Below are 57,671 nucleotides of genomic sequence, written 5' to 3' on the forward strand. Positions count from 1 at the left end.
CAATATTGCCCAGTCCATCATCCACGGTCGCTGTTACGGTGTATGCGCCTTCGGCTAGTACACTGGGTGCATCGACGCTCCATACGCCAGCCGTTACCGTGGTCGTTACAGTGGTCGTGTTATCAGTACTGTCAGTAAAGCTTAAACTGATAATTGTGCCATCGGCTGCATCACTCGTCCCGCTAATTGCTGGCGTGGTGTCGTTAGTGTCCAATAGCGTGTTGATACTAATACTCGGTGCATTTGTATCAAGTGTCGCGCCTTCACTTAATGTGGTGGTGTTACCTGCGCTGTCACTTACGCTTGCTTCAATCGTAAGCGGACCATCAATAAGCCCATTTGGCACATCTGCTGACCAACTGCCATCGGCTTGCACTGTTGCAGTAAAGGTTTCTGTATTATTTGCATCCGTGACGTTAATCGTTATAACAGTGCCTGCTGGCGCGTTACTACTACCACTTATGGTTGGCGTGCTGTCGTTAGTGGCGCCTACAGTGTCTAACGTCAATGTTGGCGCTAAGGTATCTAAGTTGCCAGTTTGCGTTGCACCGCCGGTGTTGCCCGCATCATCGGTGATACTGGCTTGTACGGTGTAGCTGCCATCTGGTAATTCAGGGCTGGTTGCTTGCCATTCACCGTTTGCATCGACCGTGGCTGTAATGGGGTGCTCATCACCATTACCGTCGATGATAACAATATTTACAACCGTGCCCTCTGGCTCTGTTGATGTACCACTAATAACTGGGGTGCTGTCGTTACCTAAGCCCAGTACATCAACGGTGACAATCGGTGTAATGGTATCAACATTACCACTACTGCTCACAGTGGTGTCGTTGCCTGCCGCATCGGTAATGCTGGCAACAACGCTAACGTCACCTTGTGCAAGGGCTGTTGACACTTCGATTGCCCAGTGCCCATCACTTTGTACAACGGTGGTAATCGTTTGCTCAGCGCCTTCGCTATCGGTGATAGTGAGCGTAACGATGCCGCCAATTTCATTACTGGTGCCTTGCAGCTCTGGGGTTAAGTCGCTTACATCGCCCACTGCTTGAATGGTGAGTATTGGCGCTTGTGTGTCGATGGTAATAGTATCTGTGACTGTCGTGGTGTTTTCTGCAGCATCAGAGACGCTCACTGTTACTGTATTATCACCCTCATTTAGTTCAACTAGAGGGGTTACTTCCCAATTACCATTTACATCAACAGTAGTAGTTAATGTTTGTTCAACTCCATTTTCATCAGTAATAACAACAATGATACTCGTGCCTATCTCTGCATCGCTAGTACCTGATATTGTTGGTGTTGCATTGTTTGTTACTGCATCGAAGTCGACTGTTAAGCTTGGATCCGTAGTATCAATATTGCCTATTTCTGTGTCTGAAGCGCTATTTCCTGCTACATCTGATACTTCAGCCTCTACAGAAAAGTCACCAGAAGCCAATGCTTGAGGTAACTCTAAGCTCCAATTACCGTCAATATCAGCTGCAGTATTAAATAAGCGAATAACGCCTTGCGAATCTGTCACTGTTAAGCTTATAACAGTGCCTGACACGACACCTGTAGCATTACCAGAAATAACTGGTGTTGTATCATTACTCGTTTCTAATTCATTAATTTGTATTGTTGGTGGTGTAATATCAATAACACCATTAAGCTCAGCTGTAGCAGTACCACCACCTAAATCGGTCACTGTTGCATTGATTAAAACGGTACCTTCACCAAGATCAGAAGGTGGTGTAACACTCCACAGCCCGTTAGCATCAACAAAAGTAGTTAGAGTAATTGTTGCACCGGTAAAGTCAGTGATCTGGACATCAACTTGCGAACCCACTTGAATATTAAAAGTATCACCTTTTATTTCAGGGGTTTGATCGTTAGTTTCACCAATAATATCTATGGTAATGGTAAGTGCGTTTGTATCAATTGTACCTGAAGTGTTTGCAGTACCTTCATTACCTGCGTTATCACTTATACTTGCATCAACAGAATAGTTACCTTCGGCAAGTGCAGCTGGTACTTCAGCTGTCCAGCTTCCATCAGCAATTACTTGTGCTTTGATTGTTTGAACAATACCGTTAGCGTCGGTCACTATTAAAGTAACTGTTGATCCTGCAGGCTCACCGCTAACCGTACCTGAAATAGTTGGCGTCGTATCGCTAGTATCACCCAGCGAATTAATGGTTATTACTGGCGCTGATGTATCAACTAATCCAACTGCCGACGCAACCCCGTTGTTATCTGCAGTGTCAGTTACTAGCACATCCACAGTATAATTACCTTCCCCAAGCTCATTTAATACATTAGCAATCCAGCTACCATCCGCTAAAGTTTGAGCCGTAATTGTTTGTGAAATACCATTTACATCGGTTACCGTTAGCGTCACGGTGGTACCTGTAGCCACCCCCTGTACAGAGCCCGAAATAGCAGGTGTGGTGTCGTTGGTATCTAAAAGCAGATCAATTGTGACTATCGGCGCGGAGGTATCTATTTCTCCTGTTGCAGTTGCTGTACTTTCATTCCCCTCAGTATCTGTTACTGATACGTCTACACTGTATTCGCCTTCGCTTAATTCATCTGGTACATCTGCAGTAAAGGTGCCATCAGCGAGTACTTCTGTAATAATTATTTGTTCGTTACCCGCGTCATCAGTTACGGTAATGGTAACAACCGTGCCTGCTGGCTCGCCAGTTGCGGTACCTGAAATAGTCGGTGTGGTGTCGTTGCTATCTGTCAGTGCATCTATCGTAACAGTTGGTGCAGATGTATCAATTTCTCCAACCACAGTGTCATTTGCTTCATTGCCTGCTGCATCAGTGACTGTTGCAGTAACTGTAAATTCACCTTCACTGAGACCTGTAGTAATATCTGCGGCATAAGTGCCATTGGTATTTGTAGTTGTTGTGAGCGCTTGTTGATTACCCTCGCTATCGGTAATTACTAATATAACTTCTGTTCCTGCTGGCACACCACTTACATTGCCGCTCAAAGTAGGTGTAATGTCATTTGTATCTTCAATTGGGTCAATCATTATCACTGGAGCTGTTAAATCAATTTCTCCAGTTTCACTTGCAGACGCAGTATTACCCGCAGCATCAGTTACTGTTGCAACTATACTAAACTGGCCTTCAGCTAATTCGTTACTTGCCTCGACTGACCAGCTTCCATCAGCACTAGTAATTACTTGTATGGTTTCTTCTGCACCATCGCTTCCTGTAAATATAACTGTAACTAATGCGCCAGGCTCTACGTCTTGGGTAGAACCGCTAACCGTTGGCGTTGTATCGTTAGTATCAATAATAAAATTAATACTTATAGTTAAATCGACATTACCTACTGCAGTGGCTTGCGCTTCGTTACCCGAGTCATCTATAACAGCAGCAACTACGCTAAAGTCCCCCTCAGGTAGAGGGGTTGTTACTTGTGCGCTCCACGAACCATCTTCTTGCGTCACTGCAAGTAATGTAAATGTACTGCCACCGCTTACTGTAATAGTTAAGGTAATTGTTGTACCTGCAGGCACATTGCTAGTATTACCACTTAAAAATGGAGTGGTATCATTTGTATCCGCTATTGAATTTATTTGAATAGAAATAGGCGCAAAAGTAACTTCGCCATTCGTTTGTGCCGATGCCTCATTACCTGCTGCATCGGTTACAGATGCTACAACTGTAAATTCACCGCTCGGTAGCAATTCAGTGGCATCAACACTCCATGTGCCATTTTCATTTAATAAGGTCGTTAATGTTTGCACATTACCGTTGATATCAGTTACTACAACAGTAATAACTGAACCAACAGAAGCACCTTCCACCTGACCTAAGAATGTTGGCGTAGTATCGTTTGTATCAGCAATTGCAGTAACTGTAATTTCAGGTGCGGTTAAATCAACATTCGCAACCGCTTGATCTACAGCCTGATTACCCGCTGTATCTATTGCCACTGCGCTTACATTAAACTCTCCTTCAGATAAAGGTGAGGTAGTAGTAATAACCCAATTTCCTAGCGCATCAACCTGAGTAACAATTGTTTGTACCGTACCTGCACTATCCGTTAACGTGACTGACACATTATCACCAGTGTTCAACCCAGATACAGTCCCTGTAATTGTCACTGTTTGCGAAGCAGAATCGATAACAGGATCAATAGCAATAAGCGGAGGTGTTGTATCAATTTCTATAGAAATAGTATCGTTTATAGGGTTGCCAACAGGATCTGTCGCTTCAACAACAACGGTCACAGGGCCATCCGCAACTGGAGTCGGTAAGGTTATTTCAAAGGTACCATCAGGGCCAATCACAACACTCACTACTTGAGAATTTCCATCAACATCAGTTACCGTTACATTAACCGTTTCGCCAATTAAGTTTTCACTCGTACCGGTAATTGTTGGTTGTGATGAATTAGTAACGCCCTGCTCATTAAGTGAAATAGAAGCTGTAGTTGCGTCAGGCACAATACCATCAGAGGTGTCTCTTAAATTAAAAGCTTCAGTAACGCTTTGATCAAAAGACGAGTCAAAAGTAACACTATTAGGATCAACACTTTCAGAAATTCGAGTTAATTGTACAAACGAGCTACCTCCACCTGCACCCGCAGCGTTACCACCACCAGCAGCTGTTGCTTCTAAATTATCTAAAATGTCCCCATCACCCTCTAATGCATCTAAAAAATCAGTTACATCTGAATTAGCTGCTGTTGATGAGTTTTGTTCTGTACCTAAGCTTGCGATTGCTTCATCTAAACTTTCGTCAAAAACGGTTGTTTCGCTAGAGTCTCTTGCTTCTTTAGCTAGTAGATCTGGGGTTATTTTTACTTTTTGGTTTGCGGGTATAGATAAGGTTTCACCTTGTACATCTAGTTGTAAAGATGACTTTATCGCTGTCACAACTAAATCACCTACGGTAATAATGTCACCAATGTTTAATGCCCGTATTGAACCATCATCCAACACAACACCAGCAGAACCCTGAATATCAATAACTAACAGTTGATTTGCTTCCATTTAGGTACCCTCAAACTTTTTAAAATAACAATCTTATAAATTAAAGGTAGAACAAAAAAAACATACAGATACTGTACCCAAGTACAGGTTTAGGAGAAAAAATAAAAATCGACGAGAAAGTGGTAGAAATTTTTTATGCTAATCAAAATGATTAGTTGCAAAAATAGTATTCCTTTACTAGATATTAATTAAGTATTTGCAGTCTGAACTAAGTATAAGAGGCCGAAATGATTACAAAAAATACTTTTAAAAAGCACCAAGGAACTATGGTAATCGGATTAATGATTACAGCCGTAACTTTATCAAACTACGTGCATGCAAACGAACAATCAGCAATGCCACTTACATACGTCTCAAGTAAAGCGATTGAAAACAATCCTGAAGTACAAGAAGCATGGCATGCTTTTAAATCTTCTATTTATGGAGTGGATGCTGCCCGTTCAGGTTATTTACCAAGTGTTGATGTATCAGCAAGTGCAGGATATGAAAGAAGAAATTACGGTATTGAAGAAGAATATAACCGTAATACAGCCGAATTAAGCGTTACTCAAATGCTTTATGACGGTTTTAGAACATCTAATACAGTTGACCGTTTTAAACGTATTCAACTTATTAGGTACTTTGAGCTTATTTCTCAAACAGAACAAACAGCACTTGAAGCCTCGATTGCACTACTTGACGTACAAAAATTCAAAGAGTTAGTACAACTTGCAGAAGCTAATTTACAAGAGCACGAGTCTGTATACCAACAAATAGAGCAAAGCGTAAGCGCCGGTGTAGCGCGCGCAGCAGACCTAGAACAAATTAGTGGCCGTTTATCTCTAGCGCAATCTAATGTATTAACGGAGTACTCAAATTTACATGATGTAAGCGCTCGCTACCTAAGAGTTGTAGGTGAGCTACCTATGAACGATATAAAGCAAGCTGACCTTGATGAAAACAATATACCAATTTCGGTTAACCAAGCGCTAGACGTCGCCTACAAAAACAGCCCTTCATTTTATGCCTCTTTGTATAATATTGAAGCGCAAAAGGCGAACGCCAAAGCACAAAAAGCGGCCTTTCATCCTAACGTAGATTTATCTGCCCGCTACGGTAGCCAAGATAGAGATGAGCTTGGTCAAAATGAAACCAGAACAGAAGCGCGAGTCGGCATAGATATTAGTTATAACTTGTATAACGGTGGTCTTGATAGCGCTAATTTAGAACAAGCTTATCAAGATATAAACATTGCAAAATATCAACGAGATCAAGCCTGTATTGATATTCGTCAAAGTCTGCAAATTGCCTACTACAACGTCACTATACTAGAGCAAAAGTTGCCAGCGCTTAATCAACACCGCGAATCATCAACTAAAGTTAAAATTGCATATAAAGATCAATTTGATATAGGCCAACGAACTCTACTAGACGTACTTGATGCCGAAAACGAATCGTTCCAATCAACACGTTCATACATAGTTGCGCTATACGACCGCCAATCAGCAATTTTAACTATGCTAAAAGAAATGGGGAAATTATTGCCAGCACTTGACGTAATGTCAGGTAAATACCCTACATTAAAAGAGCTAACTGACGATCCTATTGTGCATAACGCACAAAATATTTGTCCGAGTTACGATGTAGCAACCACCTTTAGCCGCAAGGCATTTCTACAAAAAAAAGCGAAGCAAGATAATGCCTACATGAGTGTAACCGCTATGCCAAGGTACTTAGATATACCGTTGGAAACCGACACTACACAAAGTAGCTTTTTAGATGATGATGGTGACGGCGTACCAAACGAGCAAGACACTTGTCCGAGTACGCCGCTGTCAACTAATGTTGATTTATCTGGCTGTACAATTTATAGCGCATCAACCTCGAATATAGAGATTGGTATCCCTTTTTCTGCTGACTCAAGCGATGTAAGGTCTCAATATATTCAAGAAATTAGTCGGCTTGCAGATTTTTTAAAAGAAAACCCAAATAAGCAGGTTGAAATACAAGGTCATGCTTCTCTAGATGGAGATCGAACATATAACCGCAAACTATCTGAAAAACGTGCGTTTGCCGTTGCTGAAATTCTAATTAAACAATTCGATATAAAACCAAAACGTGTTAAATCGTTCGGGTACGGTATTGATCAACCTCGAGTAAACGAAATATCAGTAAGAGCAAATGCTGCGAATCGACGTATCGAAGCTGTAATTACTGATAGCTAAGTCAATTAACGTTATGTAAATAACTAGGGTCTGTTGATCTTTGCGGATTAAAATTTGTTCAAACTAGGGGCTGTTTAATCGCGGCGCGAGATTTGTAACCTAGTGGGCTAAGTAAAAACCGAGCAACAAAGAGTAAATAGCCCCTAGGAAGAACCCTTTGGGCAGCGCCTGTTTGGCATTAATGCTACGTTATCACCCATTTATGGGGAATAACCACACTGCATAGGCTCTGCCTTGCCTAAATACCAAACAGACTGCTGCAAATTTAACCTGAAAGATCAACAGACCCTAAACTCGGCTTGAAATATTTAAGCTAAATTTATTTCTCGAGTTTAGGTTTAGTAGTAACAACCGCATGCAGTTCTACATAACATTGGATGGTTTATGGAATTAAACGATGTACTTGATCACGGTGGCATACTCGTTGACTGCCTAGCAGTTTTATGTCGCCATCATGATAAAGAGTTTTCAAGAGAAGCACTATTAAATGGACTTCCTCTAACTGATGGAAATCTTACTCCATCAGGTTTTTCGCGCGCAGCTAAGCGCATTGGCTTTAAATCGAAAGTAGTTAATAAGCCACTACAAAAAATTAATACAGCACTGCTACCTGCCATCTTAATTTTAAAAGACAATCAAGCCTGTGTTATTAATTCTATTGATTACGATAAGCAGTTGGTGAGTGTAATTTATCCAGAGCTTACCGAATCAGTTATCGAACAAAGCATTGATGAATTAGCAGGCAACAGTGTTGGTTTAATTATTTATGCACAACCAGAATTTGCATTTGATGAGCGAACACCTGTACTTGAAAAACTATCAAAAGACGGATGGTTTTGGGGAGTAATTAAAGAGTGCCGCTCACTTTATAAAGACGTAATCATTTCAGCTATTGCGTTGGGCTTTTTGTCGGTTGCCATGCCTTTATTTGTAATGAATGTATATGACCGCGTAGTGCCCAACCATGCAACAGAAACCCTTTGGGTACTTGCCATTGGTATTTTGATAGCACTCACTGCTGACTTTGTTTTACGCTTAGTAAGAGGCTATTTTGTAGAGCTTGCTGCAAGCAGAATAGATGTAAAAGTATCGGCTGTAATTATGGAGCGGGTATTAGGTATGAAACTAAAAAACCGTCCATCATCAGCTGGCTCCTTTGCTAGCAATATTCAATCATTTGAAGCTGTACGTAACTTTTTTAGCTCCATAACGCTTGTCGCATTAGTCGACTTACCATTCGTAGTTTTATATTTAATTGTTATCGCCATTATTGGCGTACCTCTAAGTTTACCCATTATAGCGGGCGCACTTATATTATTAGCTTACGCTATAGCCGCACACCGCAAACTTGAAGCCCTTTCAGAGCAAACAATGAAAGCAAGCTCAATGCGAAATGCAGTATTAGTAGAAAGTTTAACCAGCATTGAAGATGTAAAAAGCTTTCACTCAGAGTGTAAAACACAATCTGTATGGGAAAAGTCGACCATTTACATTGCGCAAGTAAACGCACAAAGTCGACTCGTTTCTAGCTCTATATCAAATACAGCATCGTGGATACAGCAATGTGTAGGCGTGATAATAATGATAATAGGCGTACACCTCGTTATTGAAGGTGAGCTAACTCAAGGCGGATTAATTGCAGCCTACTTATTATCATCTCGTGCTATGGGCCCTATTGGGCAGTCAGCCGCTGTTTTAGCGCAATATCATCATGCCGCAATAGCAATGCAGTCACTAAATGAGATTATGGAAAAAGAGGTCGAGCGCCCACCTGGTAAGCATTGGTTAAGCCACCCTATTTTAAAGGGCGATATAGAATTTAAAGATGTATGTTTTAAATACTCTGACGAATCTCATAATGCACTCAACGGCGTTAGCTTTAAAATTAAAGCTGGTGAAAAAGTCGCAATTTTAGGACGTAATGGCTCAGGTAAAAGTACATTAGAAAAGCTTATCTTAGGGCTATATGAACCCTGTTCAGGAGCAATTTTGATGGACAATAACGATATACATCAAATTGACCCTGCAGAGCTTCGCCATAATATTGGTTATGTACCGCAAACCGTTGCCCTGTTTTATGGGACCTTAAAAGACAACCTTACGATAAGCGCTTGGCATGCCAAAGACGAGCAAATTATTGAAGCCTGTGAGCGAAGCCAATTATTTGATTTAATTAATTCGCACCCAGACGGATTTGATCTACAAGTAGGCGAGCAAGGCCGCCAATTATCAGGAGGGCAACGCCAAGCTGTAGGTATGGCAAGAGCCATAATTAACGACCCACCAATACTATTACTAGATGAGCCAACTTCATCGCTAGATCACAATAGTGAAAGTAAAATTATTAACAATTTAAAAAATTATTCTAAAGATAAAACCCTAATTGTAGTGACTCATCGCTCATCATTACTCGAGCTTGTTGACCGTATTATAGTTTTAGATAACGGAAAAGTAGTTGCTGATGGACCAAAACAAAAAGTAATTGCGGCGTTAAATAATAAAACCGTGGAGCAAGCCTCATGAGTGATAACAAAAAACCACTTGAACAACGCTCTTTTGAATCTGTTAGCAAAGCAATAGAAGCAAGAAAACAAGGTAAGCCATCCGTATTTAATAAACTATTTAAAGGATGGATTTCACCGCCAAATACTCAAGACTGGGTAGTAGATGCACAGTGGGAAAAAATGCAGCAGGAACCAGCAAGCGCTAGGTTACTACTTTATCTAATTTGTTTAACGTTTATATGCCTTATTGTGTGGTCTGGCTTTGCTAATTTGGATGAAGTTGCTCGTGGCGAGGGCCGTGTTATTCCCTCTAATAAATTACAGCTTATTCAATCTTATGACGGCGGTATGGTCGAAAAAATAAATGTCCGAGAAGGCCAAATAGTAAACGAGGGGGATGTACTCATTAAAATAGACCCTACCCGCTTTATTTCTAGCTTTAGAGAAAATCAATCCAAGGTTGAATCGTTAAGTGCAAAAGTTGCGAGGCTCAGAGCGCTCACTCAAAAAAAGGAGCTCGTATTTAACGAAGATGTTATAAAAAATGCACCTCAGGTGGTTCAACACGAACGCTCTCTTTATTTGAGTAACAGCCAAGAGTTGGAGCAACAGGTAAGTATACACAAACGCCAACTAGAGCAGCGACACCAAGATTATATTGAAGCAAAAGCGGCACTTCAGCAGCATACCAGCGCGCTACGCTTAACAAACAGGGAGCTTAAAGTGACCCGCCCATTGTTACGCACCGGTGCTATTTCGGATATAGATATTATTCGTTTAGAGCGTCAAATAGTTGATTTAAACGGCGAGATAAACAGAACCAAAGCAGTTATAAATAGGAGTCTTTCGGCCATTAACGAAGCTAAAAATAAGGTAACCGAAGTTGAGCTCGTTATGATTAACCGCTGGAACAATGAACTCTCCGAAGCGCTACTGCGACTAGATTCAATTAAAGAAACTGAATCTGGCTTAGCCGATAAAGTAACTCAAACTGAAATACGCTCTCCTGTTAAAGGCACTGTACAACGATTATTAGTTAATACTGTTGGCGGTATTTTACAGCCAGGTAGTGATGTTATGGAAATTGTCCCGCTTGACGATCAACTTGTAGTAGAGGCAAAAATCCCGCCTAAAGACATTGCATTTTTACGCCCTGGGCAATCTGCAATGATAAAATTTAGTGCCTACGACTTTGCCGTATATGGTGGCCTTGAAGCCGAAGTATTACATATAAGTGCCGATACAATTACAGATGACCGCGAGAATACCTTTTATTTGGTGCAGCTAAAAACCACCAAAAATAATTTTTCAAAAGAGCTGACTATTATTCCAGGAATGACCACTCAAGTGGATATTATTACCGGTAAAAAAACCGTACTTGAGTATATTTTAAAACCGGTTCTTAGAGCTACATCGCAAGCAATGACAGAGCGTTAAAACATTTTATAAATGGAGAAGTAATGCGCCAAAGTATTTTTATTACACAGCCTGAATTTGAATCGAAACACTGGCATACAGCGTTTCCTGGTTGTTTGATATTCACAAAAGAACCACACAGAGTCACGGCATCAAGTATTATTTGGGTTTTAGCCGGCACACCTAATTGGCTTGAGCTTGTTAAAAAGTATTCTCAGCAACGTTTACTGGTTATAGTTATGACTAACGAACTAGAAATAAATCAACTAAGAAGTGCGCTTGAAGCAGGAGCTAGGGGGTACGTAGAAGCACTCGCTACTAAAGTAATTATTGAACAAGTACTTGAGACAATTTGTACCGGCGGAATATGGTTACCAGGGCAATTACTATCTAACTTAGTAGGAGCTTTATCAAATACACCGTTTAAATATGCGAGCACATGCGAGCTTGATGTACTCACAAAGCGAGAACGTCAAGTAGTTGATATTGTTGTAACAGGTGCAACTAATAAGCAAGCTGCAGAATCTTTAAATATTACAGAACGCACAATTAAAGAGCATATGAGCTCTATATTTAATAAGCTAAAAGTTCGCGACCGAATTCAATTAATGTTAGTTGTAAAAGGGCATTAACCGCACAGTTAATGCCTATTACTTACTCTTTAATAACCCCATCAAAACCTAAGTTAATAAGCGTATCTATATCATCTTGGCTTGTTACACCTTGAGCCACCACTTTAATGCCAATAGAATGCGCTAACGTGCACACTCCTCGCAGAAATGTTTGGTTATCTAGGCTGTAACTAATATTGTGTCCGTAAACGCTATCAACCTTAATCATTTCAAGACCAAATTCCTGAATTTTATTAATTTTAGTAAATTCAGGGCCCACACGTTTTAATGCTACCTTAGCGCCCATACATCGAGCCTGCTCACAAAAATCTTTAAATATCTCAATTTCGCTAACGGCAATACTTTCACGAATATCAAAACAAATTTTAGAGGCTAAATCAGGAAACGCCGAAAGGTACGTAAGAATCGAAGCAAGTGCAGCATCATCAAGTAGCGTCTGAGCAGATAATTCAACCGAAATCAGTTCACTTGGTGGCTCAATACTATAATGAGCCACCAACGCCTTAATTAAACCCCAATCTAAACGCGCTAATAACTTTAATCGGTTAGCCCACTGGTAGTAGTAACTAGCACGGTATACTTGCCCACCAAGCTTTAGGCTCAACCCTAATTGATTTTGCATTACCTGCCCTGTAAAGCTCGTTACTGGGTAAGTATTTATTTCTAAATTATTATTGTTGAGTGCCTCTTCTATGGCATTTTTCCAGCTAGTTGCATTATCAAACAGCTCACTTTCTTGCTTGATTTGAGCTACTTTTGCTTGTACATCAGATTGTTTACCCGATGATTTTAAAAGTTCATCCGCGCGCTTTAATACATCAAATCGCGTGTCGTCTTTTTGAATATAAGTACAGCTGTGAGGTATCGCTAGCTTAACGTTTTTATACTCTTCAACAAACGATTGATGCATCAATAAAATACGTTCACTGATTGCTTGAATATCATCAATATCACTAAATAAAACGGTAAAATCGCTGTGAGAAATACGTGCAATGTAATTTTCAGAAAAGTGTTCTTGATTGCTCTCTAAGAAGCTAACCAACATCTGTGAAAATCGACGTAGAAAGTTAACCATTTCTACTCGTCCCACTTCCTCACTTACGCGATCGAGGTTAACAACCCTAAATAAAAACAAGGCACCATGGGCATGATCTTTCGATTTTTGTAAGTGAGCCTCAAGCGTTGCACCAAAGTATTCTCTATTTGCTAAACCAGTTAGCTCATCGTGTTGCGATTTAAATCTAAGCTCTTCTAAACGTTTATTATCTTCTTTAATAATACGGCTAAAACGGGTAGATAATTGGTTCATTGATTGCACTAAACGTGCAAACTCAAATGTGCGCGGAACGCTCGATTTAATAAAACGTTTTTCACCAAATGCATTAGCCTGATACACAACATCATCTAGTGGTTTTAATATCCTACTTAAAAAGTAAGCACTAACTATACAAGCAAAAAAAGCGACAATTAAAAAACTAAAAAATAGTTTAAGCGCACTTTCCCATAAGGCTTGCTCAGCATATTGACTATGACTTTCTATAAACAAAGTACCAAACTGCTGCCAACCATCATTTACTTGCCCAACCCCTGGCTGTACATTTAATCCATACATTGCTCTAAACCACTGCGGAGCCGTCGCTTCGAGTTCATCGGTAAACGTGCGTTTAACAATCACCTCACCATTAGGGTTTTGTAGTTCTATTCGCTTATAGTGACCGGTATCAAATGTGGCCGATACTAATAACTCAAGCTCAACGGGGTCCTTGTCTAATTGGCTGATCATTAACGCGAGTGAACTGGCGTTATCTACATTTTTTAAGTACAGCTGGGTCGAAAAATAACTTTTAGCCGAATTAGTGCTAATTAAAACACTACTTATAAAGCCTACAAAAATAACAATTAATAATGCAATCCACAGCTCTTGCCTGAGTGTTATTTTTCGTTTTTTAAGATACTTAGATAAGGAAAATGATGCCATTACCACATAACTCCTTCTTTGGTTGTCTGCTCCAAAATTTTACGCCAGCGTGAAAGTCTTGCTGTTGGGCTGGCTACACTTTTGGTTGAATTATTAGCCCATAAACCTTGGCTGTTAAAGCTAAAAACAGGGCTTAAATCTACACGTTTTGCAGCAGGTAAAACCTTTGTTATTAAACTGTCTAAAATAAGTGGCTGATCGTTTGGTGTAGCAAAATAACCTAACACCATATGTGCTTGCGTTTTGTTAGTGCCCGCAATTTTTGCTTTTACATAAATAAGGCGTAACTTGTCGTCACTCACCCCTAGGGCTCTCAAGCTTATATACTTTGCTATTGCGTAATCTTCACAATCACCTAAGCCTCTGCCTAACGTTTCTAAAGGGGTTGCCCAATAATCGTTTTGTTTCCATAGCAAAATATCAGTTTGGTAGCGTAAATTACGCGCAAAAAAATCATTAACAATAAGAATTTGTTGTTGCTCTGGTTTGTTTTGAGTTTGTACCAACATACTTTGCCAGTTACGTGCAACAGCCGCTCGCGCAGGTCCATATTTTTGACCCATCAGCTCAATAAAGGTATTAAATTGAATAGTTAGTCGGCTTGCAAGCACACCACTAGAGAGTACAAAAAACAGTAATAGGTAGCGCAAATTGGCTTTGCACCATATAAATAATTTAGGATTTAAATGAGTTGGCTTAAACGCCATTTACAGAGCCACTGTTAATATAAGTGGCAATAAAATACATCTGTTGAGCACTACGCAATCTGCTTAAAAATTAATCCTAACAACAGCATAGCACTCAATATAAGAGGATGAGATATTTTGAATAACTTTTTTAATCATTAGGGCGTGTTGACCTTTGTGGATTGAGATTTGTTCAATCTAGGGGCGATTAAATCGCGGCGCGAGGTTTGTAACCTAGTGGGCTAAGTAAAAACCGAGCAACAAAGAGTTGATCGTCCTTAGAAAGAACCCAAAGGGCAGCGCATGTTTGGTATTTATACTACGTTATCGCCTATTCATCGGGAATAACCACACTAAATAGGCTCCGCCTTGCCTAAAAACCAAATATACTGCTGTAAATTCACCCACCAAAGATCAACACGCCCTAGTAATAAGTTACTTTTTTAACTTCGCGTGGTTTTACTTCACCTATGTATAAATCGTGCACACGCTTCATATTAAGCTCAAGCTCGGTCACGTAAGTGTCATCTACCGCGTAAGTTTTAATTATTTGTGCACCTTTAATAAGCCCCTGCACTTTACTTTCTAAGTAATCGTCTTGAGCAATTGAACCTTCCACCGTTGTTCCTGCGGTAATTTTTTGCCCATATACTTGCTCAGTAAGCTCGCGGTAAGCCTCAAGCTTAGAAGCCTTAATTGCCATAAGTTGCTTTTGTGACAGGTTAGCGCCTTTTTGCAGGCTAATAGGTGCATACCCTATCGCTTTTAAAACGGGGTAATTATTTGGCTCTACATATTTATATTCAACATGCTTATCAAAAACGCTGCTACAACCGCCTAAGGTTAAACACCCAAGTGTAATAAGTAATGAAATTGCTCGCATAGCATCTAGCCCTTGTATAGTAATTAGCAGTACATATGCACGTTTAATGCCATTTATAGCATTACTAATAATTACCAAATAACATTGGTACAGTCCTTGCTGTACCTAGTTAATAGCTAACGTTTAATTGGAGTAAAAGTATGAAGTCGTTTTTATCATTGGCATTTGCAGGATTAAGTGTAACGGCATTATTAACCTTCTCCCCTTTTACTAAAGCACAGTGGTATGAATCAACGGGTCATGCGAACGTTCAAAATGGTGATACGAGCGCAGCTAAATCTGCCGCTATAAAAGATGCGATTACACAAGCGTTAGTGTTCTCTGGCGCACGGGTTAGCTCTGTACAAACCCTGGTAGATGGCGTGTTAATGCAAGATCAGCTAAAAATTAGCAGCCACGGCGAAATTCAAAAAATTGAACTAGTCAGCGAAAATAAATACGACAATAAATTTGCCGTTACATTACGACTCGATATTTTTTCTCAAACAGAGCAATGCCCACAAAATAGTTTTAATAAGTTTGTGGCCGTTACACAAAGCCAACTTGTTCATCGTGAACACGCCAAAATGGGTCAAATATTTGACGTAAGCAAAGCGATTAGCAAAAATATTTTTACCTCTCTACAAAAATCAAAAATGAGCGCAGTGCCTATTGCTTACTATAATAATGCAATAAGCGTTGATAAATACTTTTCGCAGCAGCACGACTATTCAAACGCTCAATTAGAAGAAATATCTTCGCGCAGTAACGCTCAATATGTTCTGCTTAGCCAAATAACCAGCCTTTCAACTAGCGACAAACTCAATAACGATTATGCATTTTGGCAAGACGAGGCGTATGAGCGCAGTTACAACATTGAGTTTGCACTGTTTGATGGCACTACCTATGAGCAACTTTGGCAAAATAGTTACCATACTCAAGCAATTTGGCCATTTGAAAAAACAACCATAGTTGATGTTAATAGTGATAGGTTTTGGCAATCACCTTATGGGCAAAGCATAACCGATATCAACCAAGCAGTAAGTTATGACATTCAAGCAGCCATGGCGTGTTTACCTACTCAAGGTAAAATAATGCATATGGAAAATAGCAAAATCGTTATTAACTTGGGTAAAGCTCATGGGTTAAAAAAAGGCCAAATGCTAAGCATTGCGCACCATAACTATTTAACCGACGCGGCAGGTAATATTATGCCGCACACCATCACCACGCTTAATAAAATTCGCGTAGAGCAGCTTTATCAGCAAACCGCAGTAGCAGTCAGTATTGATGACAAACCGCTACCTGGCGTGCAAATTAACGATGTAGTAGAAATAATCAGCCAAGATCTTTAGAGTTTTTTACTCAATTTAGCTTTTAAATTAGGGTGAGCCGATAACCACTCGCCCAATTGTTCTACACCAGATAAATGCGGATAATGCTTTCTGCATGCAAACACCACATTACGCTGCTGATTAGGGAATATAGGCAAGTAATCAATCCCTACACGGTCGGTACATGCCAACTTTGGTACAAATGTAATACCGTCATCCATAGCCACTAACGCTAATAATGTTTCTAAACTATTACCTTTATACTGGTTAGATACATCGACTCCTGCAGAAAAACAAAACTTTTGGGCTTGATCTTTAAAGCAATGGCCATCACTTAACATTAATAGGCTGCATCCTTGAAGATCGCTCAGCGCTACTTTTTTATGCTTAGACAGCGCGTTATCGTGTGATACCGCCACTAAAAAATCTTCTTTGTATAAAGCAACCGTATGGTAATTAATAAGCTCTGGCACATCGGCTAAAATAGCAAAGTCGAGTTCCCCCTTGTTTAAAGCTTCTAAAATTGTTGCTGTTTGCATCTCAATAAACGAAAACTGGCTATCAATAAAGGCCGCTTTCATCGATGTTAATAACGCAGGCAACAAGTAAGGCGCAATGGTAGGAATAATACCAATAGTTAATTTACCTTGTAGAGGCTCGTTAGAAGTAGCAGCAAGTTCTTTGAGTATTTGCGTTTGTTCTAAAATAATCTCTATTTGCGTCAACAAACGTTCACCTTTTGCTGTTAAGGTAACTTGCTTGGTTGAGCGATCAAACAAAGTAACGCCAAGCTCATTTTCGAGTTTTTTTACTTGGCCACTTAATGTAGGCTGACTAACAAAACATGCATCGGCAGCTTTGCGAAAATGTTTATATTGCGCTATTGCTTTTACATATTCAAAATCTTTTAAGTTCATATTCAGCTCTACGTGATAGTTTATAACTATCAGTTTAATACAAACAAACGATTGGAACTATATTTAATTATTCACCATAATGGCTATCAACAAATCAAGAGGAACAAAAATTATGTTAAACAATATCGAAGGTCAAACAATCCCAAGTGTTACATTTGCAACTCGTCAAAATAACGATTGGAAATCAGTAACAACAGATGACATTTTTAAAGGTAAAACTGTTGTAGTGTTTTCACTACCAGGTGCATTCACACCAACATGTTCATCAACTCACTTACCACGTTACAACGAATTAGCAGGCGTACTTAAGCAAAACGGCGTTGACGAAATTGTATGTTTATCAGTAAACGATACCTTTGTAATGAACGCATGGGCTGAACATCAAGAAGCGCAAAACATTACTTTATTACCAGACGGCAACGGCGAATTTACTGACGGCATGGGCATGTTAGTAGACAAGAACGACCTAGGCTTTGGTAAGCGCAGCTGGAGATACTCTATGCTTGTTAAAGATGGCGTGATTGACAAAATGTTCATCGAACCAGATTTACCAGGTGACCCGTTTGAAGTATCTGACGCAGACACAATGCTTGATTACATCAACCCTAAGCAAGCTAAACCAGAACCAGTAAGCATCTTTACTAAACCTGGCTGTCCTTTCTGTAAAAAAGCAAAAGAGCTTCTTGCAGAAAAAGGCTTCGCATATGAAGAGATTGTTATGGGTGCAGGCGCATCACTAACAAGTCTAAAAGCTGTATCTGGTCGTGACACTGTTCCACAAATTTTCATTGGTGGTAAACACATCGGTGGTTCAGACGACTTAGAAAAATACTTTGCTTAATTAATAAGTAAATTAAATACCTAACGTTAGTAGGTAAAAAATAGGGGCTTTTATGCCCCTATTTATTAGAGGAAAAAATACTATGAAAGAATTGCAAACCGATGTTGTTGTTATAGGCGCAGGCACTGCTGGTTTAAGTGCTTATCGTAATGCTAAACAGTTCACACAAAATGTATTAATGATCGAATCAGGCCCATACGGCACCACATGTGCACGTGTTGGTTGTATGCCAAGCAAGTTATTGATTGCAGCCGCTGAAGCTGCACACGCAATTGAAATGGCACCTGCATTTGGTGTTCATAGCTCAAAACCTATCATTGATGGCAAAGCAGTTATGGCACGCGTTAAAAGTGAACGAGATCGTTTTGCAGGATTCGTAGTAGAAGCCGTAGATGAATTACCAGATGGTGATAAAATTCGTGGTTACGCTAAATTTTTAGACACAAACCGCATACAAATAGACGACCACACAATTATTACAGCAAAACGCTTTGTAATTGCCACCGGTTCACGCCCTTCGTACCCTGGCGTATTTAATAACTTTGGCGACAAACTTATTATAAACGACGACGTATTTGATTGGGATGACCTACCAGAATCAGTCGCTGTATTTGGCCCTGGTGTAATAGGTCTTGAAATTGGCCAAGCACTTAGCCGTCTAGGCGTAAATGTAAAACTATTTGGTGTAGGCGGCGCAATTGGCCCACTTACAGATCCAGTAGTAAAAGACTATGCAAATACTGTTTTTGCTGAAGAATTTTTTGTAGATACCGACTCAAACGTATCTGACATGATGCAAGTTGGCGACAAAGCACAGCTAACTTACACCGACAAACAAGGTGAAAAACACACCGAACAGTTTGACTACGTACTTGCAGCCACAGGCCGAGTACCTAACGTAGATAAACTAGGCCTTGAAAACACCGGCATTGAACTTGATGAACGCGGCGTACCGCACGCAGACACACATACAATGCAGTGTGGTGAATCGAACATATTTATAGCAGGCGATGCGAGTAACATGCTCCCATTGTTACACGAAGCATCAGACCAAGGTGCTATTGCAGGTCAAAATGCCGGGCGCTTCCCAGATGTGCGTATAGGTCTGCGCAGAGCTAAAATTGCAGCTGTATTTAGCGACCCACAAATAGCAATGGTAGGCGAAAGCTACAAGAAAATTACCGACCGTTTAGGCCCATGCGGTTGTTTTGAAGTAGGCGAAGTCAGCTTTGAAAACCAAGGCCGTAGCCGAGTAATGCTTAAAAACAAAGGTCATATGCGTGTATATGCGGAGCAAGGCACAGGCTTATTTTTAGGTGCTGAGTTTATTGGCCCACAAGCCGAACACATCGCTCACTTATTAGCATGGGCTGTACAAAACAAAATGACCGTACCAGAAATGCTTGATATGCCATTTTACCACCCAGTAATTGAAGAAGGGTTACGTACCGCCCTTCGCGACTTAAATGCCAAACTTAAATTTGGCCCAGACATTGTAAATTCATGTATGGAATGTGGTCCAGGCGCATAACCTATTTACTACACATACAAACTTACTAAGTAAAAGCCAAAACTAACGTTTTGGCTTTTTTTTATAATTTTTTTAAGCTGACCTCTCAAAAAAAAATTTAGCTGTTACACTTAATTGATAATTCAATTAAAAAGATGGAATAGCTATGCCCAATAATAAATTTAGACTAGTCACTCGCAGCGATTTTGATGGCTTAGTTTGTGCCGTATTGCTTAAAGACTTAGACCTAATTGACGATATTTTATTTGTTCATCCAAAAGACATGCAAGATGGCAAAATAGACATTACCGAAAACGACATTACGACCAACCTCCCCTACGTTGCAGGTTGTCACATCGCATTCGATCATCACCTTAGCGAAACCGTTCGTAACTCAAGCGACATAAAAAATCATATTATTGATCCAGAAGCCCCATCAGCAGCTCGCGTAGTTTATGACTATTATGGCGGCGCTGAAAAACTTCCAAATATTTCTGTTGAAATGATGGACGCGGTAGATAAAGGCGATGCTGCTCAGTTTTCAAAAGACGAAATATTAAACCCAACCGATTGGGTATTAATGAACTTTATTATGGATGCGCGTACAGGACTTGGCCGTTTTCGCGAGTTTAAAATTTCAAATTACCAATTAATGATGAAACTGATTGATGCGTGTAAAGATCAGAGCATACAAGACATTCTAAAAATGGAAGATGTAGCCGAGCGTGTTGCTTTATATAACGAGCATAACGAAAAAGCAAAAGAGCAAATTTCTCAATGCGCTACCGTGCATAAAAACTTAGTGATCCTTGATTTAACCCAAGAAGAAACTATTTACGCCACAAATCGATTTGTTATTTATGCAATGTACCCCGACTGCAATATCTCGATTCATAAAATGTGGGGCCTTAAAAAGCAAAACGTAGTGTATGCCGTTGGTAAATCTATCACTAACCGCAGTTCGAACACCAATGTTGGCGAGCTGTGCTTAAAATATAATGGTGGTGGCCACTTAAATGCCGGTACTTGCCAAGTAGAAACAAGTAAGGCCGAAGCGGTACTGAGTGAGTTAATCAATACAATTACGAGTGATGGTTAATATTAACTTACAATAACCAGAGTCATATAATAGCTCTGGTTATTTTATTTTAGTAGAGTGAGTTTTAATCGCTCTCTTTTTCATATAAATTTCTGTAATAATAAAAGAAATAATGACCTCATGTTAGATACTAAAAACTTCGAAAAAACACTTTATCAAGATACCAAAAAAGCATTTAAAGACATCATTCAAAAATATGGTAACGATCTTTATGTAATGGGTTTTTACCACACAGGCAGCTACTCATTACTTCCAATGTTTAATACCTTATCGGATTTAAAAAAAGTATTTAAAGAAGAGTACGACAATGATGTAAGTAGTTTTTACATGGCTAAATGGAATCCAGAAGACTACCCTACGCTTGAGGATTATTCCGAATACTTTGATGAAACAACTCTAGAGTGTCAAAAACTAGAAAACAGCATTGATTTGTTTCAATCAGATATAGAAGCAATGGATAATTGGCATCAATGGCTTACAACCATGGAGAAAGTGCTCATACAATTAGATACCGAAGGAATATTTTCAAATGGTATCGAACGCGAAAAAATTACTTTAGCAATACTCGCCTATGATGAAGAAGAAAGTATTCAATTTAAAAGAATCAAACGACTTAACCCACCAACTGTTCTAGCACAAATTCAAGCTGACTTTGAAGCCATGATTACAGAGCGTGAAAAATGCGGGCAAGAAGCTTTAAACGCCTTTAATTAAAAAGTGCAACACTACTACATATACGCTATACACAAAGTATAAGGGAGGGAGGTTAAAATATAACTTATTGATTTAATTGGTAGCCCCTGCAAGAATCGAACTTGCAACTGCCCCTTAGGAGTGCATTTTCTTAATGTATTCATATAAACCCCAATGAACAAGCAAAAACAAAAAACCAACTTAACCTATTGTTTTGTAATAGTTAAAAAATACAAAAACAATACACCATTGTTCTTCCTTGTTCTTTGCGGCACAATGCACCTGCTACATATGTGCTACACAGGAAAAGCCGCATGCCAATCAAAGCAAAAATAACATTGTCGAGTATTAAAAGCTTAACGCCAGCAGATAAACGATTAAATGATACAGAAGTCACAGGTTTCCATGCGCGCATTTCGAGTATTGGAGCTATATCCTACTTCTTGTTTTATAGGCACAAGGGTAATCAAGTAAATTATCACTTAGGTTATGATGGGCAAATTACTCCAGCACAAGCTAGAGACTTAGCTAAAAATAAAATCGCTGAAGTAACCCAAGGGATTAATGTTCACGAAGTCAAAAAGCAAGACCGTATTAAAACTAAAGAATCAAAGCTATCTACCTTACAAATCTTTTTAGATGAGAAATACTTTCCTTGGCTTTTATCTCGTAACCCCAAAACAGCAGATAAAACAAAAAAAGCATTCCTGTCAGCATTTAGCAAATTTATGGATTTTCAGTTATCGGCTATTACAGCATGGGAAGTCGAAAAATGGCGTAATAAACGTTTGGCTGATGGAATAAAACCAGCAACTACAAACCGCCAAATAAATTTAATTAAAGGCTGTTTGAGTCGCGCTGTTGAATGGGAAGTAATTGATAGCCACGATTTACAGAAAGTTAAGGCTCAAACTGTAGATAACGCAAAAGTTCGCTATTTATCAAAAGATGAAGAATCTCGTTTACGTGAAAGCCTTGCTAAATTCGATATTAAACATCTAACGACTATCGTTATACTTGCTATAAATACAGGTATGCGCAAGGGCGAAATTCTATCGCTGAATTGGAATGATATTAACCTAGAAAACAAAGTACTCACTGTTGATTTTCAAAATGCTAAATCAGGCAATACTCGCCACATACCTTTAAATACTCAAGCATTTAATGTTTTGAGTGATTGGCAAAAACTATCGGGGAATGTTGGCTATGTGTTTAAAGATAATAATCAGCAACGAATACTAGATTTTAGATATGATTGGGCGGCTTTGTTGGAAGATGCAAGCATTACCGATTTTAGATTTCATGACTTACGCCACCACTTTGCAAGTAAGCTAGTAATGGCAAGTGTTGATTTAAATACAGTACGTGAGCTTTTAGGTCATAGTGACTTAAAAATGACGCTAAGGTATGCACACTTAGCGCCAGAACATAAAGCAGCAGCGGTTAATTTGATTGGATAGTTATTTCAATAAATAACCATGCTAGCTAAATGTTATATAGAAATATTTTTGTTATCGTATTTAGAATAACTCTACTTTTTTTGATGCTGAATTAGGTGATTCGTCATCTGAAAACTTACCACAAAGAGATGCCATTCCTAATTTCTCAGGGTCATTCGGCAGCCCAAACTTAGCCGAAACCCTACTTACAGCAACATCACATTTATGCCATTCTTGTTTTATGTCTAATAGGTAATCAACTCTAGAATAAAAAAGATCGTATATATAAGAATAATTCGGTTTGCCTGTGGTTCCAACAGGTAATCCTAAAGTAAGTAAACTTTGACCTAACTCAGTCTCCTCTATTTCGAGCCGAGAACGTGTTACTCCGTCTTTTTCTTGTGCTACAAAATTAAATGCATATGCATCTAAATCAGTCTTTATGACATAATATCCTATTGATATACGGGTAGCATTAAAGCCATCTATTGTATTTTCAAACTTAACATCGCTAGGGTCTGATAATCGAATAACTTCTCTCGCTGCTGCAATTACCTGTTCTTTTGATTGCCCTTTAAACTCTCTAAGTTTCCATTCCTCTTGAGATATATCTGGCCTCTGGCTCGCACAGCCTGATAAAACTAAAACAGATATAATCATAATAATTCTAACCACGTACTACTCCTAATTCTTATTGGTTATATTAAATCCTTTATTGCACACCGACCAAAATCGCAACAACTTGTTAATCAACGTAATCGGCTTACTAGGGTAAATGACAATCCCTATAAAGCCAAATGTTAATTTTTAAATTCTAATACAAAATATAGATAAATAATAAAACGAATAAACTTAGCTAAGTTAATGATCACTTAATGTATTTCTGATACTTTAAAGCGGCTTTAATCTGTATGAAAATGGAATTAATTAATGATTGAAAAAGAATATTACCGATTAGATGAACTAGAAAAGCGGTTCGATTTATCTTTTAGTGATGTGCTTTATTTAGTTGAAAACTCAAAGCTCGATTTAGCTTTTAGACTCGCTGATAATAAATTCATTATCGGTGGCTGGGCTAAGGGTAACGGCTTTATTGGATATGCCTCTGTCAATTATAGTGGCTTTGCAAGTATCGCTCAGAAGGATCAGCTAACACTCCTCTCAAAGCATAAAACTAACTGTAAATACTTCTGGTTACTGAACAAAGATAAGATAGTTAGCGCAAATTATGACTATCCTTTTGAATCAAAAACACCTAATGCCTTTTTACATACATGGCAACCAAAGCAGCCCAGCAATATTAGTTGGGACAGAATTCCTGCAAAGCTGTTTCCAAAAGAGCAAGAGCACACACTCCATTCGTTTAAAAATGCGATGACTAATACCTTTAAAGCATTAGGTGCAGAGCAATCTAAACCAAACGAATATGAAAAAGAATTTGATGCCAGAATACCGAAGGTACAATTCTACTCAGAGGGAATTAACTTTGAGCTAGCCGATATTTGTATTTTACATGAGGACTTACTAAAAGCTGGTATTGGTAAAACACAAGAGATTGCAGAAGTAACTGAAGCTATTTCACCAATCACAAAAGATATTCAAACTTCTGAAACCCGTACTGATGATTTTCATGAGTTGCTAGTCAGGCTTATAAGCGCAGAGCCAGCACTTACAGCTAAACTTTATTGGCGCAACCTTGAATATGAGCTCGATGATAATAAAGACTATAGAGTATTTGATAAATATAACTTACTAACAGAAATAACAGTTAGCCATATCAAATGGAAAGACAGAAGTGGAAAACCAAGATTGCCGATTAGCTATGATGCTTTTGCTAATAGAGTGTCAAAAGTAAAAAAGAAACTATTTATCAAAAAATAGTAACTAAAAATCATCGATAAGCTCATCCAACTCATCGATAAGCTCATTTAAAAAAATCTGCATTGTAAAACACCTCCTGAAACGTTAATAACTCAGGAGGCACTTATGCCAACCACCACAAACAAACGCGCATTATCAGAAATAGAAACTGCCGAGTATATCGGTATGAGTCGCTCCTTCTTACGTCAATCACGTATGGAAGGCAATCGCACTAATAGAACCCCTGCCCCACCATTTATTAAAATTGGTCGTACTGTACGTTATTTAAAAGATGATTTAGATAACTGGTTAAATAACTTTTGTCGCTTAGAGCATTTAGGTCAAAACCCTAACGGGGGTGATCATGCCTAAGTTAACTAAAGAGCAAACTCGACTACTAATTTGGTTATCGTTAGAAAATACGTATTTCGAAATTTGCCGTGAGATTGGTTATTCATATCGACAAATGAACGGACTACATAGCTATGTTAGTAAGCATGGGCAACCATTTAAATTTGATACGCGAACACTTGGTAAACTAGTTAACGAAGCACTCGTAACAAGTGAAATAATTTATCATTTTGGCGTTAAATATGAACATTACTTTTTGACCAAAAAAGGTCGTGGTTTTGTGTTTGCTTACGCTAACCCTAAATAGCCAATGAGTACTTTTAGAGAAACATTAATTGCAAAAGCGATTAATGAACAAGACGATATTTTAACGCCGTATTTAGCATTAGTTGATGGGTACGATGCGGCGTTTTTAACTAAAAGATTAGCGCCATTTTCCAATAAAATTAAAAGTACAATTTTAGCTGATGCTTTTAATAAATCTAATAACTTTGAGCGCAACCGTCATGTTTTAGATACCACGAATAAGCTTTATAAACTCTTACCTAAAAAACTCGCTCACCTATTTTTTTGCTTTGATGATGACATTAATAACATAGCGAAAGAGTGTGCAAAATATTGCCGCCAAATTGCTATAAACCCCGAAAAAGTTAACTTTCTTTACTATCAAGCTAAAAACAAACAGCGAAATGATAGCGAACTAGAGCGAACCGTTTCGCATGAGTTTCGTAGTAATGAAATAATTGATAGCGAAACCAAAAGCGAAAAATCCGCTGCTATTCGCTCTACTAAAACCGGAATTGATAGCGAATTCGCTGATGCTAAGCGAAAAGCCCTTTTTGATTTTTTATCAAACTACGCAATTAAGTTTGGTGTTTCGCCTATAGAGCCTAAAAACAACATAAAAATATCAGGCTGTATAAAACGCTATATAGATAACCGTTGGTGGCTGCGAAAGTTTCGTAAACTTATTACTCAAGCAAACGAAAAAGCTGCACTGCATTTAAACTTTGTGAACAGAAAAAGAGAAATTTATGCGAGCAATATAACAACTCAAAACCGCATTACTCAGCGCCAACGAAATGACGAACTGCTTAGTTCAACTTACATACTTAACGAACAAGGGCAACGCTACTCGTTAAAAGAAATATCAGACCTCAATGTATCAAACCCTAAAATACGAAAAGATGAATTACTATGTAGAGCAAGAGGTTTTGAAGACCTAGCGAAAGAGCTAGGTCATGAAGCACTTTTTATTACGGTTACCTGCCCTTCTAAATATCATCGTGCTTTTTCAAAGTCGGGAGCTGCTAACCCTAAGTGGGAAGGCTTTATGCCTGATGAAGCCAATAGCTATTTAAACCACCAATGGCAAAAAGCCCGTGCAGAGTTTAAACGTCAAAATATAGCGCCTTATGGCTTTCGCGTAGCAGAGCCACAACATGACGGCACACCGCATTGGCATATGCTGTTTTTTATTGAGAGCGAAAAGCTAAATGCTTTAAAAGCAATTATTCGCCATTATGCGTTAGAAGTTGATGGTGACGAAAAAGGCGCAGCGGAAAACCGTTGTGACTTTAAACAAATTGACCCAAACAAAGGCTCTGCAACTGGCTATATTTTAAAATACATAGCGAAAAATATAGATGGTGAAGGTGTAGGCGAAGATAAATTCGGTAACGATTCGCTACTTGTAGCACAACGTATTGATGCGTGGGCATCGTGTTGGTGTATTCGCCAATTTCAACAAATTGGCGGCGCTAGCGTTTCTGTATGGCGCGAATTAAGACGTTTGCGCTCTATGTTTAATGATAAAAAAGATAGCCTATTAGAACAAGCTCGCTTTGCTGCTGATAATAGTGATTGGAAAGGCTACATACTCGCTATGGGCGGTTTACATACAAAACAAAAAGATAGACCTATCAAATTACATTACGATTTAAACATCGTTGAAGAGACTGGCGAGTGCTTACAAAGCTATTACGATGGTGAACTCATACTCAAAGTAAAAGGCTTGTGGTTCGCAGGTAAAGCTATAATCACAAGGCACTATTCATGGAGGGTAGAAAAAGCTTAATAAAATTATTTTAAGTAACTAAAGCCCTATTATGAGCTTTAGCTACCAAGTCATACTCAAAGCATTGTTTTGATGCTTGTACAGACAACCTAAAGCTAAAACACGAGCTTTAGGTGGTTCAAATACCCTACTCAACTTCTAAAATAACCTTTAGCTATCTTCTTGCCAGAATGGCAAGAAAGATCTTACTTGGAGTTCTGTAAATAACTGTACTAATCATTTTTTTAAAAATTATTTATGCTGCTTGGTATGAATTCTAACGCCACTATCCTCTATCTTAAAACTAGAGATATAATTTTCAGAATCCAATAACTGCGCAAGTTCTTTATCAAGTGCTGTATTTCCAATCTTTGGCATTTTTCCATATAAGCTTATATTACAATAAGGTTCATCCAAATTATTCAGAATGTCAAAAACCTCATCTTCGTCCCACCTATCAAAAAGCATGCAGATTAGACTTAACGAGGTTTCAATACTTCGACTCCCGTAAGTTACCCACGTTAAAATCTCAGGATTAATTTGATCTACTTTGCAGTTACCTGTAAAAATTAATTCAGCAATCTCTATCGCCAGATCTTTATCATCCTCATCAAATACGCTCAACTCATAAAGCAAATCGATTTTATACTTAATTGCTACTTTGGCTTTTAATAAACTAGTTATAAGATCGTTACTAATATGAATTCCTTCTATAAGCTCCATGAAAGTATCAATGTTGTTAATTACAAACATGGTTATAAACGAATAATCTTCGATAAATTCATAAGTATCAACATTGAATGAAACAGCTTTTGATTCAACAAGAATCTTTAGTTTTGATTCTGATAGGTTTGTTGGGAACTCTGTTTTTTGTGATGGGAAATTAGATATTAACAACTTGTAGCTATTATCAGATAATTGTTCTGCCCAAAATACCATATCTATAATTTCATCGGCTTCCTCTTCATTCAAATTATCATTCCAGCTTGCCTGATTAAGCCCATTAACAAAGAAATTTGAATCTAAAAGCTTTATCAACTCATTTTCATCAAAAATCCTGTTTACCAGAAGCTGATGAATATTACTCCAAGATGGTGTTATTTTTAAATTTAGTGCTAATTTTTCCCAATAAGACTCAAGGGTGTTTGTTATATCTACTATTTCAAAATTCAAAGAGTCTATTAATTGAAATTTGTGATCATCAAGCAGGTTGGAGTTTTCTAATAGGTTTAAAACACTTTCTTCTGATTCATTTTTATTTATATCAAAATGGGGGAGTATTATCTGCTCATAGTAGTCAGTAATATTATTTTCTATGTACTCTTTTACACTTGAAATAGGTGAATTTCTAATCGCTGTGTAATTAATAAGATTAAGCTCATTAAAATCACAACTGCCTGTTAAAATATATGCCAAATTACTTGCTGTAATTCTATAACAAGCATTTTCTTTTACGAAATCAAACCAAGATTTATGGCCGCTCAAGCCAGAAATGTCTGAGACCTTCACACCGAGTAAATTGATTATCTCCATATCTATAGAATCACTAATTTGTGAATCAATTACTAAAGCTAGGTTTTCATTCAAAAACTCTGTCAATCGATTGTCGACATTCATATTAGAGGGTATAAAGCTTTTATCTACATATTCAAATACGTTTATAATATGGTCAATGGATAGTTCTCTATCTAATGCATCAATTAGATAGGCTGGGTTGGATTTTGAAAAGCCATTTAAAAAGCTTTTAACATAAAGCCCTTTGGTAAAATAACTTTTAAAAAAGGTTTCAGTCTGATCTAAATGTTCGCTTATATAACCAAAAACTAGTTTTAATTCACCTAGTGAGTTACTTTTAACTAAGTAGTCGATAAGGTTTATATTTAAAACATATTGTGTTGAAAAGTCTTCTTCTCTAAGCTCTGAACAAACTTCTCTTGGATTATCTATCTGATGAAATGAGTCTACTAAACTGTAGCTTCTGATTGCCATTATAAATGTATGGTCACTAAGTGTTTTTCGCCCTTCATAAAATTTAGAAATATATAAGTAATAACTTTCATCAAGATGTCCTTCAAACACCAAGTATCTTAATAGACCTAAGTTGCTTAGCTTTTCATTTTTATATAGATGTTCATCAAATATCTTAGGCTGATCCTTGAGTAACTCAGACAATTTAAATTGATTTATTTGGGAAGATAAGTTTCTTAACTCACTAATTTCATTGTGTAAAATACTTCTTTTCCTATTTCCTTTATTTTCAATACTGAGCTTTCTTTCTTCAAAAGAGTTTTTAAATGCTAATTTTGTTTCAAAATCTGAAAATCGAACACTGAAGTAAGTGGAACTATTGTGTGTGTATAAAGTCTGTCTGTTACCGAATAAGCTTAAGAACTCTTCAACACTTGTTATTGATGAAAAGTGTCTAATTTGATTACTTTTTTGATATGCATAAGCATTGTTATTTTCTTTAGATAATTCTTTCAAATATATTGAAATCAATTCTTCATAACTTACTAACTCTTCAGCTTCTATCTCCTTAATACGAGCATCTAAATCAATAATTTTTAAATTAACATCTTTTTTTCTATCTTTAATTAGTTCATTTTTTTTATTACATAACGTTTTGAAAAAACCTTCACCATGATGTAATAACTCAAAATCATTTGGGTACATATTTTTAAATATAATAAGTGAAAATAACTTTATAGAATTATCATTATCAATCTTTAATAATTTATAATAAATTTCGAATTCATTAAAAATATTATGAATTAACCTCATATCGTCTAAATAATTAGATGCATCGCGAAGAAATCTTGAACCTTTTATATCTTTATAAACATTTGAATCTATCTTATTCAAACGAGTATTTAAAATTTTATCTAACGAATTTTTTGAATTCACTATCGGTATAACTGGTATTATCAAATCAAAAAATTTAGCCCTATTTTTATGGACAAACATGTCGTCTCTGAGTGCGTATAGAAACTTTATTTCTCCAGTTGTTTTATCATTATCATTTATAAGTTTATTTATTTCTCTTAATTTAACAAAGATCTCTGGGCTTCCGAATCTGTCTAAGTCTTCGATTACTACTAAGTTGTATTTAGAAACTTGGAAAAAATATATTATTTCATCTAAATAACGGTTCAGAATTGAATTTTCCGTAACTTCACTAGTTTCTAATTCTAGATTTTTTAATGAAAGCTTTTTAAATGAAAAACCACTTTTGAGCTTTAAAAAGTCATAAAAAAGCAGAGTAGGTATAGCTGCCACATAAATTAAACAGAGCACTTCTAAAGAGAAAAATTCTGAATAAAAAAGTAAATTACTAATATCAATTGAAAATAAAAAAATAGAACTGATGAACCAAATAAAATATGTAAGAGAGATGAAAGCGGCTGTGCCTGATTGCATAGTTTTGATGCGTTTAAAACGAGAATGAATTAATTTACTTGAATCTGCACCATAGAACATTTGTTGAATAATGCTTCTTTCAATCGACCTATCTTGCTCTTCTTTTTGTGCCTTAGAGAGCTCTCTAGCCTCATCTTTGAACGAGGCTAGAGAAATATTTAATAGTCTGTAGATGCCTAAACTTTGCTTTTCATATGATTTTATTATGCTACTTTTACCTGAACCATATGGCCCTGTTAGAGCTATATTTTTAACATTTGGGTTTTTCATCCCCTGATCAATTGCCTCAAAATATGTATCGCAATCTTCAGCAGAGTCAGTAGGAGTTAAATCAACTAATTTTAAATTTGATGAAGATTCTAGTTTTTGTCTAGCTCTATTAGCTAACTTTAAAAAAAACTTTTCGATTTTCTCTAATGCTTTATTTTTAACTGAACTATCCATAGTAGAGCCTTAATTTTTATTGATTAAAATAAATCTACGGTAGGTGATATTAGTGCAAACATAGAGTCCATACAATTATATGAGTTGAAGATTATCCATTATATAAATAACTCGCCATGCTACACATGTGCTACACAGAAATTAAATAAGAAGGAAAAATAAATGTAAGTTATTGATTTAATTGGTAGCCCCTGCAAGAATCGAACTTGCAACTGCCCCTTAGGAGGGGGCCGTTATATCCATTTAACTAAGAGGCCACAAATAAGCTGTGTGCTTAGAAGTGTGAATTATAACGGCATCTGGTTTTTTATATCAAGCAACAACTGAACTTAATTGCTTGATAAGTATATATCTTCTTTATTTAGTACATAAATTGGGATTAGTTTTCGGCTACTAGCGACGATTTTTTTTGTATGCGCGTTAATTACACGTGTATTTACAACGACAGCATCACTGCGATAAATTAATGTACCCGCCAATACATGGCTCGCCATTTGCTCTTCGCTAAGCTTTTCAATATCGCGCGAAAAAGCAAAATCACCACGGCTATTTACATCTATTGTTTGGGTTGTTTTAAAATCAACCACGCCATAACCAAACTTTTGTAACTGATGAATTAACGTCTCAGATATTTGATTACCCAATTGATTACTTTTAGTAAGCGATGAATCAAGATCAACCAAGGTAGTAACGGCAATATTAATATTGGTGTCGGTATCACTTTCAAATTCAAGCGTATCAACCAAATCAAGTGCCATTTGCTCTACATAATTAACAAGCGTTTTATGGTGCTTAAGTGGTGTAAATTGCTGAGACGAGTCGTATTCACTTTGTGATTGTATTACTTGAGTGTTATAAACAGCATTAAGCTCATTATAACTACCGTTCACAGTGTAGTCGGTTCGCGAATCAGTATCTTCGTTATGCTCATTATTTTGTATCATTGAGCAGCCTGTTAATCCAATGAAAGTAATAAATCCAACGGTAGCATTTAGTTTATACGACATAATTAGCCTCACTTGCTCGCTTGTTTCAGCATTATTCCATCAGTGCGGTAATTACTATTAAGTGCATCAACAACTGACTGTGGGATAAAACCTTGTGCAGTACCTACTACGGCTTTACTTTGAAGCCCAATAACACGTGCATTAACAAGAACTCCTCCTTGGCTACTCACTAATGTGCCAGCGAGTACATATTTAAAGTTTTGATTTTGGTTTAGCTCTAAATAATCGCGGCTTAATACAAAGTCCCCTTCTGGGGTTACACGCATGTAGTCGGTTGTTTTAAAGTCAACAACAGGTATACCAAAGTTATGTAGCTCATGCATGAAGCTTTCAGCTATTTGATTTCCCAGTAAACTACTATCACTGTAGTCATCATCTAAAAATACAAAGCTTGAAACGGCTAATGGGGTTTTTGCGTTTACATATTGTAGGTTCTCAACCATGTCTTGCATTATTCCGCGTACATAATGGTTGATGTTTTTTCGCATTGGTGGAGTTGATTTTGCACGACTATTTTGTAGAACTAGCTTCGATTGAAATAAATTATCATTCGATACTGGTTCTGCAACTCTGCGTTGATAGTTTGTCGATTGTGCTGTTTGGTTATCACTTCGAACCGAGGCTTCATTTGCACCTGTATTCATACCGTTTAGTATATGCGAACAGCCAAAGCCCAAAGGTAAGCAGAGGGTAATTAATAGATTTCTCATTTTGTGCTCCTGGTTAATATTCGCTGCGGTATAAATAACCGTCGCGTTGCTGTATTTTTTCATTACCCCACATTACATTAATTGGGATCTCTGTACTGCCTGCAGACAAGATTTGTTTATTGTTAATATTTATCAAGCGTGCATTTACAATATAAGCGTGTTGCTGACGGGTTACCGTACCAGTAATAATCAAGTCAATATTCTGACGATCGCGCAATTTATTTAAATCACGACTAAGTATACTGTCGGCATTTTCTAATAAGTTTAAGTTATTCCCCAGTCTATACTCAACAATGTTATAGCCCAAAAGAGTCATTTGAGTTAAGAGGCTTTCTTGTATTTGTTGGCTTAAACCGGCACCTTGCTCTGACATTAGTTTTGAGTCGATCTTATCTGCAAGAAAAAAACTACTTACACCAATGCGCGCATTTCTGCTGAGCGGCCTTTGAAGGCTATTAAGCTGGGCTGTTAAATTATTAACGTAGTCGTTTACTGTATAAGGTGCCATAGCTGCTTTAGGAGCATTAGTACTGATACTCGGCTCAGGCTGAGGTATTAAACTACAAGCCGCTAGATTTACAAATAATATGGGCAATAACAGGCGCATAGTTGCCATCCTCTTTAAAATATACAAGGGTTAAAGCAATAATTATGCCTAAAGGACGCTAACTGTAAGGTTATTGAACGTAATAGCTAACAGCTTATGCTACTTGCTACTTTATTAGAGCTAAATAGTCACTTTTTACATCCATTTATGTTGATATAAATACCTAACTTTAATCGATAAAAAGTTATGCTATTAATCCTTACGGTTTCTACATTTATCTAAGTGGATGAGTGTAGTGGCATAATTCTTTGATGTTTTCTCTTTTAATTCGACTGTTTTATTTTGCAATGTATTTTTAAGGCGATAATTTGCAAAGTAAATAATGCAGAGTGGTTTTTTAATATGCTTTTGTTATTGTCCATAGCATCATTAACACGACGATTCTGAACCTTATTTAATCATTTTAAATTTTGGCTCATTGCATTAATTTACTTTCAGGCTTAGGTGGCTATTCTATTTTGTTAAGAGCTTTGAAACTTGTCTGCAGAAATTTCCTGCTAGCCTAAATCAGACTTTTAATAAGAATAAATTGCGCAGTTATGTGATTCGTTTTAATTTTTTGAGATGAATTACATACTAATAAAATAAGTACAGCAGCTAGCATCATGGATTTTAAAATTATTACCTTCCCTCAAATGACGTTATTTTAGGAGTTTATATATCCCCCTCTAAACGTATTGAATTATGAAGGTCGTATATTAAGGATAAACAGATTTTAAGCTTACTTTTGTTTTAACTACAGCTTTACAGGCTTATCGGTGTAGTTACTTACTATACAATCGAGTTTATACAGCTTGAATACGCCACAGTCTGCTTTGGCATTTTTAAAATTTTTATAAGAGCCAAGCTTTAACCTGTAAAAAATTTTGCCGTTTATTTTTACGGTTTCTACATTAGTCAATATTTTATCTCTAAACAACGGCGCAGCTTTAGTATTTAGCTCTTGCCATGCTTTAATCACTCTTTGCTCTGAGTCAACCGAAGCTACTTGCAAAGCAAATACATGTTTAGGTGTATTTAATTTTACCGCTTGTTTTTTATTACTGTAGTGTTGTTTAACTTGTTGCTGCGATTTAACATTGCGCGTGTTTCGTGGTGAACTTACAAACTTGCTGCTATAACCTTGATTAGACTGCGCAATAGCTTTGCTGTTTATAATATCAATATGATTTACGAGGTAAGTTATTTCTTTTTCTAACCTTAAAATTCGCTCTATGCCTTCGCGTGCTTGTTGCCACTGCATTGCAGCATCTTTTAGCTGTGCAAGTTCAAGGGCTGTAATCGATACGTAATCAGGCGAGTTACTTTGAGGTTGCTCATCAATGGTTTTAATTTTTGGCGTAACACTACATGCAGTGCTAAATAAAAGCATTAGCGAGCAGAGTAAAAGCCTAGTGTAATTTTTTTCGTATATACACATGTATTAGTTGTCCTGAAAGCAGTATTTTTAGACTACATTTCAGTTAAACATTCTCACAAGAAAGCGTTTAACTTTATTTAGCTGTGAGCTATAAAACTTAGCTCTTAGTATGGCTATCAGTGCTTCGTAAAGCACTATATTCATACTCAACATCTTCCTTGAGAATATTATTTCATAAAAAATTAATTAACATAAACCTTACAACATAAATAACAATATGTCTGTAATGACTTAAAAACTTTTATTTTAGAGCTATTCCTTTTCTTATTTTTATCCTAATAAAACTCATAAAAAAGGCGCCGATATCGGCGCCTTTCATGTTTTACGTTAACTGTTAAATCAGTTTTTTAATAAATGATTTTAATTCATCGGCAAACTCATCGCGACGAAGTGCAAATTCAATAGTTGCTTTTAAGTAACCAATTTTACTTCCACAATCGTGGCTACGGCCTTTTATAGCGTACGCATCTACTTTTTCATGTTCCATTAACATCGCAATTGCGTCAGTTAATTGAATTTCGTCGCCTGCACCTTGCGGAGTTTTTGCAAGTAAAGGCCAGATATTTTCGCTTAATACGTACCGGCCCACTACAGCTAAGTTTGATGGAGCTTCATCTACTGGTGGCTTTTCTACCATATTAAGAATTGGCGAGCTTTCACCTTGCTTTAAGTCAACATCACCTAAATCAACCACACCAAACTGGTTCACTTGCGCCATTGGTACTGGTTCTACCATAATTTGGCTGTGCTTGGTTTTCTCAAAATTAGCGATCATTTCTGCTAAGTTATCTTTTTTAAGATCGCTCTCTACATCGTCAATAATTACATCTGGTAAAATAACTACAAACGGTTCGTTACCAATAATAGGCGCTGCACAACTAATAGCATGGCCTAAGCCTTTTGCTTCACCTTGGCGTACGTGAATAATGGTTACGTCTTTAGGGCAGATTGCTTGCACTTCGGCAAGTAGTTGCCGCTTTACACGCTTTTCTAAAGTAGCTTCTAGTTCAAAGCTCGTATCGAAGTGATTTTCGATTGAATTTTTACTAGAGTGAGTTACTAACACTATTTCTTTAATGCCTGCAGCAACGGCTTCGTTTACTACATATTGAATTAAAGGACGGTCTACCACTGGCAGCATTTCTTTAGGAATTGCTTTAGTGGCTGGTAACATACGAGTACCAAGGCCCGCTACTGGGATCACTGCTTTCATTTTATGTTTTCCTTAATCTTTTATTATACTGAAAATGGATATTGAATCGCTTCATGGCATTGATAGCCTGTTACTTCAAAGTCGTCTCGTGTTACCCACGTTTCTATGTCTTCTAATGATTTAATTTTTGGATTAATTTTTAACTGAGGTGATACAAATGGCTCACGCGTTAACTGCACATCTCGCATCAGTTCAAGTTGGTTTTCGTAAATATGTGCATTAGCAATTTTGTGGTACGCCTTACCCGCTTTGTGGCCGGTAATTTGAGCCACTAACGCAAGCAACACAAAACACTGAATTTGATTGAAATTAAGGCCAAGCGGTACATCACAGCTTCGCTGGTATGACGTTAAATATAGCGTATCGCCAAGTAGCGAAAAAGTGTGCGTATGCATACACGGCCGCAAACAACCAAGCTCAAACTCACCTGGATTATAAAACGTGATTATTTCACCACGGTCATCTATGCCATTTTTTAAGTTATTAATAACTTTGGAAAACTGATCAAGCGTTGAGCCATCTGGTCGTTGCCAACCACGGCCTTGTACGCCATAAACACGGCCCATATCGTCCTCGCCTTTACGGTGAGGATTATTAAGCCATGCATTGTTATCGTTTGCGTTAGCATCCCACGTTTTACAGCCAATCTCACGAAACTGCTCAGCGCTGTCGTAACCACGTAAATACCCTAGTAACTCAGCAATCGCTGCTTTGTAGTAACTTTTACGCGTCGTGATCATTGGAAACTTATTATTAGCCACATCGTATTCTAAATCGGCATTAATAACGGTTAAACAACGCGTACCTGTACGTTTGTTTTCGACCCACTGACCTTCGTCAACAATACGCTGACATAATTTTAAATATTGTTTCATGCTTTTCTTATTATGCCTTAGCTGTTTTAACGTGTTGTGGTTGCTTATATGCCCAAATTAATAAACCTAAACCACCCACTATCATAGGAAGTGAAAGTATTTGTCCCATTGAAATAAAGTCGGCAAATAAACCTAGTTGTGCATCGGGTTGGCGAAAATATTCAATACAGAATCTAAACACGCCGTAACCTAATAAAAATACACCGGCTACGCTGCCTGCTGGACGTGGTTTTTTAATAAACCATTGCAGGATTAAAAACAGCACTAAGCCTTCAAAAAATGCTTCGTATAATTGCGATGGGTGACGCGCAAGCGGACCGCCCGTTGGAAATACCATTGCCCATGGCACGTCGGTAACTCGGCCCCATAACTCACCGTTTATAAAGTTACCAATACGCCCTGCTAAAAGCCCTACAGGAACAAGTGGTGCAACAAAGTCGCCTACTTGAAGCAGTGACTTTTTACGCGTCCACGAAAAAATTGCGACGGCGGTTATAACGCCAAGTGTTCCACCATGGAACGACATACCGCCCTGATCTATCCTAAATAAATACAGTGGGTTTTCTATAAAATAACTAAACTGGTAAAACAATACGTAGCCAATACGCCCACCTAGTATTACCCCTAACATGCCGTAAAACAGTAAATCGCTTACTTGGTCTTTAGTCCAACCCGAATTTGGCTTTGACGCTTGACGATTAGCAAACCACATCGCAAATGCAAAACCTATTAAGTACATTAAGCCATACCAACGTACGCTTAGCGGTCCAACAGAAAAAATAATTGGATCAATTTGAGGAAACTCAAGTGCCATAAAAAATAAACCTTTAGCTAAAAACCATTTTAATTGCGATAACTACAAGCAGCACCGCGAAAACTTTCTTAATTGTATTAACAGGTAAATAGTGAGTTGCTTTGGCGCCAATGGGCGCAACAAACCACGAGGTAATAACAATCCCAAATAATGCAGGTAAATAAACAAACCCGGCAAAACCATGCTCTAAATCGGTAACATGCCAGCCTGCGCTGATGTAACCAATAGAGCCAAATAATGCAATAACAATTCCGCACGCTGCCGCGCAGCCAATTGCTTTTTTTATATCAACCGAAAAATAATTAAGCATCGGTACTATTAAAGCTCCGCCGCCAATCCCTATTAAACCTGATAACCCGCCCATTATTGCAGAAACGCCCCCTAAAATAGGACCAGCCGGCAACGGTTTTTCTGACATCGGTTTATTACGCGCGGAGAGCACCATTCTTGCTGCAATAAATACAACACTTATAGCAAACACTGTACGTAATATTTGTTCAGGGATTAAACTTGCTGCAAAGCCACTAATAAGTGCACCTAAAGCCACACCCGACATAACCCACGGGGCGATTGCCCAAGGCACGTTATCATTTTTATGATGAGCCAGCGCTGAAGACGTTGAAGTAAATAAAATAGAAGCGAGTGAGGTTGCAATAGCAATTACTAATACATGATCAGCCGACGTTACATTAAATGAGAGTAGCAGAATGCTTAGTACTGGAACGATAATTAAACCGCCGCCAATGCCTAGTAACCCAGCTAAAAACCCAACAATACAGCCTAGTAGTGCGCAGCTTGCGACTAACAAACCTAAGTCATACATAGTAATCTCAAATACCCTTTTAAGGTTTATATATTAAAGGATTATAAAACTAATAGCATCTGTGTATTGCAATTAATTAGGTGTACAAGCTTATTTTGGGGTGTAAAACAAATCACCTAATTTATGCTCTAGCATAAAGCTTCGCGTTAAACGTAGTACTTGTTTGGCAGTGGATTGCGCTAAACATTCACTTAGTAGTTGTTCCATGTCACTGACATTTAAACGCCTAAGTACCCACTTCACTTTATTAAGCGATGATAAGTTCATACTAAGGCGCCTGTAACCCATGGCAATAAGTAAAATAGCCCCTTCAGGATCGCCGCCTAGTTCACCACACAAACTAAATGGCAGTTCATATTGCTCACATTCGTGCGCCACTTTATTTAGTACTCTTAGTACACCTGGGTGATAAGGGTTAAAAAGTTCGGCTACACGTGCGTTAGCCCTATCTACTGCTAATAAATACTGTGTTAAATCGTTACTGCCTACTGAGCAAAAATCGACTTTTTTTGACCACTCTGGAAGCATAAATACACTTGAAGGTACTTCCAGCATTATTCCTATGTCGGGTCTTTCTATGGTTTGCTCTGGGTATTTTTCACTTAACTCAAAATAAGCCTGTTCAAATAACGCAAGTGACTCATCAACTTCTTCAGTGCCACTGATCATAGGGAGCATTATTTTTAAATTACCCAAACCAATATTTGCTTTAAGCATCGCTTTTAGTTGATCTAAAAATAACTCTGGATGATCAAGGCTAATACGAATACCACGCCAACCTAAAAATGGGTTTTCTTCGGTAATATTAAAGTAATCAAGTACCTTATCGCCCCCAATATCCAATGTACGCATAACCACAGGATTAGGATGATAGCTAGTTAGTACTTCTCGGTACCAATTTTCTTGCTCTGATTGCGAAGGAAACTGACCCTTTTGCATAAACCACGCTTCGGTTCGATAAAGCCCCACACCGTCACAAATATGCGCGCTACTTTGCTCAGTATTAAGCTCAAGGCCTGCGTTTAATAATAAGCTAACATGTTCACCGTCAAGCGTAATTGATTCTGAGTCTTGCTCAGCTAAAAAGCGGTTATTTAGTAGGTTATCTTGATGCTGTAACTCTGTGTATTCGTCCATCAGCATTTGTGAAGGCGATATATATAAACGCCCAGCAAATGCATCTAAAATCATCGGTTTGCCATTAAACTGCAGTAGAGGTAAATCCTCTATACCCCAAATGGCAGGGATCCCCATCGCACGCGTTAATATAGAAGCATGGCTATTTGCAGAGCCATTTACGCTTACAACGCCTGTTAAGTGACCTTTTGGCACCTCAGCAAGCATGGCGGGCGTTAAGGTATTAGCAATTAAAATAGTGTTGGGCGGATAATTTTTAACAGCGTGCTCGGTATTTACAAGGTGGTGTAATACGCGAAGACCAATGTCTTTAACGTCAACAGCACGCTCTTTTATATAAGGGTCTTGCATGGCATTAAATTGAGATATTAAACGCTCTATTACAATTTTTAGGGCGCTTTTAGCACACCAGCCTTCTTGTAATTGCATTTCAACATTATGCCCTAAACTTTTAGCATCAAGCAGTTGTTGGTACACATCAAATACCGCAAGAGCTTCGTGCGGAATAGAATCGCTTAGCGTCATCGATAGGGTATTAAATTCTTTTCGCGTTGCAGCTACAGCTTGAGTAAACAAACGGCGCTGCTCAGTGACGTCACTGTCTTTTAAAAGCTCAATAGATTTAAAATCAAGTTTTGGTAATACAACAAATGCTTGTCCTATACCTATTCCTGGCGCACTCGATACACCTTTTAAAACAGACGTTTGATGAGATGACTCATCTTGGCGTAGTATTTCTTTAATTTCAGCATGCGCTAACTGTGAAGCAAGTTGAGCAGAAAGCGTTATTAAAAACGACTCTTCGTCTTGGCTAAATACACGTGCCATTTTTTGTTGGACAACAATAACGCCCAGTACTTTTTTTTGATGAACAACGGGTACAGATAAAAAAGCGTTGTAGCCTTCTTCATTTACCTCGGGGGAGAGCTTAAAACGAGGATGCGATTTAGCAAATGCAATATTAATAGGTTCTTCGCGTTGCGCTACTAGGCCAACTAAACCTTCGGTAAAACCAATTCTAAACTTACCTACCGCATCGGGGTTTAGCCCTTCGGTTGCCATAAGTACAAAATTGTCCTGGCTGTAATCTGCAAAATAAATGGAGCAGCACTGGGTTTTCATGGCATCTTTAACCATTTGCACAAAGCACACTAATGCGCTGTCTAAATTCGCTTGTCGCGATACAGACTCCGCAATAGATCTCAGTGTAGCCAGCATGTCCTGCTCCTTTATTTTATTCTGAATTAACTACCTTTTACTTCGCCAATGATCTTTATGTTGTTCTCTCTTATTAAAAGGCATGGCGAAAGGAGCAAACTCTTTCATTACACGTCGATAAACATCCCGTTTAAACGATACAACCTGTCTTACAGGATACCAATAACTTACCCAGCGCCAATCATCAAACTCTGGATGATGGGTTTTAAGTAAATTTACATCTTCGTCTTTACAGCGTAATTTTAGTAAAAACCATTTTTGTTTTTGCCCAATACACACCGGACTAGAGTCTCGGCGGATTAATCGTTTGGGTAATTTATAGCGTAACCAATGTTTTGAGCTTGCGACTATTTCTACATCTTCTGGTCGCAACCCTACTTCTTCGTGTAATTCACGGTACATGGTTTGTTCTGCAGTTTCGCCATCATCAACACCACCTTGGGGAAATTGCCAAGAGTGTTGACCATAACGTCTGGCCCAAAAAACCTGTCCCTGATTATTGCAAATCACAATTCCGACATTGGCACGAAAACCTTCGGCATCAATCACCTTAGTGCCTCATTTGTAAGTCGATTTTTAATGATTGTTCCACATTAGCCGCAATACGGCAAATACTATTATACCCAACCCGATTAGTAAGCTAAGTTTGGGCTTTTAGTACATTGATAAATTAATGGAGAGTGGGTAAATATTTGGAAAATAACTTAATAAGGCTATTGCGGTTCTTGTTTTCCTCTAGTTACTCACAGTTTGTGCATAACTTTTGTAAAACACGCTCATTTTGCAAACAAATCCACAATATTAGATCTAAAAACTTGGCTTCTCCACAGATTCTGTGGATAAACATGTTCATATAGTTGTATTTATCCTTACAACTTTTAAATTGCTTAATCAAAACTGAATGTACAACATTAAAAAAACCAACTGAGTCAGTAACTTAAAGTAAAGCAGCTTAATTTCAATATGCTCAAAATTAACCCAAACAACAAGCGAGCAAAAAACACACAACTTTAGAGATATCCACGGCTTAGCCTATTTGCTATCATGGCTATGATATTTATACAACCGAAATTAAGAATACTGATTACGTTGAATTGACATTTATAATCGCAATAAAAAGTAGCTCAATAACAAAAAACTATCATATGCAGTTTCTCCGCATAAGTAATTTCAACGTAGTTAGTGAGTTATTAAACCTCTATAATATTCATATTTTAATAAAATTGGCATGACATGCGACCTACAAAACCACACTCAATTAACGATTTAATGCAACGCGTTAATAATATTGCCGGATTAACTCTAGGGCAGCTTGCTAACAAGTATAATTTTAAAACGCCAGATGATTTACTGCGCGAAAAAGGTTGGACTGGTCAGTTAATTGAATACGTACTAGGTGCTACTGCGGGCTCAAAACCACTTCCGGATTTTGAAGATTTAGGAATTGAGCTAAAAACACTCCCTATTTCCTATAAAGGTAGGCCACTTGAAACTACGTTTGTATCGGTTACACCTTTAATGAACGTTACAGGAATGACTTGGCATACCAGCTCTGTACGTAAAAAACTAAATCATGTTTTATGGCTGCCAATTTTAAGCGAACGTGATATTGCCCCGTTTGATAGAACCATCGGCAGCGGCTTTTTGTGGCAACCCTCACCTGAACAGGACGCTTTATTACAGCGCGACTGGGAAGAGCAAATGGAGCTAATTGCGCTAGGTAGAGTCGACGAAATATCAGGCCATTTAGGCGATGCGATGCAAATACGCCCTAAAGCTGCTCATAGTAAAATAGTGACTGATGCTATTGGTCCAAATGGGCAAATAATTAAAACCCTACCCCGTGGCTTTTACTTAAAAACCAGTTTTACAGGTGATATTTTAAAGCAGCAGTTTCAGCTTTAACTGTGTTATAAAATATTAATTGTTGAGCCATTTTGTGAGTACCCTCTTTTCGCACTGCGTGCGCGCCAGCAAGCTTAACGCTACAACTTATTCTCATCTCTTTGAAAAAGTATCAGGCATAAAAAATCCCCGCTTATGCGAGGATTTTATCATCTAAAATTAAAAATTAGATTCTATATAAAATAGAATTACTGACCTTTAACTTCTTTAAGACCGTTGTACGGTGCTTTATCACCTAATTGCTCTTCAATACGTAGCAATTGGTTGTACTTTGCAACACGGTCAGAACGGCTCAATGAACCTGTTTTAATTTGACCTGCAGCAGTACCAACCGCTAAATCAGCAATTGTTGAATCTTCAGTTTCACCCGAACGGTGAGAAATAACAACAGTAAAACCAGCATCTTTAGCCATTTTTATTGCAGCTAAAGTTTCAGTTAAAGAACCGATTTGGTTAAACTTAATTAAGATTGAGTTAGCAATACCGTTGTCGATACCACGTTTTAAAATCTTAGTATTTGTTACAAATAAATCATCACCTACTAATTGGATTTTATCACCCATTAATTTAGTTTGATGTGCAAAACCATCCCAATCAGACTCATCAAGACCATCTTCAATAGAAACGATTGGGTAGCGAGTAGTAAGATCTTGTAAGAAGAAGTTAAATTCTTCAGAAGTGAATTTTTTGCCTTCACCCTTAAGGTCGTAGATATTTGCTTCTTTGTCGTAGAACTCAGATGCAGCACAATCCATCGCTAAAGTAATATCTTTACCTAGCTCGTAACCTGCGTTTGCAACAGCTACTTTAATTGCAGCAAGAGCCGCTTCGTTAGATGCAAGGTTTGGTGCAAAACCACCTTCATCGCCAACCGCGGTTGAATGACCATCAGCTTTAAGTACTTTAGCAAGGCTATGGAATACTTCAGCACCCATACGTAGGCCTTCGCGGAAGTTTTTAGCGCCAACAGGTTGGATCATGAATTCTTGAATATCTACAGAGTTATCTGCATGTTCACCACCATTGATGATGTTCATCATTGGAAGTGGCATAGAGTAAACACCTGGCGTGCCGTTTAAGTCAGCGATATGTTCATAAAGCTCAACTTTTTTAGACTGTGCAGCTGCTTTCGCAGTTGCTAGTGATACAGCTAAGATTGCGTTTGCACCTAATTTTTCTTTATTTTCGGTACCGTCTAAATCTAGCATCACTTTATCTACAGCGCTTTGATCTAATGCACTTTGGCCTTTTAAAGCATCAGCAATTTCGTTATTGATATAACCAACTGCTTTTAATACACCTTTACCTAAGTAACGTGATTTATCACCGTCGCGTAACTCTAATGCTTCACGAGTACCGGTAGATGCGCCTGAAGGTGCTGCTGCACGACCCCAAGAGCCATCTGCTAAATGTACGTCTGCTTCAACAGTTGGGTTACCACGCGAGTCCATAATTTCGCGACCGATTACTTTTACGATTTCTGACATCTTGATTCCTCTATATTCCCAAAATGGTGAGTTCAGCTAACTTTACTACGTTTTATATAGCTTAGTCAGCCCTTAAAACAAAAAAGCCGTGCAATATGCACGGCTTTTAAAATTACGAATTCGCTTTTTGGTGGATATGCGCGGCTGCTACAAACCCTTCAAACAACGGATGACCATCACGAGGAGTTGACGTGAATTCCGGGTGGAACTGCGCGGCAATAAACCATGGGTGATCTTTATTTTCGATAATTTCTACCAGTTTTTTATCTTCTGATAAACCAGTAAAGCTTAAGCCTGCTTTTTCAAGTATTTCTACAAAGTTATTATTTACTTCGTAGCGATGACGATGACGTTCAACAATTTCGTCGCTGCCATATACTTCGCGTACTTTAGAACCTGGCGTTAAATGACATTTTTGTGCGCCTAAACGCATAGTGCCACCTAAATCAGATTTTTCGCTACGTGTTTCAACATTACCTTCAGCATCTAGCCATTCAGTAATTAAGCCAACTACTGGTGCTTCTGAATTTGCATTAAACTCTGTAGAGTTTGCATCCGTTAAACCTGCAACATTACGTGCATATTCAATTAATGCTACTTGCATACCTAAACAAATACCTAGGTATGGTACTTTATTTTCACGTGCGTATTTAGCCGCTAAGATTTTACCCTCAACACCACGTCCGCCAAATCCACCTGGTACTAAAATAGCATCTAAGTGTGAAAGTAATTCAACACCTTTGTTTTCTAAATCTTGTGAATCTACGTATTGAATATTAATTGTTAAACGGTTTTTAAGGCCCGCATGCTTTAATGCTTCGTTAACCGATTTGTACGCATCTGGTAATTCAGTGTATTTACCAACCATACCAATTGTCACTTCACCCGTTGGGTTAGACTCTTGGTAAAGCACCTGTTCCCACTCAGCTAAATCAGCTTCAGGTGGATCTAAGTGAAAACGACGACATACGAAGTTATCTAATTCTTGCGTTTTTAATAACGCAGGAATTTTATAAATGCTGTCTACATCTGGTAGTGAAATAACCGCTTTTTCTTCTACGTTTGTGAATAATGAGATTTTTGCACGCTCATTATTAGGTAGTTTACGGTCTGAACGACAAATAAGAATATCTGGCTGAATACCTACTGAGCGTAACTCTTTAACAGAGTGCTGAGTTGGTTTTGTTTTAACTTCACCTGCAGGGCCTAAAAATGGCACTAACGTTAAGTGAATAAATAGCGCGCGTTCGCGGCCAATTTCAGTTCCCATCTGACGAATTGCTTCAATAAACGGTTGTGATTCTATATCACCTACAGTGCCGCCAATTTCTACAATAGCAATATCATAACCTTCAGCACCGTCGTATACACGTTGCTTAATATCGTTAGTGATATGTGGAATAACCTGAATAGTAGCGCCTAGGTATTCACCACGGCGCTCACGACGTAATACGTCTTCATATACACGGCCTTGTGTGAAGTTATTACGACTAGTCATTTTGGTACGAATAAAACGCTCGTAGTGACCTAAATCAAGGTCAGTTTCTGCGCCGTCTTCTGTAACGTAAACTTCACCGTGTTGAATTGGGCTCATTGTGCCTGGGTCAACGTTGATGTAAGGATCCAGCTTTAAAATGGTAACATTTAAACCACGGGCTTCTAAAATAGCGGCCAGTGAAGCTGCGGCAATACCTTTACCCAACGAAGAAACAACTCCGCCAGTAACGAAGATAAATTTTGTACTCATGCGAACCCTAGAATATCAGGAATTAAAAGGAATATAACACCCAAAGAAGAGCCTAAGGGTATATCATCAAGACGGGGCGAAATTGTACCAAAACACTGCTTATCAATCCAGCTAAAATTAGCTAATGCGCGCACAAAAAATGTGCACTATTTAACATTAAGCCTATTTTACTTTTTTAATCGCATCCCATGCGCTGTCCATTTCTTCAAAGGTGGCTGTATCTAAGCTTTTGCCTTGCGCGTGCAAATAAGCGTGTACCTTCTCAAAACGCGCTGAAAACTTGTCATTTGCGCTACGAAGCAGTTGCTCAGGATCTCGTTTAACATGGCGTACAACATTAACAGTGGCAAAAAGTAAGTCGCCGAGTTCTTCCGCTGTATGATCAGATGACGGGTCTTGCTCAATCGCTTCTTTTACTTCAAGCACTTCTTCGCTCACTTTATCAAGTGCACCATGATACGTTGGCCAATCAAAACCAAGGGAAGCCACGCGTTGTTGAATTTTTTTAGCTTTACTTAAACTTGGCATATTGGCAGGAATATCTTGCCAAAAAGAAGGTGATTCTGTTTGCGCTCTAGCACTGCGTTCTTGTGCTTTGATTGTTTGCCACTGCTGCGATAGCTGCTTATCTGTTAGCTCTTTTTTATCGCCAAATACATGCGGATGACGACGGGTAAGCTTATCGTTTAATTGCTCTACTACATCATTAAAATCAAATAGATTTTGCTCTTGTGCAAGCTGCGCATAAAAAATAATTTGAAATAACAAATCACCCAATTCACCTTTAAGCTCATCTAAGTTGCCTGACTCAATACAGTCGGTAACTTCGTATGCTTCTTCTAGTGTATGCGGCACAATAGATTTAAAATCTTGTTTGAGATCCCACGGGCAACCGCCCTTGGGATCTCGCAGTGTTTTCATTATGCTAAGAAGTTGTGTAAGCGCTGCATTATCATTCATGATTAATGACCACGCTTGGCATCGTGTACACCTTCAATTTGGTGTAACTTAGAAAGAACACGGTTAGTACCCGATAAGTCATGTACTTCTATTTGCATCGTAAATATAGCTAACTGATTATCTTCAACCGTATTTACGTTCATGTTTAAAACATTTACTTTTTCGTTAGCAAGTACTGAGCTTATATCGCGTATTAGCCCTGAACGATCGGTTGCTTCTATTTTAATACTTAGTGCGTACGAGCCGTTGATATCTTCAGACCAACTTACCGAAATAACACGCTCTGGATGCTGATTTTTTAAGTTATTAAACGAATCACAGTCTTCCTTATGAACACCTATTCCTCGACCTTGCGTTATATAACCTATTATTTCATCGCCAGGTACAGGGCGACAGCATTTGGCTACATGGCTCATTAAGCTACCAACGCCATCAACCACTATGCCGTTTTTATCACCGGTTACTTTGCTAGGTGCTTTAATACGAATAACTGGCTCATCTTCTGTCCGATCACTTACAAAGTTAAGCATTTGATTGAGGCGTACATCGCCCGCACCAATTGCAACCATTAAGTCATCAAGCTCTTTAAAATTAAAACGCTTGATTGCTGGCTCTAAATCTTTGTATGTTAAATTGAGCTTTTGTAGTTCGCTGTCGAGAATTTCTTTCCCCGCACTTAAATTTTTGTCGCGGTCTAGCTGTTTAAACCAGTGATGAATTTTGGCTCTAGCGCGCGATGACTTGATATACCCTAATGACGGGTTTAACCAATCACGACTTGGATTTGGTTGTTTTTGGGTTAGTATTTCTACCTGATCCCCCGTTGTAAGTTGATGCGTAAACGGCACTATTTTGCCAAATATTTTTGCACCAATACAACGATGCCCCACATTTGAGTGAATGTAGTAAGCAAAATCAAGCGGTGTAGCGCCAAGGGGTAAATCAATAATATCGCCGCTTGGGGTAAATATGTATACGCGGTCTTCTACTACTTGGTTTTTAAGCTCTTCTGCTAAATCGCCACCATCAACTACTTCTTCTTGCCATTGGAGTAACTTACGTAGCCAGCTAATTTTTTGCTCATAACCCGAGCCGCGCCCTGGTAATGCACCTTCTTTGTACATCCAGTGTGCAGCCACACCCAACTCAGCATCTTGATGCATGTCGCTAGTACGAATTTGTATTTCTACTGTTTTACCTTCAGGCCCAAATACCACGGTATGAATTGACTGATAGCCATTTTGTTTTGGGGTTGCTACATAGTCGTCAAACTCTTTATTAAGATGACGCCAATTGGTGTGCACAATGCCCAGCGCGCCATAACAATCTTGCAGGCGTTCAACGACGATACGCATTGCACGAATATCAAAAAGCTGATCAAACTCGTAGTTTTTTTGCTGCATTTTTTTATAAATGCTGTAAATGTGCTTAGGGCGGCCATAAACTTGGGCTTCAATGCCCGCTTCACTTAAACGGGTTTTTACTTGTTCAACCATATCTTCCATATAGGCTTCGCGCGTAAGGCGTTTGTCGTCAAGTTGTTTGGCTATGCTTTTATAGGTACCTGGGTGCAAATATCTAAACGATAAATCTTCCAGTTCCCATTTTAATTGCCCTATTCCTAATCTGTTTGCCAGTGGTGCAAAAATATCAGCAGTTTCTTTAGCGGCAATAACGCGGTCTTCTTCATCCGCATTTTTTACATTACGTAGATGACATACCTGCTCGGCAAGCTTAATGACCACGGCGCGCACGTCTTCGACCATGGTTAATAACATTTTTCGAATATTATCAACTTGCATAGTACCTTTACCTTGATGAGATAAAGTACTAATAGTGGCCATTTGTGCAACCCCAGTTAACAGCATGGCTATGTTACTACCAAGCTGCTCTTCTATGGTTTCAAGTGATATTAAATCGTTTAAAAAATACGGGGTTAAATACGCAGTAGCTAACGATTCGGGGTCGAGATTTAGCTCAGCTAAAATTTCAACCATTTCGATTGCAGTAGTTTGCCTGCTTTCATTATCACATTTTACGCAGAGCGCTTGCGCTTTAGTAAGTAGCTCTGTTTTTTCTTCAGACAAGGCAAGAAATGAAAGCCGAGTGCTAAAATCTGTTGTCTCATCTTGCTGATGTGATTGTCGTGTAGCTACCATAATGCGTTCTACCTCCGTTGAAATAACGCCATAGTTTCAATATGCCCTGTATGAGGGAACATATTCATTAGCCCAATTTTATTAAGATCAAAGCCAGCTTGTGAAATAATTGCGCTGTCACGGGCTAAAGTAACAGGGTCACAAGAGACATATAAAATAGTTTTAAACTGCTTTAAAGGTAATTGCTCTAATACAGCCATTGCACCAGTCCTAGATGGATCGAGTACAAGTACATCTAAGTTTTTACTAAACCATGGGGCGCTCTGTATGCTTTGCGTTAAATCAAAGCAATGAAACTGCGCATTGGTAATAGAGTTAGTTTGCGCATTTTGAGCAGCCATTGCAACCGCTGAAGTTACACCTTCTACGCCAATTACAGATTTTGCTTGTTTTGCCAGCACTAATGAGAAATTACCAATGCCACAAAATAAATCCAATAAATTTTCATCACCTTTTAAATCAAGCCAATTTGCGGCTTGCTTTAACATAGCTTCGTTAACTTGCGCATTTACCTGAATAAAATTACCTAAACCAAATTCAAATTTTAGATCAAACTCTTTAAGATAATAAAACGGCATGGCTAAGTGTGAATGCTCAATTACATCGCTCTCGCTTTGCCATACAACTTCAAACTGTTGGCTTTTTGTTATGTGCTCAACCAAAGCCTTTGTATCATCGTTAATTGCTTTAGTGTGACGAATAACAACAAAGTTTTTCTCATCACTTTGGCATAACTGTAAATGGCTTATACTGTGCAGCGCTTTGTGTTGATTAATTAAACCATCAAAAAGTGTAAAAACATCCGAAAATACTTCATCAAGTACTGCACATTTATTAATACTCACAATATTTTTTGAACCACTTGCTCTATAACCCACACGCATTTTTTTAGCCGCTTTATCAAACATAACGGCTATTCGGGCGCTGCGCCTGTAATGCACAGACTTACTTAATAATGGAGCTTGCCAGTTTAAGCTGTTTAATTTAGCAAACTTACTAAATAACTGAGTAACTGCAGTTTGTTTTTCTACAACTTGTTGGCTTACTTCTAAATGCTGTAATTGGCAGCCACCACACTGATTATAGTGCTCACAAAAAGCGTCTACTCTTGATTCACTCGCTTTAATAACTTTAATTACTTTTGCACTGCTGTATTTAGCTTTATCTTCGACGAGCATTGCTTTAACTGTTTCATTTGGTAATGCACCGCTTACAAAACATACTTTATTATTATGCTTCGCAATGCCACGCCCTTGATGATCCATTCCCGCTATATTTAATTCTAATGTTTGTTGCTTAAGCGGTTTTTTTTTCGCTTTAAAAATTTGCGCCATTAGGCATTACCTTCAGTTTATTTATGAAGCACCTATATTTAGATGCTTTAGAATGCGTGTTGAACCGTATATACTCAAATCATACTAATAACGATAAAACGCTCCCATTATGACCAAATTAGGCTTACGCGATTCTGTTTTAACACTGACCCTGATCCCAACGGTGATCATAGGATTACTACTTGGTGGCTATTTTACAATAAATCGTTACATTGAGCTTGATGAAATTTTATATCAGCAAGGTACTACTATTTCTGAGCCCCTTGCTATTGCGCTTGAGCAACCCATGCTCGAAAAAAACAAACAGCTATTGAATCGCCTTATAAGCTACACACATAACAAACACTCCCCTACAATTAAGTCGATTGCAATTTTTGATAAAAATAACGCGCTATTAATGACGAGTAATTATCACCGCTCATTTGAAAAGTTAATTAATCAAAAAACGCTCATAAATTTAAAAACGACCCATGTGCAAAAGTCAGATGAGCTTGTTACATTCTTCACCCCCATTATTAACCATACAAGTCACGACTCTAAATGGGATCCATCGGCTTTTCAGTCATCTCTGGGCACCGTTATTATTCAGCTAAACAAAGACCAAGCGGTTATAGGGCAGCAACGTGCTTTATTAATTAGCGGTATTGTAATTATTTTATCATTGGTGTTTGCAGCAATTTTAGCTTTAAGGTTAAGCCGCATGTTTATGACGCCGCTTAATAAGTTAGTACTTGCAACCGACAAGTTAGTCGAAGGTAAAAGAAGTACTGGCCTTAACGACAACATGATAGGTGAATTTGAGCTATTGCGAGAAGGCTTAAATACCATTGCTCACACTATGGTGATGCAAAAAGATGAAATGCAAAAAAATATTGACCAAGCAACTAGCGACTACCGCGAAACACTAGAGCAATACGAAACTTCAAATATAGAGCTCTCATTTGCAAAAAAAGAAGCTCAAGATGCTAACCGCGTAAAATCAGACTTTTTAGCTAAAATGAGTCACGAACTTCGTACTCCGTTAAATGGTGTTATTGGATTTACACGCCAGCTTTATAAAACACCACTAAACAAGCATCAAAAAGATTATCTCGACACTATTATGCTATCAGCAAATAGTTTAATGACTATTATTAGCGACATTCTAGATTTCTCCAAACTAGAAGCGGGTGCAATGGAACTTGAGTCGATTCAGTTTCAACTTCGTGATGCTGTAAATGAAGTGATGACGCTACTCGCTCCTAGCGCACACGATAAGCAATTAGAGCTATCCATTTACATTAACCAACAAGTACCAGATGACTTAACGGGCGATCCCACTCGCTTTAAACAAGTGCTGATAAACCTATTAAGTAATGCGATTAAATTTACTGAAAAAGGCTCCATTAAGGTCGACATAAGCCATCGGTTACTCGATGACGAACGTACTTCTTTACTTGTGTCAGTAACAGATACTGGCGTGGGTATACCTATGGATAAGCAAGACTCTTTATTTACTCCATTTGGGCAAGCAGACTCAAGCATTACACGTAAGTTTGGTGGTACAGGTCTTGGCCTCATTATTACCAAGCATATTGTTGAAGCGATGAATGGCCGCATAACATTAAACTCTGCACCAGGTAACGGTACCTGTTTTACATTCAATAGTGTGTTTAGTTTGCCCAATCATGTATTTACTAACGACTTACCTACGAAATCGCTCATTGGTAAACGTATTTTATATTTAGAGCCACACGAGCATACACATCACGCTGTACTTTCGTTATTGACTCAGTGGGAATCAAGCGTGACGGCATGTTTTAACGAGACTAGCTTTTTAGACGCTATAAAAAATACTGAACATAAATATGATGTTTGCTTAATTGGCCATATGGCATCAGTTGATGATATGCAGCAACTAAAAAGCTATGTAAAAGCCGTGCGTGAATCTACTGATTACTTATATTTAATGCTAAATACTGTATCGCACAATATGCGAGAAGCCTTTATAGGCAGCGGTGCTGATGCGTGTTTAAGTAAACCACTTAATCACCGTAAATTATGTGAAGTACTTGCCGCACCTTATAGGCTTGACCACCCTACTCATAATATTGAACAAAACGATCAAGCTTTGCTACCGTTAAAAGTATTGGTTGTTGATGATAACGATGCCAACTTAAAACTTCTCCATACTTTATTAAGTGAACAGATTGAAGTAATAGAAACGGCACATAATGGTTCACAAGCATACAGCTTAAGTAAAAGTCATAAATACGACATAATTTTTATGGATATTCAGATGCCAATTATGGACGGTATAACCGCATGCAAGCTTATACAAGAATCATCACTTAATGAAGATACACCAATTATAGCTGTAACGGCACACGCCCTTCAAAGCGAAAAAGAGCAACTACTAAAAGATGGCTTTAAAGGCTATTTAACTAAGCCTATTGATGAAGATATGCTTAAACAAATTATTAGCGATCATAGTCCACAGAACCCGGTTAATCGCGATAAAGCTAAAACAGATACACCACAAAGTCCTGCACCATTTCAAAGTAGTCGAATTGATTGGGCGCAAGCCCTGCAGCGTGCTGGCGGAAAGAGCGAGTTAGCGCTAGAGATGCTTAATATGCTACTTCTAAGCGTCCCTGAAACTCTTACATTGCTTGCAAAAGCGATAGAGAGCAATGATTGTCAGCAAGTCTTAAGTATTGTCCACAAGTTTCATGGCGCATGTTGCTACACTGGTGTACCTAAACTTAAATCACTCGCAGAAACAATTGAAACATCACTTAAAAATAAATGCTTGTTAGAGAATATTGAACCTGAATTATTTGAGTTACAGGACGAGCTTGAAAACTTACTTGCTGATGCAAGCGTAACTGAGCTACAAAGATAAGCTTTGAATTTTAGATACAAAAAAACGCGGCATTTACCGCGTTTTTTTATTAAGCTTTTTAAATACTTATGTAGATTCGTATTACATTCTTGCTTCAATCATTAATCGTTTCATATCGCGTACGGCTTTATCGAGTCCATCTATCGCTGCACGAGCAATAATAGCGTGGCCAATATTTAACTCATAAATCTCAGGCATTGCGGCAATGGGTTTAACGTTATGGTAATGAAGACCATGGCCAGCGTTAACAATCAAACCTAAGCTTGCTGCGTATTTAACACCTTCACGAATATGCTCTAACTCTTTGTGTAAATCAGTATCATTTGTTGCATCAGCATATGCGCCTGTGTGTATTTCTACATAAGGAGCACCACATTCTTTAGCTGCATCTAATTGTGCTTTATCTGCATCAATAAATAGCGATACTTTAATACCCACGTCGGTAAGCGTTTTTGTTGCGGCTTTAATTTTATCTATATTACCCGCTACATCTAAGCCGCCCTCGGTGGTTAACTCTTCGCGCTTTTCAGGTACTAAACACACGTACTCGGGTTTTACTTCAAGCGCTATCTGTATCATTTCATCGGTAACAGCGGTTTCAAGATTCATGCGAGTTTGGATAGTTTTAGCCATCACATAAACGTCGCGATCTTGAATATGGCGTCTGTCTTCACGTAAGTGAATCGTAATACCGTCTGCGCCTGCATGCTCTGCTACACTGGCTGCATGGGCTGGATCTGGGTAACTTGTTCCACGCGCTTGACGAAGTGTTGCAATATGATCTACGTTTACACCCAAAAGAATATCTTTCATTTTCTTACCTGTAAAATTACGTTTATTGAGAGGCCATAAATAGCTCACGGCTTTTTAATGGTTTACTACCTAATAAGGGTTTTAATAAATAGCGACTTAATTGCTTTGCCATATATAGCACATCACTTTGGCTAAAGTCATGATTTGCTATGGCGTTGAGTTGTTTGCCACTAAATCCAGAACGCGTATCTTCTTGTACTAAAAAACCAAGTTCGGGGAAATAACTATACGTCTGCTTTTCATCTATTGGTTCACCACTGGCATCAAAACTAAAATCCACGCCATAACCGAGTAATTCCAATAATTGAAATTCGTACGAGCGAAGCACTTCTTGTAAATTGGCTCCGCTGTTTAGGTTTCCTAGGTGGGATTTATATAGCTCAAATACTTGTTCAATTGGCTCATTAACAGGAACGATGCGGTTAGTCAGTTCGTTCAAATAAAAACCACAATAAAGCTCATCACCTTTTAAAAAGTGCGGGTTACCATGCAGTTCAAACTTATTGATATATTTTAAATCGTACTTGCCACTGTAATTAACAAGGAGTGCCTGGAACGGCTGAAGTTGTGCTTTATGTTTAGTGGCCTGGCGACCACTAATTCGGGCCAGCATTCTTAACTGACCAACGCCTTCTACAAGCATATCTAACATTACCTGGGAGTCACTATACGGACGCCTATGTAATAAATACGCGGTGTAGAAGTCGCTATCCATTCACTAAGCTACTGCTTGGTTTAGTCTTCACTGTAACCTAAGCTTCTTAGTGCACGTTCATCATCAGCCCAACCCGACTTAACTTTAACCCAAAGCTCTAAAAATACTTTGTTATCAAGCATTTCTTCTATGTCTTTACGAGCTTCACGGCCAATGGTTTTTAGCTTTTCGCCTTTATTACCAATAACCATGCGTTTTTGTGTTTCGCGCTCAACAAGAATTAACCCATTGATGTGCCAAATACCGTTGTCTTGCCATTTAAACTGCTCAATTTCAACAGTCACAGAATACGGTAGTTCTTCACCCATAAAACGCATTAGCTTTTCACGGATAACTTCAGCTGCCATAAAGCGCATCGAACGGTCAGTTACATAATCTTCAGGAAAGTAAAATTCGCAAGGAGGTAAGCGTTTAGTTACTTCTGCTTTGATTAAATCAACGTTTTTACCTTGCGTTGCTGATACTGGCATAATTCCAACAAAATCAAACTTGTCACTTAACCACTTCATATGAGGCAATACAAGATCACGGTCTTTAACTTGGTCAATTTTATTAATAACTAATAATACAGGCTTACCACTTTGCGATACTTTATTAAGTACCATATCGTCATCTGCATTCCAATGAGTGCCTTCAACGACAAAAATAATAAGCTCTACATCGCCGATAGAACTAGACGCTGCTCGATTCATTAAACGGTTAATAGCACGCTTTTCTTCAACGTGTAGACCCGGTGTATCTATGTATACTGCTTGGTGTTTATCTACAGTATGAATACCCATAATACGATGACGTGTAGTTTGTGGTTTACGTGAGGTAATACTCACTTTTTGCTCAATAATCTCATTAAGCAAAGTCGATTTACCTACGTTTGGTCGACCGACAATCGCCACCATTCCACAAAATGTATCTACATCACGTTCATGAGGCTGTATTAAGGTATCAAGGTTCATTTTTAAGTATCTTCAATGCTTTTTCGGCAGCTTTTTGTTCGGCCTTACGGCGCGAACTACCAACAGAAATTATGCTATCCATTCCATCAACAATACATTCAACCGTGAATGTTTGATTGTGTGCTTGGCCTTTAGTATCAACTACTGTGTAGCCCGGTAACGATAATTTACGGGCTTGCAAATACTCTTGCAGCAGGGTTTTAGGATCTTTCTGGTTAAGCCCTGGTGAAATAGCATCCAAGCGTGATTGGTACCACGCCAATATAAGATCGCCACAACTGTCGATACCTGAATCTAAAAATGCAGCGCCTATAATAGCTTCTACTGCATCAGCAAGCGTTGACTCGCGACGAAAACCGCCACTTTTAAGCTCGCCCGGCCCTAAGCGTAAATAATCGCCTAAACCAAATTCAAGACCAAACTCGGCAAGTGTTTGACCACGCACAAGTGTTGAACGCATGCGGCTTAAATCGCCTTCACGCGCTTTAGGAAATTTGGCATAAAGTGCATTGGCAATCACAAAGCTTAAAATCGAGTCGCCTAAAAATTCTAGTCGCTCATTATGTTGACCTTTGTGGCTGCGGTGCGTCATTGCTTGTTCAAGTAAACCTTGATCAGCGAATTCATAGCCAATTTTTTTATATAATTCTGTTACATTTTTTTTCATCGTTACTGAATATTACCTAGGCGTTCAAAGCGAACACCAGTTGGAACCCATCCTGGTAAAATATCATCAGGGCCATTCTCAAATTCAAAACTCATCCATATAAAGACAGCTTTACCCACCAAGTTTTCTTTTGGTACAAAGCCCCAAAAGCGACCATCTTGGCTGTTGTCGCGGTTATCACCCATCATAAAATAATGTTCAGCAGGAACAGTCCATTCATCAGAAGGCGTGCCCGGTTGCTGATAGTAACGCCCTTTTCTTTCAGGCGCTTGTGGGTTGATTAATATATCATGCGTAACTGTTGTTAAATTTTCATTAACACGAGCTAGAGGCATTGGGCCTTGTTTAAATTCGTTATCATTAATTAGTTTAAAATCAATTTTATTGAATTCATTACATAAAAGCTCACCCTGTTGGGTTTCGCCTTCTTTACAGTTTGGCTGAATATATAAACGTTTATCACGATAAACAATTTTATCGCCTGGTAAACCAATCGTACGTTTAATATAGTCAACACTTTCATCTAAAGGGTATTTAAAAACAACAATATCACCACGCTCTGGCTCACCTACGTCAACTAACTGAGTACGCCAAACTGGGTCTTTTATTCCATATGAATACTTTTGTACTAAAATAAAGTCACCCACTAACAGTGTAGGCATCATTGAACCAGATGGAATTTGAAACGGTTCAAAAATAAATGATCTAAAAATAGTAATTGCTGCAATCATCGGGAAAATCGACTTTGCGGTTTCCGTTATTACTGGCTCTGGTGCAATTAATGCCGCAGTTTCTTCATCTAACGGAGCTCCAGCAGACGTTTGCGCTATCGCTAAGCGCTCCTGTCTTTTAGGTGCATACATTAAGTGATCTATTAACCATATTAAGCCTGAGCCTAAGGTTAATAGCACCAATAAAACTGAAAAATAACCAGCCATTTATAATCCTTTGTTTTTATTTACCAACTTTTAAAATAGC

General features: G+C 38.3%; 44 protein-coding genes and 1 tRNA gene (1 of these 45 running past the window's edge). 16 read left to right on the forward strand and 29 right to left on the reverse strand.

The window, feature by feature from the left end:
• Nucleotides 1–5,002, reverse strand: a 5,002-nt coding sequence (locus tag GQR54_RS08760; RefSeq protein ID WP_166377230.1) for a retention module-containing protein, incomplete at its 3' end; no start/stop codon positions are given.
• 227 nt (nt 5,003–5,229) lie between these two features.
• Between GQR54_RS08760 and GQR54_RS08765 the strand changes: the two genes are divergently transcribed.
• The 4 genes from GQR54_RS08765 to GQR54_RS08780 all read left to right on the forward strand — a co-directional run bounded on the left by GQR54_RS08765 (nt 5,230) and on the right by GQR54_RS08780 (nt 11,758).
• Entirely contained in the window at nt 5,230–7,206 is a 1,977-nt protein-coding gene (locus GQR54_RS08765; RefSeq protein ID WP_166377232.1) for a TolC family outer membrane protein, read from the forward strand.
• Nucleotides 7,207–7,590: 384 nt separating this feature from the next.
• The gene (locus GQR54_RS08770; RefSeq protein WP_165740754.1) at nt 7,591–9,729 is read left to right on the forward strand and encodes a type I secretion system permease/ATPase; all 2,139 of its coding nucleotides are present in this window, start codon (nt 7,591–7,593) and stop codon (nt 9,727–9,729) included.
• A complete protein-coding gene (locus GQR54_RS08775) occupies nt 9,726–11,147 on the forward strand; it encodes an HlyD family type I secretion periplasmic adaptor subunit (protein ID WP_024608819.1) in 1,422 nt (473 codons plus the stop codon). The genes GQR54_RS08770 and GQR54_RS08775 overlap by 4 nt, the downstream gene beginning before the upstream one ends.
• Before the next feature lie 23 nt (nt 11,148–11,170).
• Complete coding sequence (locus tag GQR54_RS08780; RefSeq protein WP_010553236.1) at nt 11,171–11,758, forward strand: response regulator transcription factor; 588 nt, start codon at nt 11,171–11,173, stop codon at nt 11,756–11,758.
• A 22-nt stretch (nt 11,759–11,780) separates the two neighbouring features.
• Here the strand turns inward: GQR54_RS08780 and GQR54_RS08785 are convergent, their stop codons facing one another.
• The 3 genes from GQR54_RS08785 to GQR54_RS08800 all read right to left on the reverse strand — a co-directional run bounded on the left by GQR54_RS08785 (nt 11,781) and on the right by GQR54_RS08800 (nt 15,305).
• On the reverse strand, nt 11,781–13,736 hold the full coding sequence (locus GQR54_RS08785; protein WP_166377234.1) for a LapD/MoxY N-terminal periplasmic domain-containing protein: 1,956 nt from the start codon (nt 13,734–13,736) through the stop codon (nt 11,781–11,783).
• Nucleotides 13,736–14,443, reverse strand: a complete 708-nt coding sequence (locus GQR54_RS08790) for a transglutaminase-like cysteine peptidase (protein ID WP_166377236.1) — start codon at nt 14,441–14,443, stop codon at nt 13,736–13,738. The genes GQR54_RS08785 and GQR54_RS08790 overlap by 1 nt, the downstream gene beginning before the upstream one ends.
• 403 nt (nt 14,444–14,846) lie before the next feature.
• Entirely contained in the window at nt 14,847–15,305 is a 459-nt protein-coding gene (locus tag GQR54_RS08800; protein ID WP_024593173.1) for an LPP20 family lipoprotein, read from the reverse strand.
• 140 nt (nt 15,306–15,445) lie between these two features.
• On the opposite strand from GQR54_RS08800, the gene GQR54_RS08805 reads away from it, so the two are divergent.
• Nucleotides 15,446–16,639, forward strand: a complete 1,194-nt coding sequence (locus GQR54_RS08805; protein WP_166377238.1) for a flagellar assembly protein FlgT — start codon at nt 15,446–15,448, stop codon at nt 16,637–16,639.
• On the opposite strand, the gene GQR54_RS08810 is transcribed toward GQR54_RS08805, so the two are convergent.
• A complete protein-coding gene (locus GQR54_RS08810) occupies nt 16,636–17,535 on the reverse strand; it encodes a LysR substrate-binding domain-containing protein (protein WP_010553232.1) in 900 nt (299 codons plus the stop codon). The genes GQR54_RS08805 and GQR54_RS08810 overlap by 4 nt on opposite strands.
• Before the next feature lie 112 nt (nt 17,536–17,647).
• On the opposite strand from GQR54_RS08810, the gene GQR54_RS08815 reads away from it, so the two are divergent.
• The 5 genes from GQR54_RS08815 to GQR54_RS08835 all read left to right on the forward strand — a co-directional run bounded on the left by GQR54_RS08815 (nt 17,648) and on the right by GQR54_RS08835 (nt 23,138).
• Nucleotides 17,648–18,376: a glutathione peroxidase gene (locus tag GQR54_RS08815; RefSeq protein WP_010553231.1), complete on the forward strand. Its 729-nt coding sequence runs from the start codon at nt 17,648–17,650 to the stop codon at nt 18,374–18,376.
• Between the two features lie 82 nt (nt 18,377–18,458).
• Nucleotides 18,459–19,907 carry a dihydrolipoyl dehydrogenase gene (locus tag GQR54_RS08820; protein ID WP_166377240.1) on the forward strand — a complete coding sequence of 483 codons (1,449 nt, stop codon included), beginning with the start codon at nt 18,459–18,461 and terminating at the stop codon, nt 19,905–19,907.
• A 145-nt stretch (nt 19,908–20,052) separates the two neighbouring features.
• Nucleotides 20,053–20,985: an exopolyphosphatase gene (locus GQR54_RS08825; RefSeq protein WP_166377242.1), complete on the forward strand. Its 933-nt coding sequence runs from the start codon at nt 20,053–20,055 to the stop codon at nt 20,983–20,985.
• A gap of 120 nt (nt 20,986–21,105) precedes the next feature.
• Nucleotides 21,106–21,699, forward strand: coding sequence for a DUF4303 domain-containing protein (locus GQR54_RS08830; protein WP_166377244.1), 594 nt, complete (start codon nt 21,106–21,108; stop codon nt 21,697–21,699).
• A gap of 293 nt (nt 21,700–21,992) precedes the next feature.
• On the forward strand, nt 21,993–23,138 hold the full coding sequence (locus GQR54_RS08835; RefSeq protein WP_166377246.1) for a site-specific integrase: 1,146 nt from the start codon (nt 21,993–21,995) through the stop codon (nt 23,136–23,138).
• Between the two features lie 60 nt (nt 23,139–23,198).
• On the opposite strand, the gene GQR54_RS08840 is transcribed toward GQR54_RS08835, so the two are convergent.
• Nucleotides 23,199–23,792 (reverse strand): hypothetical protein, encoded by a 594-nt coding sequence (locus GQR54_RS08840; RefSeq protein WP_166377248.1) that lies wholly within the window; start codon nt 23,790–23,792, stop codon nt 23,199–23,201.
• Nucleotides 23,793–24,047: 255 nt separating this feature from the next.
• Here GQR54_RS08840 and GQR54_RS08845 point away from each other — a divergent pair, with 255 nt between their 5' ends.
• The 4 genes from GQR54_RS08845 (at nt 24,048) to GQR54_RS08860 (ending at nt 27,405) form a co-directional block, all read left to right on the forward strand.
• Complete coding sequence (locus GQR54_RS08845; RefSeq protein ID WP_166377250.1) at nt 24,048–24,998, forward strand: hypothetical protein; 951 nt, start codon at nt 24,048–24,050, stop codon at nt 24,996–24,998.
• 105 nt (nt 24,999–25,103) lie between these two features.
• Complete coding sequence (locus tag GQR54_RS08850) at nt 25,104–25,349, forward strand: helix-turn-helix domain-containing protein (RefSeq protein WP_008170945.1); 246 nt, start codon at nt 25,104–25,106, stop codon at nt 25,347–25,349.
• A complete protein-coding gene (locus GQR54_RS08855; RefSeq protein ID WP_166377251.1) occupies nt 25,342–25,635 on the forward strand; it encodes a hypothetical protein in 294 nt (97 codons plus the stop codon). The genes GQR54_RS08850 and GQR54_RS08855 overlap by 8 nt, the downstream gene beginning before the upstream one ends.
• A 3-nt stretch (nt 25,636–25,638) precedes the next feature.
• Nucleotides 25,639–27,405, forward strand: a complete 1,767-nt coding sequence (locus GQR54_RS08860) for a replication endonuclease (RefSeq protein WP_166377252.1) — start codon at nt 25,639–25,641, stop codon at nt 27,403–27,405.
• Between the two features lie 231 nt (nt 27,406–27,636).
• Here GQR54_RS08860 and GQR54_RS08865 read toward each other — a convergent pair whose 3' ends face one another.
• The 12 genes from GQR54_RS08865 to rppH all read right to left on the reverse strand — a co-directional run bounded on the left by GQR54_RS08865 (nt 27,637) and on the right by rppH (nt 41,618).
• Complete coding sequence (locus GQR54_RS08865) at nt 27,637–31,245, reverse strand: hypothetical protein (protein ID WP_166377253.1); 3,609 nt, start codon at nt 31,243–31,245, stop codon at nt 27,637–27,639.
• Nucleotides 31,246–31,427: 182 nt separating this feature from the next.
• Nucleotides 31,428–31,502, reverse strand: a tRNA-Arg gene (locus GQR54_RS08870).
• A gap of 72 nt (nt 31,503–31,574) precedes the next feature.
• Nucleotides 31,575–32,252 (reverse strand): FlgO family outer membrane protein, encoded by a 678-nt coding sequence (locus tag GQR54_RS08875; RefSeq protein WP_166377254.1) that lies wholly within the window; start codon nt 32,250–32,252, stop codon nt 31,575–31,577.
• 8 nt (nt 32,253–32,260) lie between these two features.
• Nucleotides 32,261–32,962, reverse strand: a complete 702-nt coding sequence (locus GQR54_RS08880) for a FlgO family outer membrane protein (RefSeq protein ID WP_166377255.1) — start codon at nt 32,960–32,962, stop codon at nt 32,261–32,263.
• A 13-nt stretch (nt 32,963–32,975) separates the two neighbouring features.
• A complete protein-coding gene (locus tag GQR54_RS08885) occupies nt 32,976–33,569 on the reverse strand; it encodes a FlgO family outer membrane protein (RefSeq protein ID WP_166377256.1) in 594 nt (197 codons plus the stop codon).
• Between the two features lie 736 nt (nt 33,570–34,305).
• Nucleotides 34,306–34,989, reverse strand: a complete 684-nt coding sequence (locus GQR54_RS08890) for an SPOR domain-containing protein (RefSeq protein WP_166377257.1) — start codon at nt 34,987–34,989, stop codon at nt 34,306–34,308.
• A 334-nt stretch (nt 34,990–35,323) separates the two neighbouring features.
• Entirely contained in the window at nt 35,324–36,202 is an 879-nt protein-coding gene (galU, locus tag GQR54_RS08895; RefSeq protein ID WP_007583126.1) for a UTP--glucose-1-phosphate uridylyltransferase GalU, read from the reverse strand.
• A gap of 23 nt (nt 36,203–36,225) precedes the next feature.
• Entirely contained in the window at nt 36,226–37,077 is an 852-nt protein-coding gene (locus GQR54_RS08900; RefSeq protein WP_166377258.1) for a thymidylate synthase, read from the reverse strand.
• 10 nt (nt 37,078–37,087) lie between these two features.
• Complete coding sequence (gene lgt / locus GQR54_RS08905; RefSeq protein ID WP_007583122.1) at nt 37,088–37,891, reverse strand: prolipoprotein diacylglyceryl transferase; 804 nt, start codon at nt 37,889–37,891, stop codon at nt 37,088–37,090.
• A 13-nt stretch (nt 37,892–37,904) separates the two neighbouring features.
• Complete coding sequence (locus GQR54_RS08910) at nt 37,905–38,714, reverse strand: sulfite exporter TauE/SafE family protein (protein WP_166377259.1); 810 nt, start codon at nt 38,712–38,714, stop codon at nt 37,905–37,907.
• Between the two features lie 90 nt (nt 38,715–38,804).
• Nucleotides 38,805–41,069 (reverse strand): phosphoenolpyruvate--protein phosphotransferase, encoded by a 2,265-nt coding sequence (gene ptsP / locus GQR54_RS08915; protein ID WP_076923556.1) that lies wholly within the window; start codon nt 41,067–41,069, stop codon nt 38,805–38,807.
• A gap of 30 nt (nt 41,070–41,099) precedes the next feature.
• A complete protein-coding gene (gene rppH, locus GQR54_RS08920) occupies nt 41,100–41,618 on the reverse strand; it encodes an RNA pyrophosphohydrolase (protein ID WP_002958704.1) in 519 nt (172 codons plus the stop codon).
• Between the two features lie 684 nt (nt 41,619–42,302).
• Between rppH and mutH the strand changes: the two genes are divergently transcribed.
• Complete coding sequence (gene mutH, locus GQR54_RS08925; protein WP_024589993.1) at nt 42,303–42,974, forward strand: DNA mismatch repair endonuclease MutH; 672 nt, start codon at nt 42,303–42,305, stop codon at nt 42,972–42,974.
• Between the two features lie 188 nt (nt 42,975–43,162).
• Here mutH and eno read toward each other — a convergent pair whose 3' ends face one another.
• The 5 genes from eno to rlmD form a co-directional block, all read right to left on the reverse strand.
• Complete coding sequence (gene eno / locus GQR54_RS08930; protein WP_166377260.1) at nt 43,163–44,461, reverse strand: phosphopyruvate hydratase; 1,299 nt, start codon at nt 44,459–44,461, stop codon at nt 43,163–43,165.
• Between the two features lie 112 nt (nt 44,462–44,573).
• On the reverse strand, nt 44,574–46,208 hold the full coding sequence (locus tag GQR54_RS08935) for a CTP synthase (protein ID WP_010553216.1): 1,635 nt from the start codon (nt 46,206–46,208) through the stop codon (nt 44,574–44,576).
• A 162-nt stretch (nt 46,209–46,370) separates the two neighbouring features.
• Nucleotides 46,371–47,168, reverse strand: coding sequence for a nucleoside triphosphate pyrophosphohydrolase (gene mazG, locus GQR54_RS08940; RefSeq protein WP_166377261.1), 798 nt, complete (start codon nt 47,166–47,168; stop codon nt 46,371–46,373).
• A 2-nt stretch (nt 47,169–47,170) separates the two neighbouring features.
• A complete protein-coding gene (gene relA, locus GQR54_RS08945; RefSeq protein WP_166377262.1) occupies nt 47,171–49,327 on the reverse strand; it encodes a GTP diphosphokinase in 2,157 nt (718 codons plus the stop codon).
• Nucleotides 49,328–49,335: 8 nt separating this feature from the next.
• The gene (gene rlmD, locus GQR54_RS08950; protein ID WP_166377263.1) at nt 49,336–50,661 is read right to left on the reverse strand and encodes a 23S rRNA (uracil(1939)-C(5))-methyltransferase RlmD; all 1,326 of its coding nucleotides are present in this window, start codon (nt 50,659–50,661) and stop codon (nt 49,336–49,338) included.
• 109 nt (nt 50,662–50,770) lie between these two features.
• Between rlmD and barA the strand changes: the two genes are divergently transcribed.
• Nucleotides 50,771–53,545, forward strand: a complete 2,775-nt coding sequence (gene barA, locus GQR54_RS08955; RefSeq protein WP_166377265.1) for a two-component sensor histidine kinase BarA — start codon at nt 50,771–50,773, stop codon at nt 53,543–53,545.
• An 81-nt stretch (nt 53,546–53,626) separates the two neighbouring features.
• On the opposite strand, the gene pdxJ is transcribed toward barA, so the two are convergent.
• The 6 genes in view from pdxJ to lepA are tightly spaced (at most 22 nt apart) and all read right to left on the reverse strand, a layout consistent with a single transcriptional unit that may run on beyond the window.
• Nucleotides 53,627–54,358, reverse strand: coding sequence for a pyridoxine 5'-phosphate synthase (gene pdxJ, locus GQR54_RS08960; RefSeq protein WP_010553212.1), 732 nt, complete (start codon nt 54,356–54,358; stop codon nt 53,627–53,629).
• A gap of 22 nt (nt 54,359–54,380) precedes the next feature.
• The gene (gene recO / locus GQR54_RS08965; protein WP_007581733.1) at nt 54,381–55,073 is read right to left on the reverse strand and encodes a DNA repair protein RecO; all 693 of its coding nucleotides are present in this window, start codon (nt 55,071–55,073) and stop codon (nt 54,381–54,383) included.
• A 20-nt stretch (nt 55,074–55,093) separates the two neighbouring features.
• Nucleotides 55,094–56,026, reverse strand: coding sequence for a GTPase Era (gene era / locus GQR54_RS08970; protein WP_007581730.1), 933 nt, complete (start codon nt 56,024–56,026; stop codon nt 55,094–55,096).
• Nucleotides 56,016–56,693: a ribonuclease III gene (gene rnc / locus GQR54_RS08975; protein ID WP_024598752.1), complete on the reverse strand. Its 678-nt coding sequence runs from the start codon at nt 56,691–56,693 to the stop codon at nt 56,016–56,018. The genes era and rnc overlap by 11 nt, the downstream gene beginning before the upstream one ends.
• A 2-nt stretch (nt 56,694–56,695) precedes the next feature.
• Entirely contained in the window at nt 56,696–57,631 is a 936-nt protein-coding gene (gene lepB, locus GQR54_RS08980; protein WP_166377267.1) for a signal peptidase I, read from the reverse strand.
• 16 nt (nt 57,632–57,647) lie between these two features.
• Nucleotides 57,648–57,671: the final stretch of a translation elongation factor 4 gene (lepA, locus tag GQR54_RS08985; protein WP_007581724.1), read on the reverse strand. It continues 1,764 nt past the right edge of the window; only the last 24 of its 1,788 coding nucleotides appear in the window; the start codon falls outside the window, past its right edge; it ends in the stop codon at nt 57,648–57,650.

The organism is Pseudoalteromonas sp. Z9A4, assembly GCF_011378845.1.
Lineage (GTDB): Bacteria > Pseudomonadota > Gammaproteobacteria > Enterobacterales > Alteromonadaceae > Pseudoalteromonas > Pseudoalteromonas arctica.

Bases quoted from the DNA above. Each gene is read 5' to 3' on its own strand.
- GQR54_RS08765 (WP_166377232.1), top strand. From the start codon at position 5,230: ATGATTACAAAAAATACTTTTAAAAAGCACCAAGGAACTATGGTAATC.
- GQR54_RS08770 (WP_165740754.1), top strand. From the start codon at position 7,591: ATGGAATTAAACGATGTACTTGATCACGGTGGCATACTCGTTGACTGC.
- GQR54_RS08775 (WP_024608819.1), top strand. From the start codon at position 9,726: ATGAGTGATAACAAAAAACCACTTGAACAACGCTCTTTTGAATCTGTT.
- GQR54_RS08780 (WP_010553236.1), top strand. From the start codon at position 11,171: ATGCGCCAAAGTATTTTTATTACACAGCCTGAATTTGAATCGAAACAC.
- GQR54_RS08785 (WP_166377234.1), bottom strand. From the start codon at position 13,736: ATGGCATCATTTTCCTTATCTAAGTATCTTAAAAAACGAAAAATAACA.
- GQR54_RS08790 (WP_166377236.1), bottom strand. From the start codon at position 14,443: ATGGCGTTTAAGCCAACTCATTTAAATCCTAAATTATTTATATGGTGC.
- GQR54_RS08800 (WP_024593173.1), bottom strand. From the start codon at position 15,305: ATGCGAGCAATTTCATTACTTATTACACTTGGGTGTTTAACCTTAGGC.
- GQR54_RS08805 (WP_166377238.1), top strand. From the start codon at position 15,446: ATGAAGTCGTTTTTATCATTGGCATTTGCAGGATTAAGTGTAACGGCA.
- GQR54_RS08810 (WP_010553232.1), bottom strand. From the start codon at position 17,535: ATGAACTTAAAAGATTTTGAATATGTAAAAGCAATAGCGCAATATAAA.
- GQR54_RS08815 (WP_010553231.1), top strand. From the start codon at position 17,648: ATGTTAAACAATATCGAAGGTCAAACAATCCCAAGTGTTACATTTGCA.
- GQR54_RS08820 (WP_166377240.1), top strand. From the start codon at position 18,459: ATGAAAGAATTGCAAACCGATGTTGTTGTTATAGGCGCAGGCACTGCT.
- GQR54_RS08825 (WP_166377242.1), top strand. From the start codon at position 20,053: ATGCCCAATAATAAATTTAGACTAGTCACTCGCAGCGATTTTGATGGC.
- GQR54_RS08830 (WP_166377244.1), top strand. From the start codon at position 21,106: ATGTTAGATACTAAAAACTTCGAAAAAACACTTTATCAAGATACCAAA.
- GQR54_RS08835 (WP_166377246.1), top strand. From the start codon at position 21,993: ATGCCAATCAAAGCAAAAATAACATTGTCGAGTATTAAAAGCTTAACG.
- GQR54_RS08845 (WP_166377250.1), top strand. From the start codon at position 24,048: ATGATTGAAAAAGAATATTACCGATTAGATGAACTAGAAAAGCGGTTC.
- GQR54_RS08850 (WP_008170945.1), top strand. From the start codon at position 25,104: ATGCCAACCACCACAAACAAACGCGCATTATCAGAAATAGAAACTGCC.
- GQR54_RS08855 (WP_166377251.1), top strand. From the start codon at position 25,342: ATGCCTAAGTTAACTAAAGAGCAAACTCGACTACTAATTTGGTTATCG.
- GQR54_RS08860 (WP_166377252.1), top strand. From the start codon at position 25,639: ATGAGTACTTTTAGAGAAACATTAATTGCAAAAGCGATTAATGAACAA.
- GQR54_RS08865 (WP_166377253.1), bottom strand. From the start codon at position 31,245: ATGGATAGTTCAGTTAAAAATAAAGCATTAGAGAAAATCGAAAAGTTT.
- GQR54_RS08875 (WP_166377254.1), bottom strand. From the start codon at position 32,252: ATGTCGTATAAACTAAATGCTACCGTTGGATTTATTACTTTCATTGGA.
- GQR54_RS08880 (WP_166377255.1), bottom strand. From the start codon at position 32,962: ATGAGAAATCTATTAATTACCCTCTGCTTACCTTTGGGCTTTGGCTGT.
- GQR54_RS08885 (WP_166377256.1), bottom strand. From the start codon at position 33,569: ATGCGCCTGTTATTGCCCATATTATTTGTAAATCTAGCGGCTTGTAGT.
- GQR54_RS08890 (WP_166377257.1), bottom strand. From the start codon at position 34,989: ATGTGTATATACGAAAAAAATTACACTAGGCTTTTACTCTGCTCGCTA.
- galU (WP_007583126.1), bottom strand. From the start codon at position 36,202: ATGAAAGCAGTGATCCCAGTAGCGGGCCTTGGTACTCGTATGTTACCA.
- GQR54_RS08900 (WP_166377258.1), bottom strand. From the start codon at position 37,077: ATGAAACAATATTTAAAATTATGTCAGCGTATTGTTGACGAAGGTCAG.
- lgt (WP_007583122.1), bottom strand. From the start codon at position 37,891: ATGGCACTTGAGTTTCCTCAAATTGATCCAATTATTTTTTCTGTTGGA.
- GQR54_RS08910 (WP_166377259.1), bottom strand. From the start codon at position 38,714: ATGTATGACTTAGGTTTGTTAGTCGCAAGCTGCGCACTACTAGGCTGT.
- ptsP (WP_076923556.1), bottom strand. From the start codon at position 41,069: ATGCTGGCTACACTGAGATCTATTGCGGAGTCTGTATCGCGACAAGCG.
- mutH (WP_024589993.1), top strand. From the start codon at position 42,303: ATGCGACCTACAAAACCACACTCAATTAACGATTTAATGCAACGCGTT.
- eno (WP_166377260.1), bottom strand. From the start codon at position 44,461: ATGTCAGAAATCGTAAAAGTAATCGGTCGCGAAATTATGGACTCGCGT.
- GQR54_RS08935 (WP_010553216.1), bottom strand. From the start codon at position 46,208: ATGAGTACAAAATTTATCTTCGTTACTGGCGGAGTTGTTTCTTCGTTG.
- mazG (WP_166377261.1), bottom strand. From the start codon at position 47,168: ATGAATGATAATGCAGCGCTTACACAACTTCTTAGCATAATGAAAACA.
- relA (WP_166377262.1), bottom strand. From the start codon at position 49,327: ATGGTAGCTACACGACAATCACATCAGCAAGATGAGACAACAGATTTT.
- rlmD (WP_166377263.1), bottom strand. From the start codon at position 50,661: ATGGCGCAAATTTTTAAAGCGAAAAAAAAACCGCTTAAGCAACAAACA.
- barA (WP_166377265.1), top strand. From the start codon at position 50,771: ATGACCAAATTAGGCTTACGCGATTCTGTTTTAACACTGACCCTGATC.
- pdxJ (WP_010553212.1), bottom strand. From the start codon at position 54,358: ATGAAAGATATTCTTTTGGGTGTAAACGTAGATCATATTGCAACACTT.
- recO (WP_007581733.1), bottom strand. From the start codon at position 55,073: ATGGATAGCGACTTCTACACCGCGTATTTATTACATAGGCGTCCGTAT.
- era (WP_007581730.1), bottom strand. From the start codon at position 56,026: ATGAACCTTGATACCTTAATACAGCCTCATGAACGTGATGTAGATACA.
- rnc (WP_024598752.1), bottom strand. From the start codon at position 56,693: ATGAAAAAAAATGTAACAGAATTATATAAAAAAATTGGCTATGAATTC.
- lepB (WP_166377267.1), bottom strand. From the start codon at position 57,631: ATGGCTGGTTATTTTTCAGTTTTATTGGTGCTATTAACCTTAGGCTCA.